The organism is Microbacterium sp. DT81.1 (genome assembly GCF_049844955.1).
Classification (GTDB): Bacteria; Actinomycetota; Actinomycetes; order Actinomycetales; family Microbacteriaceae; genus Microbacterium.
On the sequence record NZ_JBNCMA010000001.1, the window covers coordinates 595,379 to 651,601 of the forward strand.

General features: G+C 68.8%; 54 protein-coding genes, 1 tRNA gene and 1 pseudogene (1 of these 56 running past the window's edge). 38 read left to right on the top strand and 18 right to left on the bottom strand.

Going from position 1 to position 56,223, the window contains the following annotated elements; all coding sequences use genetic code 11:
- The first annotated feature begins 216 nt into the window (after positions 1 to 216).
- The 20 genes from ACLQ2Q_RS02705 to der all read left to right on the top strand — a co-directional run bounded on the left by ACLQ2Q_RS02705 (position 217) and on the right by der (position 20,855).
- The gene (locus tag ACLQ2Q_RS02705; protein ID WP_425817678.1) at positions 217 to 1,164 is read left to right on the top strand and encodes a hypothetical protein; all 948 of its coding nucleotides are present in this window, start codon (positions 217 to 219) and stop codon (positions 1,162 to 1,164) included.
- Entirely contained in the window at positions 1,164 to 2,201 is a 1,038-nt protein-coding gene (locus ACLQ2Q_RS02710) for an HAD-IIA family hydrolase (protein WP_425817680.1), read from the top strand. The genes ACLQ2Q_RS02705 and ACLQ2Q_RS02710 overlap by 1 nt, the downstream gene beginning before the upstream one ends.
- 17 nt (positions 2,202 to 2,218) lie before the next feature.
- On the top strand, positions 2,219 to 2,443 hold the full coding sequence (locus ACLQ2Q_RS02715; RefSeq protein WP_425817682.1) for a hypothetical protein: 225 nt from the start codon (positions 2,219 to 2,221) through the stop codon (positions 2,441 to 2,443).
- On the top strand, positions 2,443 to 3,255 hold the full coding sequence (locus tag ACLQ2Q_RS02720; protein WP_425817684.1) for a TlyA family RNA methyltransferase: 813 nt from the start codon (positions 2,443 to 2,445) through the stop codon (positions 3,253 to 3,255). Before ACLQ2Q_RS02715 ends, ACLQ2Q_RS02720 begins: the two co-directional genes overlap by 1 nt.
- A complete protein-coding gene (locus ACLQ2Q_RS02725) occupies positions 3,252 to 4,229 on the top strand; it encodes an NAD kinase (RefSeq protein ID WP_425817686.1) in 978 nt (325 codons plus the stop codon). The genes ACLQ2Q_RS02720 and ACLQ2Q_RS02725 overlap by 4 nt, the downstream gene beginning before the upstream one ends.
- Positions 4,226 to 5,917 carry a DNA repair protein RecN gene (recN, locus tag ACLQ2Q_RS02730; RefSeq protein WP_425817688.1) on the top strand — a complete coding sequence of 564 codons (1,692 nt, stop codon included), beginning with the start codon at positions 4,226 to 4,228 and terminating at the stop codon, positions 5,915 to 5,917. Before ACLQ2Q_RS02725 ends, recN begins: the two co-directional genes overlap by 4 nt.
- Before the next feature lie 14 nt (positions 5,918 to 5,931).
- A complete protein-coding gene (locus tag ACLQ2Q_RS02735) occupies positions 5,932 to 7,632 on the top strand; it encodes a CTP synthase (protein ID WP_425817690.1) in 1,701 nt (566 codons plus the stop codon).
- On the top strand, positions 7,625 to 8,275 hold the full coding sequence (locus ACLQ2Q_RS02740) for an NUDIX domain-containing protein (RefSeq protein WP_425817692.1): 651 nt from the start codon (positions 7,625 to 7,627) through the stop codon (positions 8,273 to 8,275). Before ACLQ2Q_RS02735 ends, ACLQ2Q_RS02740 begins: the two co-directional genes overlap by 8 nt.
- Before the next feature lie 97 nt (positions 8,276 to 8,372).
- Positions 8,373 to 9,272, top strand: coding sequence for a site-specific tyrosine recombinase XerD (gene xerD, locus ACLQ2Q_RS02745; protein WP_425817694.1), 900 nt, complete (start codon positions 8,373 to 8,375; stop codon positions 9,270 to 9,272).
- Positions 9,273 to 9,373: 101 nt separating this feature from the next.
- Positions 9,374 to 10,345 (top strand): hypothetical protein, encoded by a 972-nt coding sequence (locus ACLQ2Q_RS02750; RefSeq protein WP_425817696.1) that lies wholly within the window; start codon positions 9,374 to 9,376, stop codon positions 10,343 to 10,345.
- A complete protein-coding gene (locus ACLQ2Q_RS02755) occupies positions 10,342 to 12,039 on the top strand; it encodes a hypothetical protein (protein ID WP_425817698.1) in 1,698 nt (565 codons plus the stop codon). Before ACLQ2Q_RS02750 ends, ACLQ2Q_RS02755 begins: the two co-directional genes overlap by 4 nt.
- Positions 12,036 to 12,734 carry an ABC transporter ATP-binding protein gene (locus ACLQ2Q_RS02760; protein WP_425817700.1) on the top strand — a complete coding sequence of 233 codons (699 nt, stop codon included), beginning with the start codon at positions 12,036 to 12,038 and terminating at the stop codon, positions 12,732 to 12,734. The genes ACLQ2Q_RS02755 and ACLQ2Q_RS02760 overlap by 4 nt, the downstream gene beginning before the upstream one ends.
- Positions 12,731 to 14,050 carry an ABC transporter permease gene (locus ACLQ2Q_RS02765; RefSeq protein WP_425817702.1) on the top strand — a complete coding sequence of 440 codons (1,320 nt, stop codon included), beginning with the start codon at positions 12,731 to 12,733 and terminating at the stop codon, positions 14,048 to 14,050. The genes ACLQ2Q_RS02760 and ACLQ2Q_RS02765 overlap by 4 nt, the downstream gene beginning before the upstream one ends.
- A gap of 158 nt (positions 14,051 to 14,208) precedes the next feature.
- On the top strand, positions 14,209 to 15,042 hold the full coding sequence (locus ACLQ2Q_RS02770) for a ParA family protein (RefSeq protein ID WP_425818605.1): 834 nt from the start codon (positions 14,209 to 14,211) through the stop codon (positions 15,040 to 15,042).
- Positions 15,026 to 15,859: a segregation and condensation protein A gene (locus tag ACLQ2Q_RS02775; RefSeq protein ID WP_425817704.1), complete on the top strand. Its 834-nt coding sequence runs from the start codon at positions 15,026 to 15,028 to the stop codon at positions 15,857 to 15,859. Before ACLQ2Q_RS02770 ends, ACLQ2Q_RS02775 begins: the two co-directional genes overlap by 17 nt.
- Positions 15,849 to 16,538: an SMC-Scp complex subunit ScpB gene (scpB, locus tag ACLQ2Q_RS02780; RefSeq protein ID WP_425817706.1), complete on the top strand. Its 690-nt coding sequence runs from the start codon at positions 15,849 to 15,851 to the stop codon at positions 16,536 to 16,538. Before ACLQ2Q_RS02775 ends, scpB begins: the two co-directional genes overlap by 11 nt.
- Complete coding sequence (locus ACLQ2Q_RS02785) at positions 16,535 to 17,407, top strand: pseudouridine synthase (protein WP_425817708.1); 873 nt, start codon at positions 16,535 to 16,537, stop codon at positions 17,405 to 17,407. Before scpB ends, ACLQ2Q_RS02785 begins: the two co-directional genes overlap by 4 nt.
- Positions 17,404 to 18,525, top strand: a complete 1,122-nt coding sequence (locus ACLQ2Q_RS02790) for a prephenate dehydrogenase (protein WP_425817710.1) — start codon at positions 17,404 to 17,406, stop codon at positions 18,523 to 18,525. The genes ACLQ2Q_RS02785 and ACLQ2Q_RS02790 overlap by 4 nt, the downstream gene beginning before the upstream one ends.
- Positions 18,526 to 18,622: 97 nt before the next feature.
- Positions 18,623 to 19,342: a (d)CMP kinase gene (gene cmk / locus ACLQ2Q_RS02795; RefSeq protein ID WP_425817712.1), complete on the top strand. Its 720-nt coding sequence runs from the start codon at positions 18,623 to 18,625 to the stop codon at positions 19,340 to 19,342.
- Positions 19,332 to 20,855: a ribosome biogenesis GTPase Der gene (gene der / locus ACLQ2Q_RS02800; RefSeq protein ID WP_425817713.1), complete on the top strand. Its 1,524-nt coding sequence runs from the start codon at positions 19,332 to 19,334 to the stop codon at positions 20,853 to 20,855. The genes cmk and der overlap by 11 nt, the downstream gene beginning before the upstream one ends.
- Positions 20,856 to 20,880: 25 nt before the next feature.
- Here der and ACLQ2Q_RS02805 read toward each other — a convergent pair whose 3' ends face one another.
- Positions 20,881 to 21,270: a hypothetical protein gene (locus ACLQ2Q_RS02805; protein WP_425817715.1), complete on the bottom strand. Its 390-nt coding sequence runs from the start codon at positions 21,268 to 21,270 to the stop codon at positions 20,881 to 20,883.
- Between the two features lie 30 nt (positions 21,271 to 21,300).
- Complete coding sequence (locus tag ACLQ2Q_RS02810; protein ID WP_425817717.1) at positions 21,301 to 21,717, bottom strand: GNAT family N-acetyltransferase; 417 nt, start codon at positions 21,715 to 21,717, stop codon at positions 21,301 to 21,303.
- Positions 21,718 to 21,877: 160 nt separating this feature from the next.
- Between ACLQ2Q_RS02810 and ACLQ2Q_RS02815 the strand changes: the two genes are divergently transcribed.
- Entirely contained in the window at positions 21,878 to 22,780 is a 903-nt protein-coding gene (locus ACLQ2Q_RS02815) for an NUDIX domain-containing protein (RefSeq protein WP_425817719.1), read from the top strand.
- Here ACLQ2Q_RS02815 and ACLQ2Q_RS02820 read toward each other — a convergent pair.
- Positions 22,777 to 23,160 (bottom strand): RNA-binding S4 domain-containing protein, encoded by a 384-nt coding sequence (locus ACLQ2Q_RS02820; protein ID WP_425817721.1) that lies wholly within the window; start codon positions 23,158 to 23,160, stop codon positions 22,777 to 22,779. The genes ACLQ2Q_RS02815 and ACLQ2Q_RS02820 overlap by 4 nt on opposite strands.
- Complete coding sequence (locus ACLQ2Q_RS02825) at positions 23,157 to 23,852, bottom strand: lysoplasmalogenase family protein (RefSeq protein WP_425817723.1); 696 nt, start codon at positions 23,850 to 23,852, stop codon at positions 23,157 to 23,159. The genes ACLQ2Q_RS02820 and ACLQ2Q_RS02825 overlap by 4 nt, the downstream gene beginning before the upstream one ends.
- A gap of 57 nt (positions 23,853 to 23,909) precedes the next feature.
- Between ACLQ2Q_RS02825 and ACLQ2Q_RS02830 the strand changes: the two genes are divergently transcribed.
- Positions 23,910 to 25,088 (top strand): low temperature requirement protein A, encoded by a 1,179-nt coding sequence (locus tag ACLQ2Q_RS02830; protein ID WP_425817725.1) that lies wholly within the window; start codon positions 23,910 to 23,912, stop codon positions 25,086 to 25,088.
- Here ACLQ2Q_RS02830 and ACLQ2Q_RS02835 read toward each other — a convergent pair.
- Positions 25,085 to 25,666, bottom strand: coding sequence for a GNAT family N-acetyltransferase (locus ACLQ2Q_RS02835; RefSeq protein WP_425817727.1), 582 nt, complete (start codon positions 25,664 to 25,666; stop codon positions 25,085 to 25,087). The genes ACLQ2Q_RS02830 and ACLQ2Q_RS02835 overlap by 4 nt on opposite strands.
- Positions 25,667 to 25,793: 127 nt before the next feature.
- Here ACLQ2Q_RS02835 and ACLQ2Q_RS02840 point away from each other — a divergent pair.
- Positions 25,794 to 25,867, top strand: a tRNA-Pro gene (locus ACLQ2Q_RS02840).
- Between the two features lie 290 nt (positions 25,868 to 26,157).
- Here the strand turns inward: ACLQ2Q_RS02840 and ACLQ2Q_RS02845 are convergent.
- Genes ACLQ2Q_RS02845 through ACLQ2Q_RS02875 form a run of 7 tightly spaced genes read right to left on the bottom strand, consistent with a single transcriptional unit; the run spans position 26,158 to position 31,704 of the window.
- A complete protein-coding gene (locus ACLQ2Q_RS02845) occupies positions 26,158 to 27,165 on the bottom strand; it encodes a HoxN/HupN/NixA family nickel/cobalt transporter (protein ID WP_425817729.1) in 1,008 nt (335 codons plus the stop codon).
- Complete coding sequence (locus tag ACLQ2Q_RS02850; protein WP_425817731.1) at positions 27,162 to 27,884, bottom strand: urease accessory protein UreD; 723 nt, start codon at positions 27,882 to 27,884, stop codon at positions 27,162 to 27,164. The genes ACLQ2Q_RS02845 and ACLQ2Q_RS02850 overlap by 4 nt, the downstream gene beginning before the upstream one ends.
- The gene (gene ureG / locus ACLQ2Q_RS02855) at positions 27,881 to 28,681 is read right to left on the bottom strand and encodes an urease accessory protein UreG (protein ID WP_425817733.1); all 801 of its coding nucleotides are present in this window, start codon (positions 28,679 to 28,681) and stop codon (positions 27,881 to 27,883) included. Before ureG ends, ACLQ2Q_RS02850 begins: the two co-directional genes overlap by 4 nt.
- Positions 28,674 to 29,348, bottom strand: coding sequence for an urease accessory protein UreF (locus ACLQ2Q_RS02860; RefSeq protein ID WP_425817735.1), 675 nt, complete (start codon positions 29,346 to 29,348; stop codon positions 28,674 to 28,676). The genes ureG and ACLQ2Q_RS02860 overlap by 8 nt, the downstream gene beginning before the upstream one ends.
- Before the next feature lie 9 nt (positions 29,349 to 29,357).
- Positions 29,358 to 31,055 carry an urease subunit alpha gene (locus tag ACLQ2Q_RS02865; RefSeq protein ID WP_425817737.1) on the bottom strand — a complete coding sequence of 566 codons (1,698 nt, stop codon included), beginning with the start codon at positions 31,053 to 31,055 and terminating at the stop codon, positions 29,358 to 29,360.
- On the bottom strand, positions 31,042 to 31,392 hold the full coding sequence (ureB, locus tag ACLQ2Q_RS02870) for an urease subunit beta (RefSeq protein WP_425817739.1): 351 nt from the start codon (positions 31,390 to 31,392) through the stop codon (positions 31,042 to 31,044). The genes ACLQ2Q_RS02865 and ureB overlap by 14 nt, the downstream gene beginning before the upstream one ends.
- 9 nt (positions 31,393 to 31,401) lie before the next feature.
- A complete protein-coding gene (locus ACLQ2Q_RS02875) occupies positions 31,402 to 31,704 on the bottom strand; it encodes an urease subunit gamma (RefSeq protein ID WP_425817741.1) in 303 nt (100 codons plus the stop codon).
- Positions 31,705 to 32,153: 449 nt separating this feature from the next.
- Between ACLQ2Q_RS02875 and urtA the strand changes: the two genes are divergently transcribed.
- The 10 genes from urtA (at position 32,154) to ACLQ2Q_RS02925 (ending at position 42,545) form a co-directional block, all read left to right on the top strand.
- Entirely contained in the window at positions 32,154 to 33,464 is a 1,311-nt protein-coding gene (gene urtA, locus ACLQ2Q_RS02880) for an urea ABC transporter substrate-binding protein (RefSeq protein ID WP_425817743.1), read from the top strand.
- Between the two features lie 85 nt (positions 33,465 to 33,549).
- Positions 33,550 to 34,434, top strand: a complete 885-nt coding sequence (urtB, locus tag ACLQ2Q_RS02885) for an urea ABC transporter permease subunit UrtB (protein ID WP_425817745.1) — start codon at positions 33,550 to 33,552, stop codon at positions 34,432 to 34,434.
- Entirely contained in the window at positions 34,431 to 35,537 is a 1,107-nt protein-coding gene (gene urtC, locus ACLQ2Q_RS02890; protein WP_425817747.1) for an urea ABC transporter permease subunit UrtC, read from the top strand. Before urtB ends, urtC begins: the two co-directional genes overlap by 4 nt.
- Complete coding sequence (gene urtD / locus ACLQ2Q_RS02895; protein WP_425817749.1) at positions 35,534 to 36,367, top strand: urea ABC transporter ATP-binding protein UrtD; 834 nt, start codon at positions 35,534 to 35,536, stop codon at positions 36,365 to 36,367. Before urtC ends, urtD begins: the two co-directional genes overlap by 4 nt.
- Before the next feature lie 10 nt (positions 36,368 to 36,377).
- Positions 36,378 to 37,055 carry an ATP-binding cassette domain-containing protein gene (locus tag ACLQ2Q_RS02900; protein WP_425817751.1) on the top strand — a complete coding sequence of 226 codons (678 nt, stop codon included), beginning with the start codon at positions 36,378 to 36,380 and terminating at the stop codon, positions 37,053 to 37,055.
- A 42-nt stretch (positions 37,056 to 37,097) separates the two neighbouring features.
- Positions 37,098 to 38,855 carry a purine-cytosine permease family protein gene (locus ACLQ2Q_RS02905; RefSeq protein WP_425817753.1) on the top strand — a complete coding sequence of 586 codons (1,758 nt, stop codon included), beginning with the start codon at positions 37,098 to 37,100 and terminating at the stop codon, positions 38,853 to 38,855.
- Positions 38,831 to 39,448 (top strand): TetR/AcrR family transcriptional regulator, encoded by a 618-nt coding sequence (locus tag ACLQ2Q_RS02910; protein WP_425817755.1) that lies wholly within the window; start codon positions 38,831 to 38,833, stop codon positions 39,446 to 39,448. The genes ACLQ2Q_RS02905 and ACLQ2Q_RS02910 overlap by 25 nt, the downstream gene beginning before the upstream one ends.
- A complete protein-coding gene (locus tag ACLQ2Q_RS02915) occupies positions 39,445 to 40,038 on the top strand; it encodes a TetR/AcrR family transcriptional regulator (RefSeq protein WP_425817757.1) in 594 nt (197 codons plus the stop codon). Before ACLQ2Q_RS02910 ends, ACLQ2Q_RS02915 begins: the two co-directional genes overlap by 4 nt.
- A 470-nt stretch (positions 40,039 to 40,508) precedes the next feature.
- Positions 40,509 to 41,012, top strand: coding sequence for a hypothetical protein (locus ACLQ2Q_RS02920; protein WP_425817759.1), 504 nt, complete (start codon positions 40,509 to 40,511; stop codon positions 41,010 to 41,012).
- 327 nt (positions 41,013 to 41,339) lie between these two features.
- Positions 41,340 to 42,545, top strand: a complete 1,206-nt coding sequence (locus tag ACLQ2Q_RS02925; RefSeq protein WP_425817761.1) for an MFS transporter — start codon at positions 41,340 to 41,342, stop codon at positions 42,543 to 42,545.
- 178 nt (positions 42,546 to 42,723) lie between these two features.
- Here ACLQ2Q_RS02925 and ACLQ2Q_RS02930 read toward each other — a convergent pair whose 3' ends face one another.
- On the bottom strand, positions 42,724 to 44,730 hold the full coding sequence (locus ACLQ2Q_RS02930) for an ATP-dependent helicase (protein WP_425817763.1): 2,007 nt from the start codon (positions 44,728 to 44,730) through the stop codon (positions 42,724 to 42,726).
- Positions 44,731 to 44,856: 126 nt separating this feature from the next.
- Between ACLQ2Q_RS02930 and ACLQ2Q_RS02935 the strand changes: the two genes are divergently transcribed.
- The 3 genes and pseudogenes from ACLQ2Q_RS02935 to ACLQ2Q_RS02945 form a co-directional block, all read left to right on the top strand.
- A complete protein-coding gene (locus tag ACLQ2Q_RS02935; protein WP_425817765.1) occupies positions 44,857 to 45,726 on the top strand; it encodes a helix-turn-helix domain-containing protein in 870 nt (289 codons plus the stop codon).
- A gap of 63 nt (positions 45,727 to 45,789) precedes the next feature.
- Positions 45,790 to 46,371, top strand: a complete 582-nt coding sequence (locus tag ACLQ2Q_RS02940; protein ID WP_425817767.1) for a dihydrofolate reductase family protein — start codon at positions 45,790 to 45,792, stop codon at positions 46,369 to 46,371.
- A gap of 52 nt (positions 46,372 to 46,423) precedes the next feature.
- A pseudogene (locus tag ACLQ2Q_RS02945) lies at positions 46,424 to 46,623 on the top strand (recombinase family protein); the annotation flags it as partial.
- A 293-nt stretch (positions 46,624 to 46,916) separates the two neighbouring features.
- Here the strand turns inward: ACLQ2Q_RS02945 and ACLQ2Q_RS02950 are convergent.
- The 5 genes from ACLQ2Q_RS02950 to ACLQ2Q_RS02970 form a co-directional block, all read right to left on the bottom strand.
- Positions 46,917 to 47,630 (bottom strand): hypothetical protein, encoded by a 714-nt coding sequence (locus tag ACLQ2Q_RS02950; RefSeq protein WP_425817769.1) that lies wholly within the window; start codon positions 47,628 to 47,630, stop codon positions 46,917 to 46,919.
- A 336-nt stretch (positions 47,631 to 47,966) separates the two neighbouring features.
- Positions 47,967 to 49,133, bottom strand: coding sequence for a hypothetical protein (locus ACLQ2Q_RS02955; protein ID WP_425817771.1), 1,167 nt, complete (start codon positions 49,131 to 49,133; stop codon positions 47,967 to 47,969).
- Between the two features lie 234 nt (positions 49,134 to 49,367).
- Positions 49,368 to 50,783 carry a S8 family peptidase gene (locus tag ACLQ2Q_RS02960; protein WP_425818607.1) on the bottom strand — a complete coding sequence of 472 codons (1,416 nt, stop codon included), beginning with the start codon at positions 50,781 to 50,783 and terminating at the stop codon, positions 49,368 to 49,370.
- A 635-nt stretch (positions 50,784 to 51,418) separates the two neighbouring features.
- On the bottom strand, positions 51,419 to 52,615 hold the full coding sequence (locus tag ACLQ2Q_RS02965) for an Ig-like domain-containing protein (protein WP_425817773.1): 1,197 nt from the start codon (positions 52,613 to 52,615) through the stop codon (positions 51,419 to 51,421).
- 241 nt (positions 52,616 to 52,856) lie between these two features.
- Complete coding sequence (locus ACLQ2Q_RS02970; RefSeq protein WP_425817775.1) at positions 52,857 to 54,455, bottom strand: alpha/beta fold hydrolase; 1,599 nt, start codon at positions 54,453 to 54,455, stop codon at positions 52,857 to 52,859.
- Between the two features lie 344 nt (positions 54,456 to 54,799).
- Between ACLQ2Q_RS02970 and ACLQ2Q_RS02975 the strand changes: the two genes are divergently transcribed.
- Positions 54,800 to 55,273 carry a hypothetical protein gene (locus ACLQ2Q_RS02975; RefSeq protein ID WP_425817777.1) on the top strand — a complete coding sequence of 158 codons (474 nt, stop codon included), beginning with the start codon at positions 54,800 to 54,802 and terminating at the stop codon, positions 55,271 to 55,273.
- Positions 55,274 to 55,527: 254 nt separating this feature from the next.
- On the top strand, positions 55,528 to 56,223 hold the 5' portion of the coding sequence (locus tag ACLQ2Q_RS02980) for an Ig-like domain-containing protein (protein WP_425817779.1). The gene runs 393 nt beyond the window's last position; 696 of the gene's 1,089 nt are visible here — the first part of the coding sequence; it begins with the start codon at positions 55,528 to 55,530; the stop codon falls past the right edge of the window.

Here is a 56,223-nt window from a genome sequence, read left to right on the forward strand (position 1 = left end):
TATCCGCCGCGTGATGGTGAGCGGAAGTCGTATCCGCCGCGTGATGGTGAGCGGAAGTCGTATCCGCCGCGTGATGGTGAGCGGAAGTCGTATCCGCCGCGTGATGGGCAGCGGAAGAGCTATCCGCCGCGTGACGGTGGGGCGCGCACGCACTCGTCTCAGCGCGGAGGAAGCGATCGACCGGCGCGCGATCCTCGTGAGGACGAGATCCGCTCGGTGCGTCCCCGGCACGACGATCCATTCGTTCCGGACGACGTCACCCCGCAGGACCTGCACCCCAGCGCCCGCAACGAGTTGAAGACCCTCAGCAAGGAGAACGCCGAGATGGTCGCCCGGCATATGGCCATGGCGTCCACGCTGATCGAGGAGGACCCCGCGCTGGCTCACCAGCACGCCCTTTCGGCAGCGCGGCGTGCGGGTCGCATCGCGGTCGTGCGCGAGACGCTGGCAATCACCGCGTACGCCACGGGGGACTTTGCGCTAGCCCTTCGAGAGCTGCGCACGTATCGTCGGATCTCGGGCAAGGACGACCAGATCGCGCTCATGGTCGACAGCGAGCGAGGCGTCGGTCGTCCCGACCGTGCGCTCGAGGTCGGCCGTGCCGTGGACCGCTCGAAGCTCGACACCGCCGTGCGGGTTGAACTGGCGATCGCGATGTCGGGCGCACGCCTCGATCTCGGTCAGCCGGAGCGTTCGCTGCACGAGCTCGACATCCCCGAACTCAATCCGGACCGGGCGTTCGAGTGGAGTCCGGCTCTTTTCGCCGCTCGTGCGACGGTGCTCGAGGAGCTCGGCCGGAACGAGGAGGCCGCCGAGTGGCGTCGCCGCGCGGAGATCGCCGCCGAGGCGCTCGGTGCGACCGACGAGCTCCAGGGTGCCGACGAGTTCGTGCTCGTCGAGGAGATCCTCGAGGAGCCGATCGGCGACGAGGAGGCCGACCAGGAGTCACTCTCCGACGCACCGACCAGAGGAGCGGATGCCGCAGAGGGCGCTCCGGTCGCCGACGACCCGGAGTCATCTGACCAACTCGAGTCGTCGGACCAGCTCGAGTCGTCGGAGCAGCTCGAGTCGTCGGAGCAGCTCGAGTCGTCGGACCAGCTCGAGTCGTCGGACCAGCTCGAGTCGTCGACGCAGAACGAGGACGAGTCGGGGGACCGCGCCTGATGGCGCTGTTCGGGCGACGCGGCTCGGCCGCGACGCCGCTCGACGGCGTGGACGCTGTTCTGGCGGACCTCGACGGCGTGGTCTACGCCGGCCCGGGCCCGCTCCCCTACGCGATAGAGAGCCTGAACGCCGCAGGGGAGACGCGCCGCCTCGGCTACATCACGAACAACGCCTCGCGCACCGATGCGTCGGTTGCCGGACATCTCCGCGAGCTGGGGCTCGAGGCGCAGGCCGACGACGTGGTCACCAGCCCTCAGGCGGCCATGCGGCTGCTCGCGACGCGGATCGCGCCGGGCAGCACCGTGCTCGTCGTCGGTGGTGAGGGGTTGGTCGTCGAGGTCGAGAAGGCGGGCTTCGTCGTCACGAGGAGCGCCGAGGACGCTCCCGCCGCCGTGGTCCAGGGATTCGCACCAGAAGTGGGGTGGGCGCAGCTCGCCGAGGCCGCGTATGCGCTGAAGCTACCGGAGGAGGACGGCGGCATCCCGTGGATCGCCACCAACACGGACTGGACGATCCCGCAGGCGCGCGGCATCGCGCCGGGCAACGGCACGCTGGTGTCAGCGGTGCACACCGCCGTCGGACGCCTCGCCACGGTGGCCGGCAAGCCGGAGACACCGATCTTCGAGGAGGCCGTCGCGCGCTTCGGCGCGCAGCAGCCCCTCTTCCTCGGGGATCGCCTCGACACCGACATCCTCGGCGCCAACAGAGCAGGCATCCCGTCGGCCCTCGTCCTGACGGGAATCGACCGCCCCAAGCAGGTGCTCGCCGCGCCGGCCGGCTCCCAGCCGACGTTCATCCTCGGCGACCTGAGGGAACTCAGCGAGCCATACCCCGAGGCGGTCGTGCGCGGGAACGGCGTGACCGTCGGTAGGGCGACGGTGCGCATAGAAGGCGCCGACATCCACATCGTCTCGGAGGGCGACCGGCAGGTCGACCTGCTGCGCGCCGGCGCACACGCGATCTGGCATTCCGGCAGGGCGATCTACGGCTTCCGTGTGCCCGAACGTCTGTACGCCGACCCGTTCCACCGGCCGTAGGCGCGTATCCTGAGGGCGTGAGCGCCCCCGCAACGCCAGACGACTCCATCGAGCACGAGAACTCCGCCGCCATCACGGACCTTCGCGATGTCGACCTCGCTCGCGGCGGTGAGGCCGAGCTTGTCAGCCGGCTGCGCGTGATCGAGGCGCAGCCTCTGGGAGCGCGCGCGGCGGCCTATGCGAGCGTTCATGAAGAGCTGGCGAAGCGTCTCGAGTCCGCCCCCTCGGACGAACGAGCTTGATGGAGCGGCTCGACGCCGCGCTCGCTGCGCGAGGCCTGGCTCGCTCGCGCACCCACGCGGCGACCCTCATCGCGAACGGCCTCGTGACGGTCGACGGGCAGCCGGTGATCAAGGCCTCCGCGCGTGTGGCGGACGACGCCGCCCTTGCCGTGGCGGCATCCGATCACTACGTCAGCCGGGCGGCGCACAAGCTCATCGCCGCCCTCGACGCCTTCGAGATCGACGTCGCCGGGCGTGTCGCGCTCGACCTGGGCGCGTCGACCGGCGGGTTCACGCAGGTGCTGCGGGAGCGAGGCGCCCGTCCCGTGATCGCCGTCGATGTCGGGCACGGCCAGCTTGCGGCATCCGTCGCCGCCGACCCGGATGTGATCTCCGTCGAAGGCTTCAATGTGCGGCACATGACTGCGGCGTCGCTCGCCGAGGCGAGTGGCATCGACGCCGCCCCGATGATCGTCACCGGGGACCTGTCCTTCATCTCCCTCACCCACGTCCTTCCGGCCGTCCGCGCTGCGGCGGCGCCGGACGCCGACATCGCGCTGCTCATCAAGCCCCAGTTCGAGGTCGGGCGCACGGCGGTCAAGGGCGGTCTGGTCACTGACCCGGCCCTGCGCGCCGACGCGGTGGCCACGGTGCTGTGGGCGGCATGGGATGTCGGTTTCGGCGTCCTCGGCGTTGTCTCCTCCCCGCTGCCGGGAACGCACGGCAATCGGGAGTACCTCGTGCACATCGCGGCCGGGCGGGGGACCAATCCGACAGAATGGTTGAGCACGGTGGACCGACTGGCGGGCGAGGACGGGGGGCGGACGGCGTGACGACCGATGGCGAACGGAACATCCTCGTCGTGGCGCATGCGCGCCGGGACGACACCGTGGAGGCGGCCATACGGGTCATCGACGCGCTGACCACCGCCGGGGCACGGCCGGTGCTCGCGGCCGACGACCTCGCAGAGCTGGCGACCGCGACGGGCACCATTCCTCCGGTCGAAACCCTCGACCATGATGTGACGGTGTCCGACCTCGAGCTCGCGATCGTGCTCGGAGGCGATGGCACCATCCTTCGGGCGGCCGAGCTCGTGCGCGGTGGCCCGGCGCCGGTGCTCGGCATCAACATGGGTCACGTCGGGTTCCTCGCCGAGATCGAGCGCGACGACATGGATGACGCCGTCCGCCGGGTCATCTCGCGCGACTATCGGGTCGAGGAGCGCCTGGCGCTGTCGGTGCGGGTCAAGGATGCCGACGGCGAGGTGCTCTACGAGACGTGGGCGCTCAACGAGGCGACGGTCGAGAAGGCCAGCCGTGAGCGGATGCTCGAGGTGGTCATCGAGATCGATGGCCGCCCGCTCTCGACCTTCGGCTGCGACGGTGTCGTCGTCTCGACTCCCACGGGCTCGACCGCCTACAACTTCTCCGCCGGTGGCCCGGTGATCTGGCCCACCGTCGAGGCGATCGCGGTGGTGCCCCTCTCGGCGCACGCCCTCTTCGCGAAGCCGCTCGTCGTCGGGCCGGAGGCCTCCGTGGCCATCGAGGTGCTCGAGCGCACGAACGGCACGGGCATCCTGTGGTGCGATGGCCGCCGCTCGCACGATCTCCCACCGGGCGCTCGCGTCGTGGTGCGCCGCTCCACGCTGCCGGTGCGCTTGGCACGCCTGCACCCGGCCGCCTTCACCGACCGGTTGGTGCGCAAATTCCGGCTGCCCGTGGAGGGATGGCGGGGTCCGGCGACTGCCGCCGACACTCCGGCGACCGGCGGCAACGGCGGATCCCATGCTCCGGACGGGCCGGCGTGATCGAGGAGATGCGCCTCCGCGATCTCGGCGTGATCGCGGAGGCCGTCCTCCCGATCGGTCCCGGGTTCACGGCGATCACGGGCGAGACCGGCGCCGGCAAGACGATGGTGGTCACCGGCCTCGGTCTTCTGCTCGGCCAGCGAGCCGATTCCGGTGCGGTGCGCTCGGGCGCGGAACAGGCCGCGGTCGAGGGCGTCTGGATCGTGCGAGACGAAGGTCCTGTCGCGGATCGCGTGCGTGAAGCCGGGGGAGAGCTCGAGCCGATCGGGAACGGTCGGGGCGAGCTGTACGTCGCTCGCACTCTGACCAGCGAGGGACGCAGTCGCGCAAGCGTCGGGGGTCGAGCCGCACCGGCCGGCGTACTCGCCGAGCTGGCGACCGAGCTGGTCGTGGTGCACGGGCAATCCGACCAGCTGCGGCTGCGGTCCGCCGCCGCGCAGCGCGAAGCCCTCGATCGGTTCGGCGGCGTGGCGGTGCGCGAGGCCCTGCGCGAGTATCGGACGGCATACGAGACGTGGCGAGGGATCGACCACGAACTCAGGAGCCTCACGGAGGAGCGCGACACACGTGCGGCGGAGGCAGAGCGGCTGAGGGCGACGATCGCAGAGATCGAAGACGTCGCACCGGAGCCGGGCGAAGATGCGGCACTTCACGCAAGGGCGGAGCGCCTCGGGAACGCCGAGGAGCTCCGGGTGGCGGCGGCGGCGGCCAGGGAGGCGCTCTCCAGCGAAGAGGACTCGCCGGATGTCTCCGCGCTGCTCGGTGAGTCGCGTCGGCTGCTCGAGCGCGCGGGCGATCCCGCCCTGCAGACGCTCGCCGAGCAGCTGGCCGAGCTCGGCTACCGGGCCGCTGACATCGCCGTGGAGCTCAGCGGCTACCTTGCGGACCTCGACGAATCGGGCCCGCACGAGCTTGCGGCCGTCGAGGACCGGCGCGCCCAGCTCGGCGTGCTCGTGCGCACGCACGGATCGCTGGATGCGGCGATCGCGCTGCTCGAGACCGGCTCGGCGCGCCTGGCCGAACTCGACGACGACGACGACCGGATCGAGAGGCTGACCGGCGAGCGGGAGGCCGCGGCATCCGTCCTCGATGACCGCGCGGCCGCGCTCACCGGCGCCCGCACGGAGGCCGCCGCACGGCTGGCCTCGGCGGTCACGGACGAGCTGCACGCGCTCGCGATGCCGGATGCCCGGCTGGAGGTCGACGTGACCCCGGGTGGGGCGGGCCTGCACGGGCGAGACGACATCGCGGTGCTGCTCGCGCCGCACTCGGGAGCGGAGCCCCGCCCCGTCGCCCGCGGCGCCTCGGGCGGTGAGCTCAGCCGGGTGATGCTCGCGATCGAGGTCGTCATCGCCGCCACCGACCCGGTGCCGACGTTCGTCTTCGACGAGGTGGATGCCGGCATCGGCGGCGCCGCGGCGATCGAGGTCGGTCGCCGCCTCGCCCGCCTCGCCCAGGCGTCCCAGGTCATCGCCGTCACGCACCTCGCCCAGGTCGCCGCCTTCGCCACCAACCATCTCAGCGTGCAGAAGCAGAGCGACGGCAGCGTCACAGCCTCGAGCGTCCGCCGCCTGGAGGGCGCCGAGCGCGAGGCCGAGATGGCCCGGCTGCTCTCCGGGCTGAGCGACTCGGACGCCGCCCTCACGCACGCCCGCGAGTTGCTCAGCCTCGGCACAGCGGCCGGCTGATAGGATAAAAGCCCGTGACAGGTACTCCAGACGCGGACATTCAAAACGACACCTCCTCGACCACGAAGCACATCTTCGTAACCGGCGGTGTCGTTTCTTCATTGGGCAAGGGCCTCACCGCCGCAAGCCTCGGCAACCTGCTCACCGCGCGCGGTCTCCGCGTCGTCATGCAGAAGCTCGACCCCTACCTCAACGTGGACCCGGGAACGATGAACCCGTTCCAGCACGGCGAGGTCTTCGTGACCGACGACGGGGCGGAGACCGACCTCGACATCGGGCACTACGAGCGGTTCCTCGACATCGACCTCAGCCAGGCGGCCAACGTCACGACGGGACAGATCTACTCGCAGGTCATCGCGCGCGAGCGCCGCGGCGAGTACCTCGGAGACACGGTGCAGGTCATCCCGCACATCACCGACGAGATCAAGCGGCGCATGCGCCTGCAGTCCACCGAGGACCCGCAGCCCGACGTCATCATCACCGAGATCGGCGGCACGGTCGGCGACATCGAGTCGCAGCCGTTCATCGAGTCCGCACGGCAGATCCGTCACGAGCTCGGCCGCAACAACGTCTTCTTCGTGCACGTGTCGCTCGTGCCGTTCATGGGCGCCTCCGGCGAGCAGAAGACCAAGCCGACGCAGCACTCCGTCGCCACGCTGCGCTCCATCGGCATCCAGCCCGACGCGCTCGTGCTGCGAAGCGATCGCCCCGTCACCGAGTCGAACAAGCGCAAGATCGCGCTGATGTGCGACGTCGACGAAGAGGCCGTCGTCAACGCGGTCGATGTGCCGAGCATCTACGACATCCCGTCCATGCTCAACGAGCAGGGTCTGGATGCCTACATCGTCCGTGCGCTCGGGCTGTCGAAGGCGAACGAGGTCGACTGGTCGCGCTGGAGCAGGGTTCTGCAGGCGGTGCACAACCCCAAGCACGAGGTCACGATCGGGCTGGTCGGCAAGTACATCGACCTGCCGGATGCCTACCTGTCTGTCACCGAAGCGCTGAAGGCCGGCGGGTTCGCGCAGGAGACGCACGTGGCGATCCGCTGGATCCCCTCGGACCTCTGCCAGACGCCGGAGGGCGCGGAGAAGGCCCTCGCCGATGTCGACGGGATCTGCGTACCGGGTGGCTTCGGCATCCGGGGCATCGAGGGCAAGCTCGGCGCGCTGCGCTTCGCCCGCGAGCAGGGCATTCCTACGCTCGGCCTGTGCCTCGGCCTGCAGTGCATGGTGATCGAGTACGCACGACACGTCGCAGGACTCGACGGCGCGTCATCCAGCGAATTCGACCCCGACACCACCGCGCCGGTCATTGCGACGATGGCCGAGCAGGTCGAGATCATCGCGGGCGGGGACCTCGGCGGCACGATGCGTCTCGGTCTCTACCCTGCCGATCTGGCGGACGGCTCCCTCGCGGCGGAGGTGTACGGCTCCAACAACGTGTCGGAGCGGCACCGCCACCGGTATGAGGTGAACAACTCCTACCGCGACACGCTCTCGTCCTCCGGCCTCGTGTTCTCCGGCCTCTCGCCCGACCGCAACCTCGTGGAGTACGTCGAGCTGCCGCGCGACGTGCACCCGTATTACATCGCCACCCAGGCACACCCCGAGCTGCGCTCGCGGCCGACTGATCCGCATCCGCTCTTCCGCGGACTGGTGGCCGCCGCCGTGGAGCGTCACCGTTCGAGCGAGCTCTTCGACGTGCCCAATGGCTGACCCGCTCGGCGAGCCGGGCACGGAAGCGCTCCGCGACGAGTCGGGCACGGAAGCGCTCCGTGACGAGCCGCTCGCGGTCGACGTGCTCTCCAGCGATGTCGCGTTCGAGGGCCGGGTCTGGGACATCCGCTCGGATACCTTCCTCTACAACGGGAAGCGCGTCGTGCGTGATTACGTGGACCACACCGGCGCCGTGGCGATCGTCGCTCTCGACGAGGAGGGCCGGGTGCTGCTGATCCAGCAGTACCGGCACCCGATCGGGCACCGGGACTGGGAGATTCCGGCGGGATTGCTGGATGTGGACGAGGAGCCGCCGGCCGAGACGGCCAAGCGGGAGCTCGCCGAGGAGGTGGATCTCATCGCGTCGGACTGGGAGCCGCTGGTCAGCGTCTTCTCGACCCCGGGCGGCAGCAACGAGGTCATACACCTCTACCTCGCCAGGGGACTCTCCGCGGCGCCGCATGTGCACGTCCGCGAAGAGGAGGAGGTGGACATCCGGATCGAGTGGGTGCCGCTGGCGGATGCCGTGACGGCCGTGCTCGAGGGCCGGATGCGCAATGCGATTCTCATCATGGGCGTGCTGACGGCGGCCGAGCGCCTTCGCCGCGGCGCGGCACCTTCGGCCGAGACCGCCGCCCGCTGACATGCCGCGCGCCTGCGATGCGGCACCCCTGCGATGCGGCACCCCTGCGATTCGGCACGCCTGACGTGCGACCGACCTGACATGCGATTGACCTGACGTGCGATTGAACAAGGCGGTGGACGCCTACCTGCGCCACATCACGATCGAGCGCGGACTCTCGGCCCATACGGTCGCCGCGTACCGCCGCGATCTGGCCGGGTACACCGACTGGCTGACCGCGCAGGGCGTGGAGGACACCGGCGCCGTGACACCCGCCATGGTGGTCGCGTTCGCGGCGGAGCGGGCTTCGGCGGAACCGCCGGCCGCGGCATCCAGCCTCGCCCGCCTCCAGTCATCCGTGCGGGGGCTGCACCGCTTCCTCGTGCGGGAGGGCTTCGCGGACGAGGACCCGTCGGGCCGCCTGAGGCCTCCCAAGGCTGCGCAGCGTCTGCCCAAGGCGCTGACCGTCGATCAGGTCGAGGCGCTGCTGGGCGCTCCGAGCGACGATCTCGTCGGGCTGCGCGATCGTGCGCTGCTCGAGCTGCTGTACGCCACCGGCGCCCGAGTGTCGGAAGTGGTGCAGCTGGATGTCGACGACCTCGCCCAGGGTGAGGTCGTGCGGCTGCGCGGCAAGGGCTCGAAAGAGAGGATCGTGCCCGTCGGCTCCTACGCGCGGGCGGCGATCGAGGCGTACCTGACGCGGGCACGGCCGGAGTTCGCCGCGAGGGGAAGCGCGACCCCCCGGCTGTTCCTCGGCGCACGGGGAGCGCCACTGTCTCGACAGAGCGCGTGGCTCGTCATCCGGGCAGCAGCGAACGCAGCCGACCTGACGGCGCACGTCTCGCCGCACACCCTGCGGCACTCGTTCGCGACCCACCTGCTGCAGGGCGGCGCCGACGTGCGGGTGGTGCAGGAGCTGCTGGGCCACGCGTCCGTGGCGACGACGCAGATCTACACGCACGTGTCGGTGGACGCGCTGCGGGATGTCTACGCCAGCTCACATCCGAGGGCCCGCTGATCATTCTCAAGGATGATGTGTCGCGTTGGGGCGGACACTTAGGCTGAGGGCAGCCGGCATCGGAGCCGGCAATCAACTCGACGATTCGGAGTCCCCCCACCGTGTCACGTTCCTTCGCCGCGCTCGCGTGCGCACCTCTGCTGGCCCTCGCACTTGTCCTCGCCGGGTGCGGTGCGGATCCTGGCCCGGACAGCACCCCGGATCCCGCCGACTCGCCTCTTTCGAAGTACATGATGGCCGTCTACGGCCAGAGCGGCGACGAGGAGGACTGGCAGAAGCAGGCGATCGAGGACAACAAGAAGACGGAGGAGCTCGTCGCCCAGTGCATGAACGAGGAGGGCTTCGAGTACATCCCGCAGACCAACAACATGTCGTTCGACGCCGGCACCGAGTGGAAGCCGGAATCGGAGGAGTGGGTTGCCGAGTACGGCTATGGCGCCGTGAACTGGCCGGGTCGGGACGACGCGAATGAGCAGGAACAAGTGGAGGATCCGAATCAGGACTACCTGACGGGTCTTTCCGAGTCGGAGCAGATGGCGTACTCCGAGTCGCTGTGGGGCCCTCAGCCGGCCGAGGAGGATCTCGCCGAGGACGGCTCGTACAGCCCCACCTGGGAGGAGCAGGGGTGCTACGGCTGGGCATCGCACGAGATCCGCGGGGATGATCCGATGCAGCTCGAAGAGCACAAGCCGTTGATGGACGCCCTGCAGACCTTCTGGCAGAAGCAGTCGACCGCGCCGGAGCTGAGCGAAGTGGATGCCGAATGGGCGGAGTGCATGGCGGACGGCGGTCACGGAGGCTTCGCTCAGCAGGCCGACGCGCAGAACTCCATCCAGGACGAGATGAACCAGTACTACGAATCGCAGACGGAGTACGTCGAGAACGACCCTGAGCTCGAGGAGATCGGTGAGAGGGAGATCGCGCTGGCGCTCGTCGATCTCGAGTGCCGCGAGAAGACCGACTACCGCGCGAAGGCGGCGGAGATCCAGTTCGAACTCGAGGAGAAGTTCATCGCCGATCACAAGGCGGAACTCGACGCCCTCAAGGCGGACGCCGAACAGGGTCGGAAGTGACGCCGACGGCGCCAGGGCACGACACGCCGACGGGCCGGACCCCCGGGGACGATGCGCCGACGGGCCAGACCGATGCGAACGACGTGCCGACGGGTCGGGACGATCCGAGCGACGCCACGGAGTTCGATACCCTCCTCGCCGAGCCGCCGGCAGACACGGAAGAGGCCGGCTCGACGAGCCGCGTGTCGGGGTGGCGCCGCGTGTTCCGGGGGAATCGGACCCTGTGGATCGTGGCATCGGTCGCGGTCCTGAGCCTGGTCGCCGGGCTGCTGATCGGTCGCTTCGTCGTGTCGCCGGCCGATGCGGCCGCGAACGCCCAGGCGCCGGAGGCGGGGCTGATCACGGTGCCCGTCGAGCTGGGTGAGCTCAGCAACGACGTCACCATCCGCGGGGACGTGGGCTACGCGGATGCCGTGGAGGTGACGATCGACGCCGCGGACATCGGGGGTGCGGCCGTCGTGACGGGGCAGGTTCCGGCGGCCGGAGCGGTCTTCGGGCCGCTCGCGATCGCGCTCGAGGTGGTCGGCCGGCCGGTCATCGTGCTTCCGGGCGAGCTGCCCGCCTACCGTACGCTGCGCGTCGGGGTGTCGGGCCCCGACGTGCTGCAGTTCAAGCAGGCCATGGCGGCGGTCGGGATCAACGCCGGGGACGTCGACTCGAACGTCTTCGACGCCGCGGCGGCCGGCGCCGTGGGGGCGCTGTACGACGCCGTCGGATATCCGGCGCCGGCTCCGGCGGAGGGCTCGGCCGATGCCGTGCGCGCCGCCGAAGAGGGTGTCCGCTCCGCCGATCAGGCGGTCCAGGCCGCGCGAGCGGAACTGAACCGGGCGGGAGGCGGTGCCTCTCCGGTGGAGCTCCGCGAGGCCGACAACGCCATTTCCAGCGCCCAGCGCCAATTGGCGACCGCGCAGGCGCAGGTTCCGCCGGATCCCGACCAGATCGCGGATCTGCAGGACGCGCTCGGGCTGGCGATCCTCCGTCGGGAGCAGCTCTCGCTCCCTCCGGACACCAGCGGTCAGCAGGCGGCGCTGGATTCGGCTCGCGCCCAGCGGGACGCGGCGGTCGCCGGGCTGGAAAAGGCACGGGAGGAGGGGCTGTCGTACCTGCCCGCCAGTGAGGTGCTGTACCTGACCCAGCTTCCCCGCCGTGTGGACAACGTCACCGTGGCCCGTGGCGACGTGCTCTCCGGTGCCGCGATGACGGTGTCCGGCGCGGACGTGCAGGTGTCGGCCTCGGCGGCCGAAGCCGATGCGAGCCTCCTCGCCGTCGGGGCCGAAGCGTCGTTCGAGCTTCCCGACGGCACCCCGCACCGAGCGGTGGTGGCGAAGATCGAGCCGCCGGGCGCCTCCTCGGGCGAGGGGGGCGCGGCGCCGTCGTCCCGGTGGTCGCTCACGCTGCAGCCGGACCCGCTCACGCCAGAGCAGATCTCCGCACTGCAGGGGCAGAACGTCCGTGTCACGATCCCCGTGGGATCGACGCAGGGCGAGGTGCTGTCGGTGCCGCTTGCGGCGCTCACCGCAGGACCCGGCGGCGAGTCGCGGGTCGAGGTCGTCGTCGGCGATCCGAAGGACGGCGAGGGCGCCGAGACGCGCCTGGTGGTGGTGGAGACGGGCCTCGCCGCCGCCGGATACGTCGAGGTGGCCGCGCTGGATGACCAGCTCGCCCAGGGCGATCTCGTCGTGGTCGGTCAGTGACGATCGTCGCGGAGGGGGTGCTGACGCCGCTCGTGGAGCTGCGGGACGTCACCCGGTCCTTCGTCGGGCCGCCGGAGGTGCAGGCACTCAAGGGGGTCAACCTCTCGGTGCTGCCGGGAGACTACATCTCCATCGTGGGCCCCAGCGGATCGGGCAAGTCGACCATGCTCAACATCCTCGGGCTGCTCGACAGACCGAGCGTCGGGGAGTACCGGCTGGCGGGTGCTCTCACGGCGGAGCTCAGCGAGGATGACCGAGCCGCCGTGCGCGCCACCTCCATCGGCTTCGTCTTCCAGGCGTTCCACCTGATGCCGCAGCGCTCCGTGCTCGACAACGTGCTGATGCCCATGCTCTACAGCGGGGTGCCGCGCGGCGAGCGGGAGGCTCGGGCGCGCGGGGCACTCGATCGCGTCGGACTGAGTCACCGCGTCGATTTCATGCCCGGCACGCTGTCCGGAGGCGAGAAGCAGAGGGTCGCCGTGGCGCGGGCGGTGGTCAGCGGGCCGCGCATGCTGCTCGCCGACGAGCCCACCGGAAACCTCGACGGCACGACATCCGGCGAGGTGATGGGGCTCTTCGAGGAGCTGAATGCGGACGGCCTCACTCTCATCGTGATCACGCACGATGCAGCGGTCGCGGAGCGGGCGGCGCGAACGATGCGGATCGCCGACGGGCGATTGAGCGAGGCCGCATGACGGACCGGATGCGGCCGCTGCGGCCGCCCTCACGCTCCCGTGCGACCACGACGGCGTCCGATCGACCGGCGGCGGAGTTGCTGGGAAGGGATATCGCCCGGCGGGACCGCTTCACGTTCCAGGATCTCGTCGTCGAAGCCACCTCCGGCATCGGAGGGCGTCCGGCGCGCCTGGTCATGACCACGCTGGGAACTGTGCTGGGGATCGCGGCGCTGGTGATGACGATCGGCTTCGCTCAGACGGCGGCCCGTCAGATCGCCAGCCAGTTCGACGCCGTCGCCGCGACCCAGGTCGTGATCACCCCCGGCGACACCCGCACCGCCACGGGCGAGAGCGTCGCGACGGCCCGGCTGCCGTGGGACGCACCCGACCGGGTCGGCCGCCTCACCGGGGTCGAGGCAGCAGGACTGATCGGCGAGGTCCCGCTCGCTGACCTGACGATCACGGCCGTACCGGTGAACGATCCGTCCGCGGCGAGCACGGCACCGCCTCCGCTCCTCGCGGTGTCGGGCGGACTGCTCGACGCCGTGCGCGGAACGGTCGTGACGGGGCGCTCCTTCGACGAGGGGCACGATGCGCGCGGAGACCGGGTCGCCGTTCTCGGCGCCCGTGTTGCGGAACGTCTCGGCATCGCCCGCGTCGACCGTCAGCCCTCCATCTTCATCGGAGGCATCGCCTACGCGGTGATCGGCGTCGTGGATGACATGCAGCGCCGACCCGACCTGAAAGACGCGGTCATCGTGCCGATCGGAGCCGCCCGGAACGACTTCGACCTCGCGAGCGTCGAGGAACTGCAGGTGCGGATCGCGCCGGGCGCGGGAACGCAGATCGGCCGGCAGGCGCCGATCGCCCTGGATCCGAACGCTCCGGAGAACTTCGATGTCGTCGCTCCGGCGTCGGGTTCCGACCTCAGCGCCGACGTGCAGGCCGATGTCAACGTGGTCTTCCTCATCCTCGGAGGGATAGCGCTCTTGGCGGGCGGACTGGGAATCGCGAACGTCACATCGCTGTCGGTGATGGAACGGGTCGGAGAGATCGGGCTTCGCCGCGCACTCGGGGCCCGGAGGCGGCAGATCGCCGCGCAGTTCATGCTCGAATCGGTGATCATCGGCCTGCTCGGCGGGCTCATCGGCTCATCCCTCGGAGTGCTGGCGGTCGTGACGCTCTCGCTGAGCCAGCAGTGGACTCCGGTTCTCGATCCGCTGATGGCCATCGGGGCGGCGCTTCTGGGCGCCGTGGTCGGGCTCGCCGCGGGTGGGCTGCCCGCTCGTCGTGCGGCGCGCATCGAGCCCATCACCGCGCTCCGAGGATCATGACGGCCCACCGACATCGACGGCCCGGCCGCGAGGCTCCGCGAGTGATCTGCGCCGGTCGCTAGAATCGAACGAGCGGACTGAAAGTGGGAGTGCCGGTGGCTGGCAGCGCGACGAAGAGCAAGGCGAAAGCGTCGAATGCGGACGACGGCGCAGAGCTGATGGGCCCGACCGGTCGTCCGTATCACGGGTTCCCGACCCCGCCGCCGCTTGATGGCCACGGCCCTGCGCGCATCATCTCGCTGTGCAACCAGAAGGGTGGCGTCGGCAAGACGACGACGACCATCAACCTCGCCGCCGCGCTCGCCGAATACGGCCGCAAGGTGCTGGCGGTGGACTTCGACCCGCAGGGAGCCCTCTCCGCCGGGCTCGGCATCCAGACCCACGACGTGCCGACGATCTACGATCTGCTGCTCGACGGCAAGCGGGACCCCTACGAGGTCATCGTGCCGACCTCCGTCGAGGGGCTCGACATCCTGCCCGCCAACATCGACCTCTCGGCGGCCGAAGTGCACCTCGTGAACGAGGTCGCACGCGAGACCATCCTTTCGCGCGTGCTGCGCAAGGTGGCGCCCGACTACGACGTGATCCTCATCGACTGCCAGCCGTCGCTCGGCCTGCTCACCGTCAACGCCCTGACGGCTAGCCACGGAGTGGTGATTCCCCTCGAGTGCGAGTTCTTCGCGCTCCGAGGCGTCGCCCTGCTGATCGAGACGATCGACAAGGTTCGCGACCGGCTCAATCCGACGATCCAGCTCGACGGCGTGCTCGCGACCATGTACGACCCTCGCACTCTGCATTCGCGTGAGGTGCTCGAGCGGGTGGTGGATGCGTTCGGCGACGACGTGCTCGAGACGGTCATCGGACGCACCGTCAAGTTCCCCGACGCATCGGTCTCGGGGATGCCCATCACCGAATTCGCGCCCGAGCACCCGGCCGCCCAGGCCTACCTGCGGCTGGCGCGGGAGCTGGTCGCCCGTGGCGCCGTCGCCTGACGAAACGCGGTCCCTGAGCGAGCGCGACGCGCCGGACGAAGGATTCCGCGTCTCGCTGGGGAACTTCGACGGGCCGTTCGACCTCCTTCTCAACCTGATCTCCAAGCACGAGCTCGACATCACGGAGGTTTCACTCAGCAAGGTGACGGACGAATTCATCGCCTACCTGAGCGACCTCGGTCCGGACGAGGAGCTGGAACAGGCATCCGAATTCCTGGTCGTCGCCGTCACGCTGCTCGATATGAAGGTCGCGGGGCTGCTCCCCCAGGGCGAATTGGTGGATGCCGAATCCGTCGCGCTGCTGGAGGCCCGGGATCTGCTCTTCGCCCGCTTGCTGCAGTACCGCGCATTCAAGGACGTGTCGACGTGGTTCGCCCGCCGCCTCGGCGCCGAAGACACCCGGCACGCACGCACCGTGCCGCTCGAGGAGAAATTCCGCCGGCGCGTTCCGGAGCTGGTATGGACACTGACGGCCGACGACTTCGCCGCCCTCGCCCTGCTGGCGATGACGCCGCGCGAGATCCCGCACGTCGGCCTGGACCACCTGCATGCCCCGCTCATCAGCATCCGCGAACAGGCGGCCATCGTCGTGACCCTGCTGCGGGGCAGGGATTCCCTCTCGTTCCGAGAGCTGATCGCGGGCGTGGCGGAGGCGGGGGTCGTCGTCGCGCGCTTCCTTTCGGTGCTCGAGCTGTACCGCCATGCCGCCCTGTCCTTCGAGCAGCTCGAGCCGCTCGGGGAGCTCACGCTTCGCTGGACCGCAGAGCACTGGTCCGAAGACACACTCGCCACCTTGGGAGCCGACTATGACCGATGACGACGCTTCGACAGGCTCAGCGACCGGAGGGGACGGCACGGCGACCGGAGGGGACGGCACGGCGACCGGAGGGGACGGCACGGCGACCGGAGGGGACGGCACGGTGTCTGCGGCGAGGGCGACGACGGATGTTGCACGTCGACTGGAGGCGATTTTGCTGATCGTCGACGAACCACAGAGCCTCGTCAGCCTCGCCACCGCGGTCGCGGCGCCCGTCGCCGCGGTACGACAGGCCGTCGAGTCGCTCGTCGAGGACTATGACGGACTCGCAGGCGGACCACGTCGCGGCTTCGAACTCCGCGAGGTGGGCGGCGGCTGGCGGATGTACGTGCGCGCCGAGCACGATGACCTGGTCTCGGAGTTCGTGAACTCGCAGGCGCCGTCGCGTCTCTCTCAGGCGGCGCTGGAGACGCTCGCGGTCATCGCCTACAAGCAGCCCGTGACCCGTGGGCAGGTGGCGTCCATCCGCGCCGTCAACGTCGACTCCGTCGTTCGCACGCTTCTCGGACGCGGGCTGATCACGGAACTGTTCACCGACTCCGAGACCGGAGCGATCAACTACGGCACGACGGATGCCCTGCTGGTGAACCTCGGCATCAACTCGCTCGATGAGCTGCCGCCGATCGCTCCGCTCCTGGATGACGGCGCCGACGGCTTCGATGAGATGGTGGCGCGATGAGCGACGACGGCGCTTCGACAGGCTCAGCGACCGGGGGCGGCTCAGCCACCGGTGGTGGCTCAGCGACCGGGGGCGGGCCGGACGGCGTGCGCCTGCAGAAAGTGCTGGCCAATGCGGGCGTGGCTTCGCGCCGCGTATCGGAAGACCTGATCGTGCAGGGGCGCGTGCGCGTCAACGGCGTGGTCGTGACGGAGCTCGGCAACCGCATCGACCCCGAGACCGACACCGTCGACGTCGATGGCACGGCGATCCAGCTCGACACGTCGAAGCGCTACGTCATGCTGAACAAGCCGACGGGCGTGGTCAGTTCGATGAAGGACGACCGCGGCCGGCGCGACCTGAGGGACTTCACGCAGGACTGGGACGAGCGCCTCTACAACGTCGGCCGATTGGATGCCGATACCAGCGGGCTGCTGATCCTGACGAACGACGGCGAGCTCGCGCATGTGCTCGCCCACCCGTCGTTCGGGGTCACGAAGGTCTACATCGCGAAGGTCGAGGGGCGCGTCACCGCGCAGACCATCGCCAGACTGACCCGCGGCGTCGAGCTGGAGGACGGGCCGATCGCGGCGGACAAGGCACGGCTTCTCGACGCTTCGACGAGCTCAGCGACCGGAGGCGGGACGAGCCTCGTCGAGCTCACCCTCCACTCCGGGCGCAACCGGATCGTGCGCCGCATGATGGCCGAGGTCGGGCATCCGGTGATCGAGCTCGTGCGCCGGCAGTTCGGGCCCCTTCACCTGGGAACCCTCCCAGTGGGGAAGGCACGCGAGTTGACTAAGGTGGAACGCGGCGCGCTTCTGACTTTGTCGCGCCAAGAGCCCGCTGATGACGGGACTCAGGGGGATTCGCGGCAGGAGGCCGAGTGAGCGATCACGCACGATCACGCGAGGGTGTGGCACCTCGCGTTTCGGGGACCGTGCGCATCGTCGGCGCCGGCCTGCTCGGCGCCAGCATCGGGCACGCCCTGAGAGCTCGCGGCGTCGATGTCGTGCTCGATGACACCTCTCCGTCGCAGCTGCGCCTCGCGATCGACTACGGGGCGGGCCGGGCCGCTGCCGCCCACGACGCACCATCGCTGATCGTCGTGGCCGTTCCGCCGGATGTCACCGCAGACGTGATCGAGCGCGAGCTCGCTCGCTTTCCGGACGCGGTGGTGACGGATGTCGCCAGCGTCAAGCTCGAGCCGCTGCACGCGCTGCGCGCCCGCGGCGTGGACCTCACCCACTACATCGGCTCGCATCCCATGGCTGGCCGCGAACGCGGCGGCGCCATCTCGGCGCGCGCGGACATCTTCGTCGGGCGCCCCTGGGTGGTCTGCCGCGATGAGGAGACTCCGGCATCCGATCTCGCCCTCGTCGAGGCTCTGGCGCTGGAACTGGGCGCGACCCCGATCGAGATGACCCCGGAAGACCACGACAAGTCGGTCGCGTTGGTCTCGCATGTTCCGCAGCTCGTGGCGAGCCTGCTCGCCGCCCGGTTCGTAGAGGCACCGGATGACTCGCTGAGGCTCGCCGGTCAGGGCGTGCGCGACACGACCCGGATCGCGTCATCCGCGCCCGAGCTGTGGGTGCAGATCCTCGGCGCGAATGCCCAGCCCGTCGTCCACGTGCTCGATGATCTCGCCGCGGATCTCGCCGGAGTCGCCACCGCGCTGCGTGCCCCGGATGCTCCCGGCTCGCGCCGCGCGGTCGCCGACACGATCCGCCGCGGCAATGAAGGGGTCGAGAGGCTTCCGGGCAAGCACGGCCAGAACCGCCGCTTCGAGCAGCTCGTCGTGATGGTCGATGACACGCCCGGCCAGCTCGGACGCCTGTTCGGCGAGCTCGGCGAACTCGAGGTGAACGTCGAAGACCTGCGCCTCGAGCACTCGCCCGGCGCCCAGTTCGGCCTCGCCGAGATCAGTGTCGTCCCCTCGGCGGTCCGACGGGCGCAAGAAGGACTCTCAGAACGCGGATGGCGGATTGCGAGCACCACGAATGACTGACCCTTCGACAGGCTCAGGGACCGAGCCAGGCTCAGGGACCGAGCCAGGCTCAGGGACCGAGCCAGGCTCAGGGACCGAGCCAGGCTCAGGGACCGACGTGCCCGGCCTCACCCATCCGCCGTCGTCGCCGTACATCATCGCCATCGACGGCCCCGCGGGAAGCGGCAAGTCCAGCGTTTCGAAGGCCGTCGCGAGGCGACTGGGCCTCGGCTTCCTCGACACCGGCGCCGCATACCGCGCTCTTGCGTGGCATGTCCTCGCGCACGGCGCGGACACCTCCGATTCGTCCGCGGTCGTCGATGCGGCCGGCGACTTCGACGTGCAGCTCTCCCTCGATCCCGACGACTTCTGGGTGAGAGTCGGCAGCACCGACGTCACGGCGGCCATCCGTGAGCCGCGCGTCACCGAGGCCGTCAGCGGCGTCGCGCGCGTGCCCGCCATCCGACGCAGCATCAACACCTTCTTCCGCGCGCTCGTCGCGGCGGCCGATGCCCGGGGAGTCGTCGTCGAGGGTCGCGACATCACGACGGTCGTCGCTCCCGACGCGCCTGTGCGCGTGCTGCTGACCGCGGCGCCCGAGGTGCGCGCCGCCCGCCGGGCCAGAGAATTGACCACACAGGATGCCTCGGCCGTGGCCGATGCGCTGCACCGGCGCGACGCATCCGACTCGACGGTCGTCGACTTCCTCACCGCCGCCCCCGGCGTGCAGGTCGTGGACTCGACCGAACTGGACTTCGATCAGACCGTATCCGCGGTGATCGACGTCGTTGACCGCACGCTCGGCGTGCACGAAGCAGGAGGCCCGGATGGGCGCTGAAGAAGAGTACGAGGGTGGGCCGGACCAGCTCGCCGACAAGCTGGCCGACCTCGACGAGGAGCTCGCCGAGCAGCGGGCGTCCGCACTGCGGGCGGGCCTTGAGGACTACGAGCTGGATGAGGAGGATGCCGCGCTGCTGGCCGGCGTCGAACTCGGCGAAGACGGCATCCAGTTCCTTCCCGCGCTGCCCGTCGTGGCGATCGTCGGCCGCCCGAACGTCGGCAAGTCAGCGCTGGTGAACCGCATCCTCGGCCGCCGGGAGGCCGTCGTGGAGGACACCCCCGGTGTCACCCGCGACCGCGTCACCTACAAGGCCGAGTGGATGGCGCGCCGCTTCTCGCTCGTCGACACCGGCGGCTGGGAGCCCGACGCCCGGGGCATCGATGCGTCGGTCGCCGCGCAGGCCGAGGTCGCGATCGACCTCTGCGACGTCGTGCTGTTCGTCGTCGATGCGATGGTGGGCGCCACCTCGACCGACGAGCACGTCGTCAAGCTGCTCCGCAAGAGCGGCAAGCCGGTCTTCCTCGTCGCGAACAAGATCGACGACGCCCGTCACGAGCCCGAGGCCGCCGCCCTCTGGAACCTGGGGCTCGGGGAACCGTATCCCGTCTCGGCGATCCACGGGCGCGGCGTCGCCGACCTGCTCGACGAGGTCATGAAGGTGCTGCCGGAGGTGTCGGCGGTCGCGAAGCACGAGATCGGCGGACCCCGCCGAGTCGCCATCCTCGGCCGGCCGAACGTGGGCAAGTCGTCGCTGCTGAACAAGGCCGCGGGCGAGGAGCGCGTCGTCGTGAACGAGCTCGCCGGCACAACGCGCGACCCGGTGGATGAAATCGTCGAACTCGGCGGCAAGCTGTGGCGCTTCGTCGACACCGCCGGCATCCGTCGCCGCGTGCACCTGCAGCAGGGCGCCGACTTCTACGCGTCGCTGCGTACGTCGGCCGCGCTCGAGAAGGCCGAAGTGGCCGTCGTCGTGATCGACGTGTCCGAGTCGATCAGCGAGCAGGATGTGCGCATCATCGACCTCGTGCTCGAGTCGGGCCGCGCGCTCGTGCTGGCGTTCAACAAATGGGATCGCCTGGCCGACGATGACCTCGAGGGCGCCGATCGTCGCCGCTACCTCGAGCGCGAGATCGAACAGGACCTCGCGCACGTCGCGTGGGCGCCCCGCGTCAACATCTCCGCCCGCACCGGTCGTCACCTCGAACGGCTCGTGCCGGCGCTCGAGACGGCGCTCGAGTCGTGGGATCAGCGCATCCCGACCGGCAAGTTCAACGCCTTCCTCGCAGAGCTCGTGGCCGAGCATCCGCACCCGCTGCGTGGTGGCAAGCAGCCGCGCATCCTGTTCGGCACGCAGGCGGCCAGCCGCCCGCCGACATTCGTGCTGTTCACCACCGGATTCCTCGACCCCGGGTACCGCCGCTACGTGCAGCGTCGCCTGCGCGAGCTGTACGGCTTCGCTGGCACGCCGATCGTCATCAACATGCGGGTGCGCGAGAAGCGCACGCGCTGATCGGTCGCCGCGCTGGGCTGAGCATTCAGCTCAGCGCGATGAGGAGTGTGCAGGAGGCCAGCAACGCGCAGGTAGGCGTCATCGTGTAGCGCTCGGGCTTGCTGCGGGAGACGCCGTTGGCCAGAATGCCGAGCGTGAAGTAGCCGAAGATGAACCAGGTCGCGACCGCCTCGACCTGCTCGCCGGGGAAGATGTCGATCGCGCCGGCCCGGTCGAGCAGCACCAGCGCGATCGCGGCGTAGATCACGATCGAGAAGGCGCTCGCGATGCGGAGCGTCGGCGGCAGCACGCGGCTCTTGCCGCCCCACACGAAGTGCCCGAGCGGCGCGCCGAACGCGACGGCGAGCTGCAGTGCGGCCAGGGCGGCGAGGATCGCCACGGCGATGAGGGCGGCGGGGAGAACGAGCGGGGGCACGAGGTCAGTCAAGCAGAATCGGGCAGGCGGTCACCGCATGTGCGGGGCCGCACGGCGCACCATCGTCGTCGCATCCGGTTCTTCGAAGCCGAACTGCGTGTAGAGCGTGTGCGCGTCGCCCGTGAAGAGCACCCACCGGAAGTCGCGACCGGGGCCCTCGTCGATCATCCGCGTCATCAGCCGCTTGCCGAGGCCGTTGCCTCGGTGCGCGGGCAGCACGAAGACATCGGCGAGATACGCGAAGGCGACGCCGTCGGAAACGGCCCGGGCGAAGGCGACGAGCGCTCCCTGCTCGTCGTACGCGGCGACGAGCCGCCACGCGGAATCGAGTTGCGCCTCGAGGTCTGCGCGGGAACGCCAGCGACCCCAGTAGGCGTCGGTCGACAGCCAGTCCCACACGACATCGCGCTGGACCCGCTCGGGATCGTCGTCGAGTTCGTACGTCATCGGCCTATTCTGCCGAGAGGCGCCGACACATGCCGCGTGCCGATCAGAACCCCGTGGCCTGGGGGCCGGGATGGGGCCCGAAGTGCGGTCCGCGGGCGTGGTGCATCGGCGGATGACGCGCCACGGGTCCGACTCGGCTCGCATGTGACAGGCTGAAGCGGTGACCATCGAGCCCCCCGTTCCCGGCGAACCGCGTCGGCCCACCGGGCCGCGGGACCCGGGTGACGCGTGGGTGGTCGCCGAGTCGGGGGAGCGGTACTGGGGGCGTTTCGGCGCCGCGGGGCTGCTGGCCCTCGACCCGGATCGCGGGGTGCTGCTGCAGCATCGGGTGTCATGGAGCCACTTCGGCGGCACGTGGGCACTGCCTGGGGGCGCCCGTCACGAGAAGGAGTCGGCGATCGCCGCGGCGCTCCGCGAGGCCGAGGAAGAGGCCGGTGTGCCGCACGAGGCGGTGCGTCCGCGATTCTCGAGCGTGCTCGACCTTGGCGTGTGGTCGTATGCGACGGTCGTCGCCGACGTGATCGAGCCCTTCGAGCCGGTCATCAGCGATCCGGAGAGCTACGCACTGGAGTGGACGCCGGTTCCCGACGTCGACGCCCAGCCGCTGCATCCGGCATTCGAGGAGGCCTGGGCAGGACTTCGAGAGCTGCTCGGCGTGCGACCCGCGATCGTCGTCGACGGCGCCAACGTCGTCGGCTCGGTGCCCGACGGCTGGTGGCGCGACCGGGCCGGCGCCGCCGCCCGGCTCAAGGACCGGCTCACGGCACTGTCCGCCGCCGGTGTGGACGCCGCGGCTCTGGGTCTCGCAGCGACGCACTGGTATCCCGAATGGACGCTCGTCGTCGAAGGGAAGGCGCGCGCGCTCGAAGACGGGGAAACGGGCATCGCGGTGGTTCGCGCGGACGGCGAGGGGGACGACACCATCGCCGAGGTGGCGGCCGGTCTCGTGCGCGACGGCCGCGCAGTCACCGTCGTCACGAGCGACCGCGGACTGACGGCGCGGGCGACGGATGCCGGTGCCTCGGTGCGCGGCGCCGGCTGGCTGCTCGACCTGCTGCCCTAGGGCCCGGAGCGCCCGCGCAGCTTCTCCATGTCCCGACGCTCGCGCTTCGTCGGTCGTCCGGCGCCACGGTCGCGGATCGGCACCATCGCGCGCTCCGTCAGCGGGGGAGGCGGGGGAGTCCGGTCTTCTGCCGCTTCGGCCACCAGCGCCGCGCCCACCCGCTTCACGATCAGCTTGCGCACGACGAGGATCCGGTCGAATCCGGCGATGCGCACGCGCAGCTCGTCGCCGATCCTCACCGGTTGCGCGGCCTTCGCCCGTTCGCCGTTCACCCGTACATGCCCTGCGCGGCATGCGGTGGTCGCGGCCGATCGCGTCTTGTAGACGCGCACCGCCCAGAGCCAGCTGTCGACGCGTGCGGACGTCGGTCCCTCCGTCACACGACCACCGCCCGCCGCCGCAGTGTGACGATCGCACCGGCCGCGATGAGGCCCGGGCCGAGCGTGTACGTGAGCATCACGAGCGGGCTCGTCCACCCCGGCATGGCGTCGGGCGGGAAGATGCGGAACGCGAGGACAGTGTCGGAGGCCAGAAAGAAGGCGCCTCCCCAGACGACCAGCGTATGACACCGTGCCGCGAGCGCGGCCGTGCCGCCGAGCACCAGGCCGTAGACGGCCACGGCGATCGACAGTCCGCCGAGGCTCGGCCACAGCACGAGCAGCAGCGCCAGCCACCACACGGCGTACACCGCGGCCCACCCGGGAAGAGGGCGCACCGCCAGGTGCTTCCAGAACAGGCAGATGTAGCAGAGGTGCGCCAGCCCGAAGAAGAGCAGCATCAGCGGCAGCGGATCGCCGGCGAAGGGGAAGAACGCACCCGCGCCGTCGCCCAGCCAGGAGAACGCGATCGCGAGGAGCAGCAGGGTGTATGGGGCGCCCCACGCGCCGCCGCGCCCACCCCACAGCACCGCCAGCGCGAGCGCCGGCATCAGCGTCAGCTTCGTGGGCGCGGCGACATCGTCGGAGCCGACCGCGAGGGCGACGACGTGAACGAGGGACAGCACGGCGTAGGGCGCGAAACCCCACCACAGCGGGCGCGTGGCTACCGCGGATGGCGCACGCACTGCGGACACGGCACTCCTTCAGGACGCTGGTGAGTGCACCCATCTTCCCACCGCCAGAATGGAGGCATGACCGACGTCATCAGCCGCATGGGCCTTCGCCGGATGTCGCCCAGGGACCAGCACGATCCGCACCGCGTCGCGACGCCGCTGGAGCTGCTCTTCGACCTCGTGTTCGTCGTGGCCGTGTCGCAGGCATCCATCAATCTCCACCACATGATTGCGGACGACCATGTGGGCGAGGGCGTCATTGCGTACATCATGGTGTTCTTCGCGATCTGGTGGGCGTGGATGAACTTCTCTTGGTTCGCCTCGGCGTTCGACACGGACGACTGGCTCTATCGCGTGACCACCATCGTGCAGATGACCGGTGTGCTGGTGCTGGCGGCCGGAGTGCATGACGCGATGGTCGACCAGAACTTCGCCACCGCCACGTGGGGCTACGTCATCATGAGGCTGGCCATGGTCGCACAGTGGCTTCGGGCCGCGGCATCCGACCCGTCATCCCGCCCCGCAGCCCTGCGCATGGCCGTCGGCATCGCGGCGGTGCAGGTGCTGTGGGTGGCGCGCATCTACCTGCTCGACGAGCAGTGGCAGTTCTGGAGCTTCTTCGCGCTGATGATCGCTGAGCTGCTGGTGCCGCTCTGGGCCGAGGCGCACGGCCGCACATCGTGGCACGCCCACCACATCGCCGAGCGGTACGGATTGTTCACCCTCCTCTTGCTCGGTGAGAGCCTGCTCGCGTCGGCGAACGCGATCATCGACGCCGTGGCCGAGGGGGAGCACGTTCCCGAGCTGCTCTGGCTCGCCGGGAGCGGCGTCGTGATCGCCGCGGGCATGTGGTGGGTGTACTTCGCACGCGATCAGGCTGACGGGCTCACCTCTGTACGTGCGGGGTTCACATTCGGATACCTGCACTACGTGATCTTCGCCGCGGCCGGCGCCGTCTCGGCGGGCGTCGAAGTGCAGATCGACGTGATCACCGAGCACGCGGAGGTGTCCCAGACCGTCGCCGGGCTCTCCCTGGCGATACCCGTCGCGCTGTTCGTCTTCGGGGTGTGGCTGGTGGCGCTGCGGCCCCGGATCACCCATGGCGCCACGGCGGCGGTGCTCGGGGGCGCGGCGCTCATCGCGCTGGCCGGCCTCCTGCCCGCCGGGTCGGCAGGGGTCGTCGCTCTCGTCCTGGTCGCCGTCGTCGTGGTGCTGGAACGGGATGCCGCGGGCACTCGCACCCCCGTGAACTCCTAACGCAGCTCGAGCTGAACGATGGCGCGATCCGGTTTCGTGCGCGCCACTTCGGTGAAGCCAGCAGCCAGGAAAATCGAGAGCACCCCTCGGTACAGCTCGTTCGACGAGTGCTTCGCGGCCGTCGGGTCGATGGGGTACGCCTCGATCACCCGCGCCTTGCCCTTGCGGGCGTGCGCGATCGCCGCCTCGAGCAGCGCGGTCGTGAGACCGAGCCCCCGGTGCTCTTTGCGGACGACGAAGCACGATACCGACCACACCGACGGATCATCGAGGGCCTGGGCCGTCGCTCCCGCGATCTCGCGGGTTCGGGCGATGCGCACCTGCGGGACGCGCGGACCGACCCGAACCCACCCGGCAGCATCGCCGTCGGCATAGGCGATCAGGGCCGGCGGGGGACCGGCATCCAGCTCTCGCTGCAGCAGACGCTCGCGCTCATCCGTCGACAGCTTCTGGAACTCGGCGTTCGTGATCATCCACCACTGGCACTGGCAGCTGCGCCCGTCCCCGCCGCCGGTGAGGGCGTGCTCCGCGTCGTCGAACCGGTCGGCCGTCGCAGGTTCGATCGTGATCTTCGGCATGCACCGACGGTACTCGTATGCGGCGACATCCGACAGAAGGCGCCGCCCCGCGTTCGCGGCGGCTACGGCGAGCGGGTAAGATGGGGGAGTTGTCCGCGCTTCGGCACGGTCACGACAACTGAAGAATCGGGATGTGGCGCAGCTTGGTAGCGCACTTGACTGGGGGTCAAGGGGTCGCAGGTTCAAATCCTGTCATCCCGACCGAAAAGTCCCGGGAACCTCAGGGTTCCCGGGACTTCTTAGTTGGTGAAACGTGACCACCTCATCGCAATGCCATCGAATTGACCGCTCTCGCCTCGCGATCGGCACGCTCGGCGAGATCGGGTTCCTGCGGGCGGAGAACGGTCGCGTTGCGGCCAGAGCGCGCTTCAGAGACTTGAATTGTGCTCGGAACCGTTGGCGGGAAGGGCGGCACCGACTCCTCAGCTCCGGAAATGACGAATGCCGCGCAGCTGCGGGAGTTGAAGCGCTCGAATCCTGGACGATAACGGTCAGTCCGTCCTCGGGCGAGTCCATCCCATCGCTGCCAGCACAGCCGCCCATGTCACGAGAAGAAGCCCGGTCAGCACGAACCCGAGGCCATCGAGCCGGACCGACGCCACCCAGGGGAGCGGGCCACCGAGCCCGAGATTCGCGACGAGGACGTCAGAGAGCTGGACTATCGCGATGAGCACAGCGGCGACGACGGAGAGCCCGGTCATCGCCATGGCGTACACCTCTCCGAGGTGACGGCGCCCGGGTTGCCATGAGTAAGCGCGACGCATCACCGCGCCCTGGGTGGTGTCGAAGGCGCTCATTCCGGCGGCGAAGAGGATGGGCAGCGTGAGCGCGGCCCACCAGGGCACGGCCGCGAGCGACGCTGCGCCCGCGAGCGTGAGCAGTCCGATCTCGGTTGCGGTGTCGAAGCCGAGCCCGAAGAGCAGACCGACGATGTACATCCGCGAGGGGCGGTCGACCGCCTTCTCGAACGGGCCGAGCATCCGCAGCACTGGGCCGCCGGCGTGCCCGTGGCGCCGTCGCAGCGACGCGATGTTGATGGCGGCGATCAGGAGCAGGAAGAAGCCCGAGACGCTGGGGCCGATCACCCCCGTCCACGTGCGAAGGGCGGAGGACTCATCGGCGAGCGAGGCGCCGATCGCGGTGATGCCCAGGGTCAGCAGGATGCAGAGCACGACGACGATCGTGGAGTGACCGAGCGAGAACCAGAAGCCGACCGTGTTCGCGGGCCTGCCCCGCTCGGCGAGGCGGCGCGTCGTGTTGTCGATCCCGGCGATGTGGTCGGCGTCGAACGCGTGCCGCACTCCCAGGGCATAGGCGGTGAGGCCGACGCCGAGCGTGACGACCGCGCCGCCCGCGCCGCCGAGCGGGATGCCGGCCGGGATCACGAGCAGGAGGAGGACGCCCCACCCGACCACGTGCAGGAGCGCGATCAGCGAGATGACGCCGATCGTACTCGGCAGGATGCGCGCGGGGGCGCGGTCTTCGGTGAGCGATGTCATCGGGCGATCACCGCCTCTTCGGCGTGCGCCCGCTCCGCGGCCGCCCCGGCCCAGGCGTCCCACACGGGGTCCAGCGGCGAGCCGTGGGTGTGGTCCGAGAGATGGCGCGCCATCGAGCCGGGGCGGTCGAACTCGAGGTCGCCCGGGCGGGCGGGCGGGCGGAATCCGACCGCGATCACGGCATCGATCACCCGGTTCTGACCCAGCACCCCCGGCTGGGGCGCCGCCCCGTCGGCCTCCAGCCGCTCGATGAGCACCGGGCCGGTCTCGTCGACGACGGTGAGCTCCGAGGTGAGCCGACCGCCTCGCTCGCCGTGCCTGCCGAGCACGAGGGTCTCCCGGATGAGGGCGCGCGCTCCGTCGGCCAGGGTGAGGGAGCTGCGACGTTCGGCGTCGGCGCCGTCGGTGACCACGAACGGAAGCCCGTGCCACAGCAGCGTTCCACCGACTCCGATCCGCACATCCAGGACCCAGGACGAGGGCGCCCCGCGGTAGGCGACGGTGCCCCCGACATCCTCGATCTCGAGAGTGCACCCGGGACCGACGTCGATCGCGACGTGCACGTGGTCGCCCCCGAGCAGCACCATTCCGGCGGCCGTGACTGCGACGTGCGCACGCGTGGCATCGCGGGTTATCAGGCGCGGGGCGAGCGCGCCGACCGCGAGCTGCACGTGCGCGCGCGGCTCGCCCGCCGTGAGCGCGATGCGGGTGGGGGTCACTCGCTCGGGTTCGCCCCCGCAGCGGCGTGCGCGGGGAAGTGGTCGTGGTTCAGGTCGTGGTCGTGGGGCTCATCGCCGGCGTGGGAGTGGACGAATCCGCCCTCCGGGTGCTCCTCGTCGGCGTGGAAGTGCGGGGCCATGGGGCCGGGGTCCTGCGCGATGTGCGTGCCGGCGCGGTGGCCGGCGAGGATCGTGAGCACCCAGGCGCGCAGCGCCGCGACGGACGCGGCGTCGTGCCGCGACAGGGCGAGCACGGCACGACCGTCGCGCGCCGCCTCGGCATCCGCCACCATCTGCGCGACGTCGACGTCCACGTACGGGGCGAGGTCGGTCTTGTTGATGACGAGGAGGTCGGCGCGACCGATGCCGGGGCCGCCCTTGCGTGCGACGTCGCCCCCGCCCGCGACGTCGAGCACGAAGATCTGCGCGTCGACCAGGGCGGGTGAGAAGGTCGCGGTCAGGTTGTCTCCGCCCGACTCGATGAGCACGACGTCGAGCGGCGCGAAGTCGCGTTCGAGGTCTTCGGCCGCGAGCAGGTTGGTGGTGATGTCGTCGCGGATCGCGGTGTGCGGGCAGGCCCCGGTCTCGACGGCGCGGATGCGCTCGGGGTCGAGCACCCCGGCCGAGCGGAGGAACCGGGCGTCCTCGTCGGTGTAGATGTCGTTCGTGATGACGCCGAGGCGCAGTTCGGCGGCGAGGGCACGGCACACCGTCGCGATCAGCGACGACTTGCCGGTGCCGACGGGACCGGCGACGCCGAGTCGGAGCGCGCGGGAGGTGAGCGGGGAGTCAGGCACGGAAGAGTCTCCTGTTCGTTCGGGCGTGGGCCTCGGTCCACACCTCGGCTTGGGGGGCGCTCGCCGCGGGGATCGCCTCGGGTGAGGCGAGCGCGGCGAGCTGGGGGATGAGGGGATCGACCGAGGCGCACGCGTCCAGCACGAGCCGCACTCCGTCGACGGGGTCGCCGGGCTCCAGCTTGAGAAGGGCCGCGGCGCCGCCCGCCATGTCGTCGTAGACGGCGACGCGCACCAGGGTCTCGGCGTCGAGTCCCGCGTGGGCGGCGATCGCCCCGAGCACGATGGGGCGCGCGGGCGATGGGGTATCACCGGTCGTCAGGGCGGCGATCGCCGGAGCCTGCGGCCAGAGGCGCTGCGCGAGTCGGAGCAGTCCGCGGCCGAGGTCAGTCGACGCGGTGCGCGCTGCTCGGCTGGGGGTGCGGGCTGCCCAGGCCCGTTCGACGGGGGCGTACGGCGCGCCGGTCAGTGCGGCGCGCCGCGCCACGACCGCCGTCGCCGCGTCGACGAGCGTGGTCGTACGAGCACGGGCGCGGAGGAATGCGGCGACATCTCGTCGGGCGAGTCCTCCCTGGATGGCCGGCTCGAGACCCGCCGAGAACGCGTGCCCACCCGAGGGGAGGCGTGCGTCGCCGAGCAGCAGGGTGACGGTGTGTGCGGCGGAGTCCACGGGGCGGTCTCAGAACAGGTTGTACAGCTGGGCGAGGGGGAGGGAGGCCGCGGGCGCCGGCTGCACGTCTTCGCCGTCGATCGCGATCTCGAACGTGTCGGGCCGGATGCGGATGGAGGGCAGGACGTCGTTGTTCTTCATGTCGGCCTTGCCGATGTGACGCGTGGGCTGCACCGCGGCGAGCCGGCGACGCAGGTTGAGCGTCTCGGCCAGGCCGTCCTCCAGGGCCGCGGGAGAGACGTAGGTCACCGAGAGGTCGGCGCCGATCGTGTCGCCGAAGGAGGGGCGCATCATCACGGGCTGCGGCGTCGGGATCGAGGCGTTCGGGTCGCCGAGCGCCGCCCACGCGATCGCGCCGCCCTTGATGACGACGGCGGGCCGTACCCCGAAGAACTTCGGGTCCCACACGGCGAGATCGGCCAGTCTGCCGACCTCGACCGACCCCACGTCGTAGGCGATCCCGTGCGCGCTCGCCGGGTTGATCGTGTACTTCGCGATGTAGCGGCGCGCGCGCTCGTTGTCCGCCGGCATCCCGCCGCCGAGCGGTCCCCGGCGGTGCTTCATGACGTGGGCGACCTGCCACGTGCGCGTGATCACTTCGCCGATCCTGCCCATGGCCTGCGCGTCGGACGAGGTCACCGACAGGGCTCCGATGTCGTGCAGGATGTCTTCCGCGGCGATCGTGGTGGCACGGATGCGCGACTCCGCGAAGGCGAGGTCCTCGGGCACCGATGGGTTCAGGTGGTGGCAGACCATCAGCATGTCGAGGTGCTCCGCCACGGTGTTGACGGTGTGCGGCAGGGTCGGGTTGGTGGAACCCGGGATGACGTTGGGCAGCCCTGCGATCGAGAGGATGTCGGGGGCGTGGCCGCCGCCGGCGCCCTCGACGTGGAACGCATGGATCGATCGGCCGCCCATCGCCGCGATCGTGGACTCGACGAAGCCCGACTCGTTGAGGGAGTCCGAGTGCAGCGCGACCTGCAGGCCCCAGTCCTCGGCCGCGCGCAGCGACGCGTCGATCGCCGCGGGGGAGGAGCCCCAGTCCTCGTGCACCTTGTAGCCCGCGGCGCCGGCGAGCGCCTGCTCCTTCAGCGCCGCCATCGACACGGTGTTGCCCTTGCCGAGCAGCAGGACGTTCACCGGCAGGGGGTCCAGCGCGCGGTGCATGGCGGACAGATGCCACGCCCCGGGGGTGACGGTCGTCGCCTTGGACCCCTCGGAGGGGCCGGTGCCGCCGCCGACGATCGTCGTGATGCCGGTGGCCAGGGCCTCGTGGATCTGGGAGGGCGAGAGCAGGTGGACGTGCGAGTCGATGGCGCCCGCGGTCACGATGCGCCCCTCACCGGAGACGACGTCGGTGGACGGCCCGATGATCATGTCGATGCCGTCGCTGATGTCGGGGTTGCCCGCATGGCCGATCCCCACGATGCGTCCGTCCCGGATGCCGATGTCGGCGCGGACGATGCCCCACCAGTCCAGGATGATCGCGTTGGTGATGACGGTGTCGAGGGCGCCGTCAGCCCGCGTCGTGGTCGCCTGCGCCATCGACTCGCGGATGGACTTGCCGCCGCCGAAGACGGCCTCCTCGCCGCCGACGGTGAGGTCGCGCTCGATCTGGATCCAGAGGTCGGTGTCGCCCAGGCGCACCTCGTCTCCCACGGTCGGTCCGTAGATCGCCGCATATCGGGATCGGTCAAGCCAGACCATCGAGCAGCTCCTGTCCTTCGGTCTTGAGCTGTATGCCGGGGACCCGACGCGCTCCGCGCAGCGCCACAGCGTCGAGCTCACGTGAGGCGCCCGGCTCGAAGCGCTGCGACGTGCCGGAGGCGATGTCGAGGCGGAACCCGTGAGCGCGGGCCCGGTCGAATTCCAGCGCACTGTTCACGTCGGGCAGATGGATGTGAGAGCCGATCTGGATGGGGCGGTCGCCGGTGTTCACGAACACGAGCCGGATGCGCTCGGACTCGGTGCGGTCGGCGTTCAGCTCGATGCGCCCCGGTCGAATTCGGACGGCGCCTGGGCCTTCGGAGGAAGCGGATGCCACGGCGACTCCTCAGTCGATCGGGTGGTGGACGGTGACGAGTTTGCGGCCGTCGGGGAACGTGGCCTCGACCTGCACGTCGGCGAGCATCTCGGGAACGCCCGGCATCACCTGGTCGCGCGTGAGAACGGTGCGGCCCTCCTGCATCAGCTCTGCGACGCCACGTCCTTCTCTGGCACGTTCGATGACCCAGCACGAGAGCAGGGCGACCGTTTCGGGGTGGTTGAGGAGGATGCCGCGGTCGAGCCGGTCGCGCGCGACCATCGCTGCGACCGACAGCAGAAGCTTCTCGGTTTCGGCGGGAGTGAAGTGCATTCGGGCCTCCGGCGGGTGATGTCAGAAGTGTGCCATATCGGCCTGTTTCGGTGGACGTCACGGAAGGGGCATCGCACCGTGTCAGCGGCGCGGACCCCGGGAAATCAAGGTTTGCGGCGCTAAGCCCGGCTCACGGTTAACAGAATCGGAACAATCGAGAAATGTCAGAGCAATGACGCGGTCCCATGCTGGCACTACCGCAGCAGTCGGCGCCCACCTTCTTCGGCTGAACACCGGCACGCGGAGCACGGCACCTCGACGCATCACCGGCAGTCCCCCTGCACCACACCCTGATTCACCGATCAGTCCGTCCCGCCCGTCACCCGGCACATCCGCTCTTCGGCGTGCCCGGTCATCTCGCCGGCATCCCGGCGTCGATCGGCGTGCCTGCAGGATGCACCACCCATCCCGAGAACGCACCACCTGCACCACACAGAAACGGAGTTCCCATGACAACCACACGGAATCGAAGGGCGCGCGGCCTGCTGGCCGTTCCGGCCATGGCCGCCGCCGCGGCCCTCCTCCTCGCGGGATGCGGCGCCCGCGCCGGCGACACCGCAGCGCCCGCGGCATCGGGCAGCGCCGCCGCGTCCGAGAGCTGCATCGACTCGTCCGGCGACACGATCAAGCTCGGCTTCCTCAACTCGCTGACGGGTGGCATGGCCATCTCCGAGCAGACCGTCTCCAACGTCCTGCACATGGCCGCGGACGAGATCAACGCCGACGGCGGCATCCTGGGCAAGCAGATCGAGTACATCCAGGAGGACGGCGCCACCGACTGGCCCACCTTCGCGGAGAAGACCGAGAAGCTGCTCACCCAGGACTGCGTCGCCGCGATCTTCGGCGGCTGGACCTCGTCGTCCCGCAAGGCCGTCAAGCCGGTCGTCGAAGAGCACAACGGCCTGTTCTTCTACCCGGTGCAATACGAGGGCCTCGAGGCCTCGCCGAACATCTACTACACCGGTGCCACGACCAACCAGCAGATCATCCCGGCCATGGACTATCTCGCCGCCCAGGGCGTCGAGACGCTCTTCCTGGCCGGATCCGACTATGTGTTCCCGCGCACCGCGAACGCGATCATCAAGCTCTACGCCGCCGAGCTCGGCATCGAGATCGTCGGCGAGGAGTACGTTCCGCTCGACCGGGACGACTGGACCACGCAGGTCGCGAAGATCGTGGAGGCCGACCCCGACTTCATCTTCAACACCATCAACGGCTCGTCGAACGTCGGATTCGTGAAGGCCTACTACGACGCCGGTCTCACCCCGGAGACGACCCCCATCATCTCCGTGTCTATCGCCGAGGAGGAGGCGCCGGCGATGGGTCACGAGGTCACCGGCAATTACGCGTCGTGGAACTACTTCCAGTCACTGCAGACCCCGAACAACCCGGGTTTCATCGAGCGCTGGAAGGCCTACCCCGGCAGCAGCGGGGTGACCTCCGACCCGATGGAGGCCGCATACATCTCGCTGTACCTCTACAAGGCTCTTGCCGAGGCAGCCGGTACGTTCGACGTCGATGAGATCAACGCGGCCGCGGCCGCGGGCGGCATCACCGTCGACGCGCCGGAGGGCGTCGTCACGCTGGACGGCGAGAACCACCACATCTCCAAGCCCGGCAACATCGGCCGCATCAACGCCGACAACCAGTTCGACATCGTCTGGTCGTCCGAGGGCGTCATCGAGCCCGACCCGTACCTCGAGGGGTACGACTGGTTCCCCTCCGACGTCCGCGATGCGCTCGTAGCCGCGGCCGGCTGATCCGCCACGGCGCTCAGGGTCCCGTGGCCGACCACGGGACCCTGAGCACCCGCCCCACCATCCCCACGAGAGAAAGCGACAGCCCGTGGACGCACTCATACCGCCGCTCCTGAACGGCACCGCGCTGGGTGCTCTGCTGCTGCTCGCGGCGCTGGGGCTCACGCTCACCTTCGGCCAGATGGGGGTGATCAACATGGCGCACGGCGAATTCATCATGGCCGGCGCCTTCATCGCCTACGTGACGCAGCTGTTTGTGAGCTCCAGCAACATATCGATCCTGCTGGCCCTGCCCCTTGCCTTCGTCGGCGCGGGACTCCTGGGGCTGCTCCTGGAGATCGGAATCATCCAGTGGATGTACCGACGGCCCCTGGACACCCTCCTGGTCACCGTCGGGGTGGCGTTGATCCTTCAGCAGATCGCGCTGCAGATCTTTCCCGCACAGGGAGTCCCCGTGGAGGCTCCGGGCTGGCTCGACGGTCAGGTGGACGTGCTCGGGTACGCGTGGCCGCTGCGCCAGGTCTTCACGATCGTGCTCGCGGCCCTGTGCCTGGCGGCCCTCGCGGCGTGGCTCAAGTACTCGTCCTTCGGACGCCGAATCAGGGCGACGGTGCAGAACCGGGATCTCGCCGAGACCAGCGGCATCCGCACGCGCAATGTGGACCGCATCACCTTCTTCGTCGGATCCGGCCTGGCCGGCGTCGCAGGAGTCGCCGCCTCCCTGATCGGCGGCACGAACTCTCAGATGGGCACGCAGTACATCATCCCGGCCTTCCTGGTCGTCGTGGCCGGCGGTGTCGGCCAGATCAAGGGCACGGTCATCGCCGCGTGGGCCCTGGGGATCGCGCTGTCCTACTTCGCCGACTGGACCACGGGGAGCATGGCCCAGGTGCTCGCCTTCGTGCTCCTGGTCGTCTTCCTGCAATTCCGACCACAGGGCCTGTTCACGGTCCGCACCCGGGGGTTGACATGACGAAACTGAAGCCCTGGCTTCCACTGATCGGCATCGGGGTGTTCGCCGTGCTGCTGCTGATCGTCGCGCCGGCCGTGCTCTCGATGCACTGGATCAACAACCTCGGCAAGTACTGCTGCTGGGCGATCGCGGCGGTCGGCATCGGCCTGGCCTGGGGCCGTGGCGGAATGCTGGTGCTCGGCCAGGGGGTCTTCTTCGGGCTCGGCGCTTACGCCATGGCGATGCACTTGACGCTGGAGACCTCGGGGCCGGACAGTCTCCCCGTGTTCATGATCCTGTACGACCCGTCGGCGTCGCTCCCGGCGTTCTGGGAGCCGTTCCGCAGCGATCTGTTCACGCTGCTGGCCATCGTGCTGCTCCCGGTGATCGTCGCGTCGGTCCTCGGCTACGCGCTGTTCAAGCGCCGGATCAAGGGGGCGTACTTCGCCATCCTGTCCCAGGCGCTCGCCGTCGCCCTGGCCGTGCTGATCAGCTCGACGATCCGTGAGACCGGTGGTGATACGGGACTCAGCGACTTCAAGTACTTCTTCGGCTACGTCCTCGACGACGACGCGAACAAGCTCATGGTGTTCATGATCGCCGCCGCGCTGCTCATCCTCTGCCTGCTGGCGGTGTGGCAGCTCAACCGCAGCCGCTTCGGCGAACTCCTGATCGCGACGCGCGACGCCGAGGAGCGCGTGCGGTTCCTCGGCTACGACCCCGCGAACATCAAGCTCGTCGCGTACGTGGTCGCCGCCCTCATGGCCAGCATCGCGGGGGCGATGTTCGTACCCATCGTCGGGATCATCACGCCGGCCGAGATCGGCGCGTCCGCCTCCATTCTGATGATCGCCGGTGTCGCCCTCGGGGGCCGCGCCTCGCTGTTCGGCCCCGCGCTCGGCGCGATGGCGATCGGTTGGGGGCAGTCGAGCCTCGGTTCCAGCTGGCCGGATGGCTGGATCTACATCCTCGGGCTGGTCTTCATCCTGGTCACGCTGTTCCTCCCCATGGGGCTGTCGTCCCTGTTCGGCCGGGCGAAGGGCGTCTTGTGGCGTTCGCGCGCCACCCCGGAGCCACCGGTTGCCCCGGCCCCGGCGCGGGTGCTCGACGAGGTGAAGAAGTGACCGCCGCGGACGGCTCGCTCGTCGTCAGGGACCTGCGCGTCGAGTTCGACGGCTTCGTCGCTGTCGACGGTGTCTTCTTCGATGCCCACCCCGGTGAGGTCCGATTCCTCATCGGCCCGAACGGCGCGGGAAAGACGACCTGCATCGACGCCATCACCGGCCTGTCCAGGGGGAGCGGATCGGTGACGCTCGGCGACCACGAGCTGCTGGGCAGGTCGACGCAGAAGATCGTCCGGCTCGGGGTCGGTCGCACCTTCCAGACGGCGAGCGTGTTCGAGCAGCTCTCGGTGCTGCAGAACCTCGACATCGCGGCCGGGCTGCATCGCTCATCGCTCTCCCTGCTGCGCGCCCGGCGCGGCGTCGATCCGCGGATCGAGGTGGCGCTCGAGGAGACCGGACTCAGCGGCGAGCGTGAGACGCCCGCCGGCATCCTGTCCCACGGTCAGAAGCAGTGGCTGGAAATCGGGATGATGCTGGTCCAGGAGCCGAGGGCGCTGCTGCTCGACGAGCCCGTCGCGGGGATGAGCCAGGACGAGCGCACCGCCACGGGCGAGTTGCTGCAGCGCATCGCGCAGCGCCGCACCGTGCTCGTCGTCGAACACGACATGGACTTCATGCGCCGGTACGCCTCCCGGGTCACGGTGCTGCACCAGGGGAAGCTGCTCTCCGAGGGCACCGTGGCGCAGGTGCAGGCCGACCCCAAGGTGCAGGAGGTCTATCTCGGCACGGCGGGCGCCACAACCACGGCGGCGATGCTCGTCGTGGCCGACCCCACGATCGAGGCGGCGACCACCGCGACGAATGCCGCTGCACACGGCGAGGGAGCCTGAGATGCTCGAGATGAACGAAATCCAGGCCGGCTACGGGCGCACGCTCGTGCTGCACGGCGTGACGCTTCCCACCTCCGATGGAGTGGTCGCGGTGCTGGGTCACAACGGCGCGGGCAAGTCGACTCTGCTGCGGGTCGCCATCGGGCTCATCAAGCCGCGCAGCGGGCAGGTGATCTTCGACGGCGCCGACGTCACGACCCTGCCTCCCAACAAGCGGGTCGCGCGCGGGATGGCCTACGTGCCCCAGGGCCAGCAGTCGTTCCCGCAGCTGTCGACGATGGAGAACCTGCAGCTCGTGGCCGACGGCCGAAAGCGGGGGAAGGCGCTCATCGAGCAGCAGCTCGCCCGGTTCCCCGCGCTGGAGAAGTTCGCCGGCCGCAAAGCCGGCCTGCTCTCCGGCGGTCAGCGCCAGCAGCTCGCCATCGCCCGGGCGCTCATCACGGAACCGAAGCTGCTCATCCTCGATGAGCCGACGGAGGGCATCCAGCCGACGATCGTCGCCGAGATAGAGCACACCATCATGCAGCTCGCGCGCGACGGACTCTCCGTCCTGCTCGTCGAGCAGCACATCGGCTTCGCGCTGGAGGCCGCGGACAAGTACCTCGTGCTGGCGAGCGGATTCGCATCGCGCGCCGGCGAGGGAGGGGCATTCGCCGCGGAGGGCGTGCGGGCCGCCATGACGATCTAGCGCTGACGGCGCGCAATGCGGCTGTAACACGCGACGGGCACAATGAGCCCCACGTGCGAGGCGCAGGGAGTGCGACGCGATGTGCAGTTCAGGGTGAGCAGGGCAGACAACGCGCGGGCAGCCGCCGAGGACAGCCTCGAGGACTACGCCTTCCGCTATGTCCCGCGGTCCTTCCGACGGTGGAGCGCCGGCTCGATCGGGGTGACGGCGCTCGGCTCGATCGCCTTCCTCGCGGACTTCTCGATCGGGGCCAGCGTCGGGATCGAGCACGGCACGCACAACGCCGTCCTCGGCATCCTGTTCGCGTCGATCGTGATCTTCGTCGTCGGCCTGCCGATCGCCTACTACGCCGCCCGCTTCAACCTCGACCTCGATCTGATCGCCCGCGGGTCGGGCTTCGGCTACTACGGCTCATCGATCACGACCGTGGTCTTCGCGGTGTTCACGTGCATCTTCTTCGCCCTCGAGGGGGCGATCATGGCGCAGGGGCTGCACGTCGCGGTCGCCGTCCCGCTCCCGATCGGCTACTTCATCTCCACCGTGGTGGTGATCCCCATCGTGATCTACGGGATGCGCGCGCTCGAGCGCCTGCAGTTCTGGACCACGCCGCTGTGGCTCGCGCTCGCGCTGCTGCCGCTGCTGTGGGTGATCGTCTCCGACCCTGGCGCGGTGAGCGCGTTCGTCGCGTTCCCCGGCGAGTCCGATGGGATCGTCAGCTTCGGGGCGATCGTCGCGAGTGCCGCCGTCTGCTTCGCACTGACCCCGCAGCTGGCCGAGCAGATCGACGTGATCCGGGCGATGCCGCCCCGCACGCGGGCTAATCGGCTGTCGTGGTGGGCCTCGCTGCTCTTCGCGGGACCCGGCTGGGTGCTCTTCAGCGGCATCAAGCAGGTCATCGGGGTCTTCCTCGCGGTCTACCTCCTCACCCGGGTCGACCCCGAACTGGGCCAGCGGGCCGCGGAGCCGGTGCGCCAATTCATCGCCCTGTACGAGTCCCTGATGCCCGAGTGGCTGGCGGTGGGATTGGCGCTCGTCCTCGTCGTGGTCGCGCAGATCAAGATCAATGTGACGAACGCCTACTCGGGGTCGCTGGCGTGGTCGAACGTCTACACGCGTCTCACGAAGACCTACCCGGGCCGAACGGTCTTCATCCTCTTCAACCTCGCGATCGCGCTCGCCCTGATGTGGATGGATGTCTTCAGCCTCATCAGCTTCGTGCTCAGCCTGTACGCGAATGTGGTGATGGCCTGGCTGGTCACGATCGCCGCGGACATCGCGATCAACAAGCACGTGCTGGGCATCTCGCCGATCTTCCCGGAGTTCCGCCGGGGGATGCTGCGCGACTGGAACCCGGTCGGCCTCGTGTCGGTCGCCCTGGCGTCGCTCCTGTCACTCGCGGCGTTCGGGGGCCTCCTCGGCGAGGGGGTGCGCCCGTTCTCGGTGCTCATCGCGATCGGGGTGGCGGTGGTCACGACCCCGTTCATGGCGCTTGTCACGCGGGGGAGGTACTACCTGCGACGCCAGTCGGACGGCATCGCGTCGCCCATGTTCGATGCCGACGGCAACCCGTCGGGTGAGCGGCTGCGCTGCCATGTCACCGGCTACATCTTCGAGCGCCCGGATATGCTGGCATCCGCGGAGCGAGGGGCGCACGGGGAGACGCAGTTCGTGTCGTCGCTCGCACTGACGCTGGACGACTCGGATCGTTACGTGCTGCCGGCCGAGTCGTCGGCGCGACAGGCCCATTCGTCACCGCGGACGGCCGAAGAGAGCAGATGGCAGTGGGGAAGGGGCGGATGATGCCGGAGGCGGTGGACACTCCGACCGCGATCCTCGTGCACGCCGTCGCGGCCCTTCGCGAGAACCCGCTGGATGACATCTCCTATCGCACCCTCGGTGACGCGGTCGGCGTCTCGGAGAGGACGGTCTACCGTCACTTCCCGACGAGATCTCATCTTCTGGAGGGCGTCGCGGGCTGGATCGAGTCGACCGAGTTCCCGATGCCGCCGTTCGTCACTGTCCCGGAGTTCATGGAGGCGTCGCGCGCCCGGTTCCGGGCCTTCGACGCGGCGCCGGCATTCGCCTTCGTGTGTGCGCGCGCGGCATCCATCTCGCCGACCGGCGAGCCGGAGCCCACCTTCTTCACCCGCGCCCTGGTGGCCATGCTCGCCACCAATCATCCTTCTGTGAACGAGCGGGACCTGCGTCGCGTGGCGGCGAGCCTGCGCTACTTCGCCTCGGCGCAGTTCTGGGCTCGCATGCGGACGGGCTTCGAAATGAGCGCCCCGGCCATCGCGGACGCGTTCGACCGGGCGGCCGCAGAGGTCCTGAAAGACATCATCGTCTTCACCGGCACCGAGGTGGATGGCGCGCCGCGACGTACGCCCCGATGACGATGTCCCCGATCGCCGAACCCGGTGGGCGAACCTCGAGCGAGGTGAGTCGCACGCAGGAGGCGATCCTTGTCGCCTACGCCGCGCTCATCGAAGAGCTGGGCACCGACGACGTGTCGTTCCGGCTCATCGCGAGACGCGCCGGCGTCGGCGAGCGCACCGTCTTCCGCAACTATGCGACGAGGAACGACCTGCTGCTCGCGACGGCCGCATGGATCGACAGCACCGCCTTCGCTCGGCAGGACTGCTCGAGCATCTTCGACATGCCCCTCGCCATCAGAGCGGCGATGGAGTCCTACGACCAGCGCCCGGAACTGGCGCACGTCGTGGCCGAGACGACCATGCGGGGAATCAGCGGTGCGGCGCCCAGCCCGCGCCGGGCGATGCTCGAGCAGATGATCGACGCCGAGATTCCTTCACTGGGAGACGCCGAGCGCGCGGCGATCGTGGCAAGCTTGGCGCACCTCGACTCCGCTGCGACGTGGGTCACGTTCCGTCGCGAGTTCGGGATGAGCCGCAGCGACATCGCCGACGCCGCCGCATGGGCGGCGGAGGCTGTGCTGGACCCGATTCGCGCTCGCGCCGGCTGAAGCCTCAAAGCTCGTCCTTCGAGTCACTCGGCGATCCGGTGCTCGGGGCGGCGCGGGCCCGTCAGACCTCACTGCGGTTGGTCCCGCTCAGACGCGTTCGACGATCGAGAACGGGGTGCAGCCGCGTCAGGCTACGTAAGGCCGAGGTCATCACTTCCTGGAAAGTCCCGGGAACCTGCGGGTTCCCGGGACTTCTCAGTTGGTGAGATATGACCACCTCACCGAAACCTACCCGGCCCTCCGCGGAACTACTGAGGTCGTAACCGGTAGTTGCCGGCTTCCAACTCTGACGACACCGTTCTACCGCTTGTCAGACTCACCCGATCCCATTCTCCGTCTGCGCGACGTCGCTCGAGCGACCAGTCGGCGTCTGCCGGATCAGTCAGAAGGACGCGCCGAGAACTGGTCCCGCCGGGAACGCTGAACGACACCTTCTTCGCGATGTCCTGAGCTGTGGCACTGACGACACCGTGGCTCTGAGCCAGTGGGCTCTCTTCCGCGCCGACGCGGTGTTCGCAGGCATCTCGGGTTTCTCGACGCTTGACACCCAGAGCGTCATCACACCGGAGAGCATGGTCGAACAGATCCGCTCATACTCAGAACCCGCCGTCGAGGCCTATGAGTTGTTCGCAGCGATCGACTACGTCTTCCCCCCGGCGGCAGGTCTCTTGCTTTCCGCCACCACGCTCTGGCTGATCCGACGCTCCAATCGCGCGACATCCTGGAGTGTCCCGGAATGGATCGCGCTCCTTTGCCTGCTACCGGTGATGTTCGACTACGTCGAGAACATCTTCCTGGCCTTCGCCGTGATCACGGAGGGTGCGTCCGCCGCCGTCACCGGGGCGCTCGTCGGAAAGGCGCTGAAACTGGCTTCCCTCGCGGTGTCGAGCGCGCTACTTCCGCTCACCGCGATGTACGCCCTTGTCGTGATCGTGTCCCGACTGCTGCGCCGTAACGCGCGCGAGAAACGATGACTGCCCGTCCGGCAGGGTTGCTTCGGGGAGTGCCGCCCTTTTCGGCATGGACGTCGAATGCACCGCGGCAGGGAACCCTGGGGTTGGAGCCGCTCCCGGAGGTCAACGATCTGGCCGCGTAGCTCCGACGTGCGCGCGTGGATCGAGCAGCAACGCGACACGCTCCCGTCGCCGGCGGACCGGCGATAAGCCGATGAGCGCGCCTCGCCTGGCGATCGGCGGCTTCGCGGCGAGATGGTCGGCCTGTAGGCCCGACCGTGCGGCCCTGGGCGGCGGTGGCTACGCTTACGGCGTGCACCCCTTCGCCTGCGCTGCATCGAGCCGCCGATGGCTCGGCTGACGGTGGGCGGCGCGAGCCACGGCACGGGGTTCTGGATCGTCGCGGCGGTCTTCCTCACGGCGATGGCTTACTCGACCGTGCCGACGCCGCTCTATCCGCTGTACGAGCAGCGCGACGGCTTTCCGGTGAGCCTGGTCACCGTCATCTACTCGTCCTACGCGGTCGGCGTCATGCTCAGCCTGTACCTCGCCGGACACGTGAGTGACTGGCTGGGCCGCCGGCGGATGCTGATGGTCGCCGTGCTGATCTCCATCGCGTCCGCGGTGATGTTCCTGCTCTGGCCGGAATCGCTCGGACTGATCGGTGCACGGCTGGTGGACGGCGTGAGCATCGGCATCCTGTCGGCGACGGCGACCGCGCACCTCGGAGAACTGCGGGCCATCGCACGGCCCGCGGAGAACCCGGTCGTGGCCACATCGGTCGCCGGTGCGGCCAACCTCGGCGGCCTCGCGCTGGGTCCGCTCATCGGCGGACTCTGCGCCGAGTTCCTGCCCGATCCGCTCGTGCTGCCCCACGTGGTCTTCCTCGTGCTGCTCACGGCCGCCGGAATGGCGCTGCTCACGGTGCCCGAGACGGTCGCCGGCCGGAGTGCTTCGCACCGCTACCGGCCTCAGAGGCTCTCGGTTCCGCGTGCCCACCGCTCCATCTTCCTCGTCGCGGCGTTCGGGGCCTTCGCCGGATTCGCGGTGTTCGGCCTCTTCAGCTCGCTCATCCCGACGTTCCTGGCCGGCACGTTCGGGGATCGAGATCACCTGCTCGCGGGAGTGGCGGTCTTCGCGATCTTCGCCTCCGCGGCGGCCGGCCAACTCGCGCTCGCCGGCGCGCCGCTGCGCAGGCAGCTGACGATCGCGATCATCGCGTGCGCGGCAGGCCTGACGCTCGTGGCCGTAGGTGCCCTGCTGCCGCAGATCGTCCTGTTCCTGAGCGGCGGCGTCGTCGCGGGGCTGGGGGTTGGCGTGCTCTTCCGCGGTGCGATCGGCACCGCGGTCGCGATCGCCGAGCCGGGACACGCCGGCGAGACGCTGGCGCTGCTGTTCCTCATCGCCTACGCCGGGCCGGTCATCCCGGTCCTGGCGGTCGGGATCGCGCTCGCGTTCGCGCCTCCGGTGGCGGTGCTGCTCGTGTTCGCCGCCGCCGTGCTGGCGGCGACGGTCGCGGCGGGCTCGATCATGCGCCGCCGCGCCGTCGCGTGAAGAGCTTGGTCGCAGGCTCGTGCGCTTCGGCGCGCGTAGCAGCGATGTCGGTGCGATCTTCATCGCCGCCCGCGATGAGCAGAATCTGTTCAGAACGGAGAGGCATCGACGTGATCATAAAAAAAGCCCGTCACATCTGAGCGTGTAGCCGTGGTCTGAATCCGCAGCCGATGGCCGATCAGGCGAATAGTTCGTCGAACGCGTCCGTGCGCACGCGAGGCGCAGCGGCGGCCCGCTTGATCACAGCCCCGGGTGTGACGGCGGCGGTGCTGACCGGCTCCATGAGAGCGCGTGCGGACTCGGTCAGGAATCTGCTGGGCTTGGCCGCGACGTGCTTGGCCAGGAACGCGGTGGGATGCGTGGGCAGTTGCGAGGGCACGTAGACGTCGAGGGCGTCGCGTGCGCGGGTGAGCGCGACGTAGAAGAGGCGCTCCTCCTCGGCAAGGCCCGCGGGCGAGGTGAGCGCCATGTCGGAGGGCATCGCGCCGTCGTTCGTGCGCAGGAGGTGCACAGTGTCCCATTCCAGGCCCTTCGCGGAGTGGATCGTGGACAGGGTCAGCCAGTCCTCGTCGAGATGTGGCTGCTTCGCCCAGTCGCCGGCGACGTTCACCGGGTCGATCGCCTGCTCGCTCACGAATGTGCGGAGATCGCTGTGCTGAGCGGCGGCCTGGGCGATGCCGTCGACTTCGGTCACCCGCCGGTGCCAATCCGGGTAGTGCCCGCGAAGCAGAGGATCCACCGCCCCTCGGCACGCTTCGACCAGCTTCGGCACGGCGGTTGTGGAGTCGACGGCGCCGAGCAGCGACAGGGTTGACGCCAGCCCGGTGCGCGCCTTCGCCGGTGCCGCCGCGACAGCGTCGGCCGTGCGATCGACGCCCCCGTCCGCGAGTATGCCGGCGAGTCCGCGCGCGCTCGCTTTGCCGATCGCGCGGTGCCGGGTGAGCAGGCGGTACCAGGAGACCTCGTCCGCCGGATTGAGCACCACTCGGAAGCTCGCCAGCAGGTCGCGCACGTGCGAGGTCTCCAGGTAGCCGATCCCGCCGAACTTGTGGAACGGGATCGCCCGCACCTTGAGCTCGACCTCGAGTTGCGCGCTGTGGGATCCGGTGCGCATCAGCACGGCCTGCGAACGCAGTGGCGTGCCATCGACGTGCGCGGCGAGGATGCGGTCGGCGATCGTGCGGGCCTCGTCGTCGGCGTTGCGGCAGGTAACCAGCGTCGGCCGGGCGCCCGGCTGCGGACGGTCGGCGACGAGCCGCAACCTCAGTTCGCCCGGGCGCACCTGGTTCGCGAGGTCGAGGATCGGCTGTGTAGAACGGAAGTTGCGTTCGAGGCGCACGAGCGTGGCGTCGGGGTACGCCTCGATGAGCTCGAGCAGGTGCCCGGCGCTCGCCCCTCGGAACGCGTAGATCGCCTGTGCGTCGTCGCCGACGACCGTGAGCCCGCGGCCGTCGGGACTGAGCCCACGCACGATGTCGACCTGAAGCTGATTGACGTCCTGGTACTCGTCGACGAGCACCCAGTCCCAGCGCGCCCGCAGGCGCGCCCCGACGTCGGGATCACTGACCAGCGCCCGCCAGGCGATGAGCAGATCATCCAGGTCCAGCAGGCCGCGTTCGCGCTTGCGGTCGCGGTAATGCCGCAACAGGCCGGCGATCGCGTCGGCCTGCTCGAGCGCCCAGGGAAACTGCTCTTCGATGACGGCACGGGCCGGGGTTGCGGTGTTGATCGCGCGAGAGGCGATGTCGGCGATGGCGCGTGTCGTGGGCAGCCGTACCTCGGTGCCGTCGAGCCCGTGCTCCGCGCGCAGCAGGTCGATCAGGTCGATGACGTCGTCGGGATCGATGACCGTCACGTCCTCCAGCCCCAGATGCTGTGCGTGCTCGGCGACGATGCGGTGCGCGACCGCATGGAACGTGCCGCCGGCGATGCGCTGCGCAGCCTGCGCGTCGCCGCACATCACCGCAGCGCGAGAGAGCATCGCGGACGCTGCGCGCCGGGTGAATGTCAGCAGCAGGATCCGTTCCGGTACGACGCCCGCTTCCAACAGCCGCGCGACACGTGCGGTGAGTACGCGCGTCTTCCCGGTGCCGGCCCCTGCCGCGACCACAAGCGGCCCATCGCCGTGCTCAACGGCCTCAAGCTGTGCCGGATCCAGACCGGCGCGCGCATCGAATACTCCCACGGAAGTGACGCTAACGAGGCCCCCGGACATTCAGCCACCACGGCGAGTCTGCGGAGAGGCTGGAGCGGGTCCGTGCGATCGGGTTGGAGCGGTATGCTCCGAGCCGAGCCCGTGAGGCGGCGCGCGATGCAGATGGGCTTCCGGGATGATGTCAGCGTGGAGTATGTGTCCAGAGTGCCCGGTCCGCCGCTCGCCGGGCTGATCGACGACCTCTACTACCTGGAGGGCGCCCCGCCGTACTCCCGGTTCATTCTGCCGGCGGCGCCCGCGCCTTTGCTCATCGTCAACCTCGGGGCGCCGTTTCTGATCCGCGTCGGCACGGACGTAGGGGCCGCGGAATACACCGACGGCTGCGCGGTCACCACGCCCACCCGGGCGTGGGAGTTCGGCTACCCGACCCCGACGCGGTCCGTGGGCGTCCACCTCAGGCCGTGGGGGCTGGCACCGTTTCTTCCGATGCCCGCGGCGGAGTTGTGCGATCGGCCGGCGACGGTGGAGCAGGTCTGGGGCCAGCCCGCTACCGCTGAGTTGCGACACCGACTGGCCTCGGCGGACACGCCCCACGAAATGCTGGTGTTGCTGGAGGAGGAGCTGGTGCGACGGCTGCGTGCGGTCGACGGCCTGGACATCGTCCGCCACCTGAGCAGCGCCATCGCGGAGACCGGCGGAGCGGTGCCGATCAGCGACCTGGGCGTGGCAGCCCGCGCCAGCAGCACGTACGTGGCGAAGCGGTTCAAGGAGGTCATCGGCGTGACGCCGAAGCGGCTGGCGCGCAGCTACCGGTTCACCATGACCGTATTGGCGATCGACGTGGCCGCACCGATCGACTGGGGCGACGTTGCCGCGCGCGCAGGCTACTTCGACCAGGCCCACTTCGTCCACGAGTTCCGTGAGTTCACGGGGCTCACGCCGACCCGGTATATCGAAGTCCGGCAACGCTTCCTACGCGAGCATCCCGACCACGCGCTGGATGGGTGGCCGTTGCCCGCCGATTGATTCCTTACAAGGGCGCCAACTCACGACACACGAGACTGGGACTTCGAACAGAGGAGGAAACCCATGAAAAAAGTGGTCATGAATGCGTCGGTCTCGGTCGATGGCTTCATTGCGGCCGAGAACGACGATCCCGGTCCACTGTTCGAATGGTTGGTCAGCGGCGACGTGCCGTTGGACGACAGCGGCGTGCTGAACGTGTCGCAAGCGTCCTACGACCACGTCCGGCCGTACTGGGACGAGATCGCGGTGACAATCGCCGGCCGCCACAGCTTCGACATCACGGACGGCTGGGATGGGAAGCCTCCGAGCGGGATCGACCACGTGGTCGTCGTGACACACCGGCCGGCGCCCCAGGGCTGGGACCCCGACGCGCCGTTCTACTTCATCCACGGCATCGAGGCGGCCGTGGCCAAGGCGCACGAGCTCGCGGGTGACCGCACTGTCGAGGTCGCTGCCGGCGACGTCGGCGGCCAGGTGCTCGCCGCAGGTTTGGTCGACGAAGTGCGCATGGACCTCGCACCCGTCGTCCTCGGGTCCGGCAAGCGCTACTTCGGCTCCGTCGACTCGCAGCACCTTCTGGAAAACCCAGACGTTGTTGTTCAGGGCAACCGGGTGCTTCACCTGCGCTATCGAGTGCGCCGCTGAATCCTGTGCGGATGAATGAGACACAGGTGGGTTATGCGAGGGTGTGAACGGCGTCGCGCTGAGTGTCGGCGGAAGCCGGTACGACCCGACCGATCCGATCGGGCGGCTGCTGTCCAACGTTCTCGGCATGGTGGCTGAGTTTGAGCGTGATCTGATCAGCAGGCGCATCGGCGAAGGGATGGCGGTCGCCCGCCCGAAGGGAGACTCAAGGGGAAGCATCCGAAGCTCTCGAAGGCTCAGCGTGCCCTTCTTTCACGACAGGGTGAGTGCTGCCAGACCGAGCCACCGTCTACCGTGAGCTACAGCGTCGCCGGGCCTTGTTCCGCGCCTCATCTGAGGTTCACATTTTCTGATGCGTCCGTCGGCGTGCGCTCCCGGCCCGTGGACCTCTCGAGCCGCAACGATGGGGTTCCAGCGGACTCAGAATGTCGGCGGGCCCCCGCGGGGGCTCGGACGCCGGGGCGGGCGCGGGTGGTTCTCGCACTCCGGGCGCCAGTTCGCGCTTCAACGGGGCGAGGTCGCGGGCGAGTGCATCTGTGGGTTGTTCACCCCGTCGGCGGGAGTGAGGGCCACAACGTGGCGACGATGTCTTCCGTGTAACCCTCTGGTGCGAAGTTGGTCCAGTGCGTGGCGATCCAGCCGTTGTCCCGGAAGTAGTGCGTCTCTCCGACGGTGGCGTAGAGCTCCCCGGCGACGAAGAGGTCCTCCCGGGTGCGGCAGATCGTGCCCTCGTCGTGCGGCGTGCACGTCATCCCGGACTCGACGGCGGCCTGCTCGATGGATGCCGATTGACCGGGATCCACGATGGTGACGTTGGTCGAGAGTCCGTACTCGGAGGGCCCACCCCACGTGCACCGCAGGGTCGGGGCCGTATCGAGCACCTCCCGGCCGACCGCAAGCTCGGTGGACGGCGTGGTGTGCCCGGGATCGTTGAGTGGAGGCGCCGTGGCCGTCAGATGGGCGAACATCGCGTCGGAGTAGATGTCCTCGCACGCTTCCGGGAGCATCAGCGCGGTCCCCGCAGCTCCAGCAAGGGAGGCCGATGAGGAGAGGGCCGCGCTCGACGGGGGAGGGCTCGACGTCGTTGGCGAGGCGCTGACGGAAGCCTCGCGCGGCGTCGCGCACCCGGTGAGCGCCGCGACGACAAGCGCCACGCCTGCAAGGGCGGACGCGGTGCGAACCGCGTGCCGGTCGGTGATTGCCACGGCTGCGGACGGGATATCGATCGACCGTCCGATGATTTCGTTGTCTGCCCTCATGTTAAGTATTGCCGGATCGGGCCGATACGGTTCACGATGCATGCTCACCGCGTAGGGTGATATGTCCGGCGCGCGCTACCCCGGACGCAAGTGCAGAATCATCTCACCGCCGACGACAGCCTGCTGACATTCGTCTCGAGCGGCGCCGGCTACTTCGAACTTCCAGCGGAGTGCTTCGGGGACAGTCCGGCCGCGCTCTGGATCTACGACGACAACGTCGCTCAGACCACGCCCGAGTCACCGGGCGGGACGGATGGGTCAGCTGGGTCGGATGCTCGACATCGCCGATCAACGAGTGACCACGACGCTGACTCGTGTGTCACGGCGACCGCCTTGCTATGGACTCCAGAAGAATGCATGCGGGTTGGGCCAAGCCGTGGCGGAGAACTGCCCGGTGACCTGACCTCGTATGTTGATTGCAGATGCACCGCTGCTTCTGGTGAAGAGTGGGTCCAAGTCCCTCATCCCGCTGCTCGGCGCCCACCGAAACGCATGCCGCGATCCGCTCGAGGTCTGAGCTTGCCCGATCACTTGACCGAGGTCGTTGATTCCCGTCGCTGCGCTGTTCTCACCGCCGAGGGTGCCCAGGTCCTGCCAACCGCCAGACGCCGTCCACCGGAACGCGTGTTGTGCGCCGTTCGCAGCGATCGCTGTGCCCGCGATTTGGCCGAGAGCGTTGATAGCAGCGGGGACGAAGGGGCCGAGATCCCGCATACCACCTGACGGGGTCCACCGAAACGCATGATGTGAGCCGTCGGCCGTTTCTGAGGACCCCACTATCTGACCTAACTCGTTGATCCGTGGAGCGAAGCTGTTGGCCCCGCCCAGCGTGCCCAGGTCCTGCATGCCGCCCGACGCGGTCCACCGAAACGCATGAGTGCTTCCCTCTGCCGTACTCGAAACGCCGACGACCTGTCCGAGCAGGTTGATTCCGGTGGCAGCACTGATCGGCCCGCCGAGGGTACCGAGATCACGAATGCCGCCTGCAGGCGTCCACAGAAACGCGTGAATACCCACATCATTCGGCAGGTTCGAGTACCCTGTCACCTGCCCGCGCTCGCTGATCGCCACCGGGACGGAACAACAACCGCCGAGCGTGCCCAGGTCCTGCATACCTCCCGACGCCGTCCACACGAACCCATGTCTCTCGCCGTTCACGCCTGTACTGGATTCGCCGATGACCTGACCCAACTCGTTGATGGCGACACCACGGCTGTCGGCGCCTCCGAGGGTGCCCAGATCCTGCATATCCCCCGACGCTGTCCACATGAAGGCGTGGGGTGACCCGCCGGCGGTGTCCGCCACCCCGGTGACCTGACCCCGAGCGTTGATGTCCTCGCCCTGGCTATTCAGGCCACCGAGGGTGCCCAGATCCCGCAGGCCTGTTGCTTGTGTCCGGGCGGGAGACACGGACATCGCCGTGGCCGGGAGCGGCAACAACAGCATCCCAACCAGTGCCGTCAGAACCACCGTACTCAATCGCCAATTGCGTCGAACCGTCATTGTTCGCTCCCGGTAGGTGACCGTTCCTGGGTCAGCGTGGACTAAGTGTCTCGCTCGGCGGGATGCGCGACAAGGCGTCTCGCCGAACCACGGAATCAGCGCCGCACCGACGTTGTCCGCGCACGCCCCAACCCCGCCGCGCCGCGTAAGGCTGGAGGCACGTCCGATCGAGCAACGCGGCAAGCGGGACGGCGCCGGCCGCCGCTACTTCAGCGAGCACTCCATGAAACTCTGTCAGTTCAGGTATTGCAGACCCGTGTAGACATTGATTCTCGTCCTCGTGATGCCCTGCCCATCGGCGACCGCGACTCCCGACCGCTGTAGAGCGAGCAGGATCTGGTCCACGGTTGCCGTGGGCCTCTTCTGTCTCAGCACGGCGTAGGCGCCGGCTACGTGAGGAGCTGCCATCGATGTTCCGATCCACGCGCATTCGTACCGGTTGCCGGGGACCGCGGAACAGATGTCGGTACCGGGCGCGAGGAGGTCGATCTGCGGTCCCGAGTTCGATGACGTGAACACGGCGTCAGTCGCCGTGCCGACGAGGGTGGTGTTGCCGACAGTGACGGCGTTCGACAGGCAGGCCGGATGCGACACCCCTCCACGGAAACCGCTATTGCCGCTGGCGATCACCGACGCGATTCCCACGCTTTTGAGGAGGTTGATCCAGCCGGTCAGTTTGCCTATATCGGAGGTGGTCGAGTAGTAGTTGTCGCAGTAGCCGACGAACTTGAGGGAGTAGCCGAGGCTGAGATTGACCGCTGCGATCTTGTAATAGGAACGCACGTCGTACACATGCTTCATCGCCCAGATGAGGTCACTGTCCCAGTAGGTGATTCCCGTCGCTCCGGGGTGGAAGACCTGGATCGCCATGATCTTCGCGGCGGGGGCGACGCCATTGGTCCCGGCGGCGGTGTGTGCGACGTGGGTGCCATGCGCGCACCCGGCCTGCAAGCACGGCCGCGCGGCATTGAAGCCGAGTTGCTTCCATGCGCCGTTGGGGCAGTAGCCGGCGGAGGAGCCGACAGTGGCAGAGGCGAAGCAGGCCTCATTCACTACGTTGGTGATCCAGTTGTGCGTCCGGTCGACGCCGGAATCGATGATCGCCACCGTCTGGCCCGTGCCCCTATAGCCGGCAGCGGCGGCTTTGTCGACGCCGATCCGGTAGTAATCCCACCAGTTCGTGAGCTGCGTGTACTGGCCGCTGTTCGAGGTCGCCTGGGGTCCCGCGACACCCTCGATCGACTTCGATTCGGTCGCGGTGCGCTCGCTGACATCCAGCGCCCTCTCGAGATCCTCGGTGACATCGACGACAAGCGGAGAGCGCTGCAAGCGCGCCAGGTCCGCGGAAGTCGCGTGGAACGCCACCAACGGGAACTCCATCATCGTCTTGAGCGCGTTGACCGGCCCCAATAGCGCCAGCAGCCGGGCATTAGCGCGGGCAATCGCGGCTATCTGGGATTCGAGCCCCGGCTTGTCCAGGCGATCGGGCGCTTTGATCGTGGTGGAGGTGTTCAGCGTCACGATCACCGGCACCTCGCCCTGCTTCTTTGCAGTCGCCTCGAGCGACGCCCAGTCGCCTTGGGGCGGCGCGACAGCGGCGCTCGCGGGCGAGGCGTGAACCGGCGGCGAGGCGACCGCGAGCGGAAGCATCACGGCGACCGCTGCTACGAGTGTCACCAGCAGTCGCCGGCGACGCGGTGTGATGGACGCAGAAACAGTCATCGGATGCTCCTCAGGTCGATCGATCTCTCGCTGGCGGAGCGTCACAGGCACGACAAAAGCCTCTCTCAGCGCTTTCGGGTAGCGAGGAGGGACGCGAGTAGAGGCGCGTTGCATCCAGTTCGGGAGAACCATACAGCCGGTTGCTACAGCGCCGCAAGGACTTTGTGCATCGCGTCTCAAAAGTGCTCGGCCTGCCTGAATGTTCCTTTGTCCCGGCCGTGTTCAACCTCTTCGTGATCGCTTCGGCGGTCGCTGTCATCGTCATGAGGGAGCGCTGGCTGTGGGGCTTCGGTAGCCGGTGAAGCGCGGTGGTCCGACGCGCTAGAGCAAACAATCGCGGCGCCCACGCGTCCTTTCCTGCCGCCGTCGTCTTCCCGCCGCCCGTCGTCCTCAAACTGATCGTGGGGAAGATCACCGAGTGTGAAATCCACGTGCGAGGCAGACCGGCGGCCCAAGCGGGACAGACCATCAAACTTTCGATAGCACGCCGCGGGACGGACGGGCGGCGTTGGAGTGTCTTGACAACGCGGTCAAGCTGGCCCGCGTTGATCGGATGTGTCGGATCAGCCGAGGATGCGGAGCGTGACGGGAAGGCTCTCCGATCCGCCGACTGCTCCGGCACCTGAGTAGACCGCGCGCACGACGTGCGTACCGCGGGGGAGGCTGGGAAGCGTTGTCGTGACAGTGCCGTTCGTCGCCGTCGAGAACCTGACGGCCTTGACCGTCTTGTCGTCGACGGTGAAGGTGACCGTGCCACCGGTGGACGCGGTATCCACCACCGCCGTCGCCCGGATAGGCAGCCGCGGGAGGGTGACGGTTCGATTCATAGTCAACGTTGTGCTCACTCGTTGATCGGCGATGTCGAGGATCGCGTACCAGTCGACGCTTTCCGACCTGCCGGGTGACTCCGGGGTGTTCTGAACGAGATTCTCGAAGAAGATAGCGAGCCCGGCTGGGCTATCCCCGAAGTACTCCGCTGGAAGTTCGTTCGGAAGGGTGACCGAGACCGTCGCCCCGTCAGGAGAAACCTCGACCGGCATGTCGACGTCGTACTTATCCGGATGCCCGGAGAGCGCCAACTGCGCGCCATACCTCGCGTTGTCGGGGTCCATCGTCCCGGTCCCGGTCCATGTTCCGGGTGGACCGGTCACGAGGATTCGCTGCCCAGGGTAGGCGTTGGGCCGGGTGCGGTTCTCGTAGGCGGCGCTGCTCCAGGAGAAGTCCAACAGACTGACGTCGGCGGTGAGGATCACCGTGGGGCCGGCGGCCGCGACGCCGATGAGGTTCCAACGGTCAGTGTTCTCCACCGGGTGGACGCCCGTGGCGCAGGTCGCTTCTGGGAACTTGCCCGGGCCGGTCGAGCCGGCGGGGACGTCGAGCACGCGGTCCGCCGCCGCATCCCACTCCTCCGGCGACCAGGAACGCTGGGCGATTGTTCCCGCGCTGGAATAGACGGCGCAGTGTACAGGGCCGATAGCAACCAGATCCGTCGCGAAGACGAGCCGGGTCGTGTCTGCGCCGAACAGGATCCGGCGAGTCGACAGATCGCCGAAGGACCGTCGCTCTCCGCCCCCAAGCGGCGTGCCCAGTGAAAACTCGAGAGCCGTGTCCGGCTCCGCAGGGGAGGCCGCTGAAACCGTGTCCGGCTCTGCAGGCGAAGCCACTGCAGCCAGCGGCGACGCGACCGCCGCCGGCAGCGCGAGCGCGAGGAGGAGCGCGAATAACGACTTCCCGCGCCATGTTTGCCCGAGTGAGAACATGGAACCTCCGCCGCTCGATGTGTGTGCATCCTGACAGCACCTGCGTCCCAGAACAACGGCTCGACCCGATCCACTCGTCGCCGTCAAGGCCGGCGCGACCGCTGGCGTGGACCACCCCGAAACGAGGTGGCTCAAGATCGCCCGCGCCAGTATGACAACAAGCGATCACTCGGCAAGTGCGGACACATCCCCAGGGTAGGTGCGTCCACTTCGCGCACTCGTCAGGGTGATTCCCCACACATCACTCCGTTGTGAAGACCAGCTCGATCTCCGCCGCGCACGACCCGTCGACGGGAGCCGAGGGATCGTCGAGGAACGCGAACATGACGTCTTTCGCACATTGCGATTTGTCAAGCACATCGTGCCCGGTGAAGGGGAACTCCACGACCTGCGCATTCGACAGGTGCGGCGTCACCGCTTCGACCCACGCGGGTGCGGTTGCCGCGTCGAACTCGCCCTCCATGAGAAGCACATCGACATCGCTAACGGCGGGATCGCTGAGGTCTGGCCGGTCGGGCACGTCCCAGACAGGGCATTGCTGGAACAGGCGTCCTTGCTTGGGCTGTACGGCGAATACCTCTTCGGGGAACTCAGGGAGCACATCCCTCGACCGCGCAAGGTATGCCGATTCGGTCGTGATGTTCGCACTCTCGCCGCAGAAAATGGTCAATGCCAGACCCCAGCCACCCAGGCCGAGGAAGAAGTCGGGTGTCTGAAGCGCCAGCACCGCTTCGACCGTGGACGCCGTATCGCCATTCGCCATGTCATCGATCATCTTGGGCACCCCCGACGCATCGCCTCGCTCGCTTGCCATGATGATGGCGTACAGGAACGGAAAGGCGTCGATGTTGACGATGATCGGCCGCCCCGCGGAATCCGTCGTCTCCACCACCTCGGGCGTCGCGGCCAGCCGGTCCACCGTTGCGAAGAAGTCGGCCTCGAGGTTGGGATACGTCGTAGCGCACGACAGCTGGGCTGCGCATGCCTCGAATATCGCGCGGAACGAGCTCGCGGGGGCGGACCACCAGTCTTCGGCGATGTTCACGTTCGGGGGCGACACGGAATCGAGCACAACGCTGCGGATGCCTTCGGGGTGATCGCGCAAGTACGACAACGCGAGCCGCGATCCGTAGGAGACGCCGTAGACGTTCCATTCGTCGATGCCTAGCGCAACACGCAGGTCGGCGAAATCGGCTGCATTCTCGGCGGTGTTGTATGCCGCCGGGTCGAAGCCCTCGTCCCGTACGCGGCGTATGCACACCTCGTTAGCCGCGACCTGGGCCTGAGTCGCATCTGCCGAAAGGAATGGGATGCTGATCGCATCATTGTCGGCCTGTTCAGCTTCGGGGCACTTGAGTAGCGGATCGGCAAGGTGGGTTCCGCGCTGATCGACGAAGATCACCTCGCGGTCGGCGTTGAGTCCCGCGGCCATCTTGCCTGTGATCTCGAACGAACCCGCACCGCCCGGCCCTCCGGCGAGCATCACGAGCGGGTCGGGCTTGGGGTCGTCTGAGGTGGCGGACGCACGCGCCACGAAGATTCGGATCTGCTTTCCCTCGGGGTCGCCCCTGTTCTCGGGCACCGTGAGATAGCCGCACCGCACCTCGGGCGCAAAGTCGAGACCCTGGACACCCTCTATGTTGGGCGACGGACAGTCGACGTACTCGAAGCTCGACGCCGTTGTCGGCTGGGGGGTCGGCACGGTGTCGTCCGAATCGTCGTTGGGCGCCGTGCACGCGCCGAGCAGCAGAACAAGAAGTAGAACGGATGCCGCGAGCCCGCGGATGGGGCGGCGGATCGAGCGATCCGAGTCCGAATGCGTCGTGTGGACCGTGCTCATGGGTGCGTGCCGTCGCGCTATGGCGATGCCTGGATCAGCGCTCGAAACCCGACGCGCCGCCCGGGGCGCCGACTCACGCCTCACCCCCTTGGTGCGGACGATACTCCTCTACGGCACGCCCCGTCGATAGCGTCACATGCACGCCCATCCCATCCGCAGGACCTTCTCCATCGCCCTGATAAGCCACGCTCCATAAGCAGCCTTCCTCTGCCGCCCACACACGATCCCTCTGCAATTCGCCACCCGAGTCCATGAGTTCTTGACGCCTCGAGACAGGGCTCGGAGTACTATCCCGAACGGGAGCGTGCGCTCCCCATCAGCACTCGACCCTAAGTGGAGGCACCATGCGAAAAGTAATTGCCGTCACTCTGTCCGCCCTCGGAATCATCGTGTGGTCAGCGACGCCGGCCACAGCGGCGACCGAGGACTTTGTGGCGGGATCTGGCGCAGTGATCTTCGCCGGTGGCTCGCCGGGCCATGTCCGGGTGGTCGGCTACGGAACAACGACAGATGCCCACGGTCGATACAAGATCCACATCCCGGATCACCCCCTGTATCAGGATGTCGCTGGAACAATCGACTGCGTCAACGTGGTCGGCAATGAAGCGGTTGTATCGGGGCCTGTGACAAGCGCTGCATCAAGTGATGGTTACGATTACGTCATCATGGGCATTCGGGACAACGTGGTCGACGAAGGGAGCATGGATTTCGTGAATCCGCACTTGGTGCGGATGTCTGAACAGATCAACTGCGCAAACACGACTGCTTTCGCTTCCTCGCCGGTCGAACGAGGCTACTTCACTGTGCGGGATCGCTGAGAAAATCGCAGCGAAGGCCCGACCGCACTGACACAGCCGACCCCACCGAATACCGACTGTTGACACTCCCACCCGATACATCGATCCCCGAGCTCGTCCGGCCCGGGAGATCCGCTGGCGCAGCGAGCACGGCTACTGCGACCTGAGTTTCCACGAGGTGCTCCGGGAACTTGAGAGCGGGGGCGGTTGCGCCCGGTGCCGGTCGGCTGGGCGTGGGCCTTGACCAGCGCCTCACCCATCGATATGAACGAGCTATGACGCCGATGACGCACACCCGCCGCTTGTTCTCACGTGCGGTGATCGCGGTGGTGATGGTGGTCACCCTCGTCGGCTCTGCCTCGTCCGCGTATGCCGCCGAGCCACCCACGATCGTCATTCCGACGACGGGCGGCACGATCAGCGAGCAGTGGTCGCTGCCGTCCGCTGCCATATCCTCGGGCGCCACCTCGCTGACGATCTTCGGCCTCTCCGCTGCCGGAGCGACGGCCGAATGCGCGCTCATCAACAACACGGCCACGTTGGTCAGCGCTACCTTCACCGCCGAAGAGTGGGAGGCGCCCGCAGGGGCCCAGATGGTCATCCCGGCTGGCGCGCTCTCCCCCGGCGCGGAACAGCTGATCTGCACCTCAGCGGGCGCCGAAGGGGATTGGCGCATGCGATGGTTCCTCGGCACCAACCCGGGCTCCACGAATATCTTCGCCCGGGAGGATCCGTACCTCGTCGTGGAAGCCAGGACCTTCGATTCCGGCCCACCGCATGTGATCTCCCCCGGGGCGACGGTTCTGCTGGAAGGACCGTGGGAATACGCCGATCCGGAGTTCGACGGATACGCTTCGGCGACTCTCACCTCGAGCGACCGGCGGTTCGCTCCGATCAATCTCCCGGCGTCCACCAGTTCGGACGGGCTGGTGGTGCAGATCCCTTCTGATCTCCCCGCGGGCTTCACCGAC

What these genes read in the sequence shown, in the direction of transcription:
- urtC (WP_425817747.1), top strand. Translation starts at nt 34,431, where the DNA reads ATGACGAAACTGAAGCCCTGGCTTCCACTGATCGGCATCGGGGTGTTC.
- ACLQ2Q_RS02810 (WP_425817717.1), bottom strand. Translation starts at nt 21,717, where the DNA reads ATGACGTACGAACTCGACGACGATCCCGAGCGGGTCCAGCGCGATGTC.
- ACLQ2Q_RS02845 (WP_425817729.1), bottom strand. Translation starts at nt 27,165, where the DNA reads ATGACATCGCTCACCGAAGACCGCGCCCCCGCGCGCATCCTGCCGAGT.
- ACLQ2Q_RS02830 (WP_425817725.1), top strand. Translation starts at nt 23,910, where the DNA reads ATGACCGACGTCATCAGCCGCATGGGCCTTCGCCGGATGTCGCCCAGG.
- ACLQ2Q_RS02935 (WP_425817765.1), top strand. Translation starts at nt 44,857, where the DNA reads ATGCAGATGGGCTTCCGGGATGATGTCAGCGTGGAGTATGTGTCCAGA.
- ACLQ2Q_RS02900 (WP_425817751.1), top strand. Translation starts at nt 36,378, where the DNA reads ATGAACGAAATCCAGGCCGGCTACGGGCGCACGCTCGTGCTGCACGGC.
- ACLQ2Q_RS02915 (WP_425817757.1), top strand. Translation starts at nt 39,445, where the DNA reads ATGACGATGTCCCCGATCGCCGAACCCGGTGGGCGAACCTCGAGCGAG.
- ACLQ2Q_RS02960 (WP_425818607.1), bottom strand. Translation starts at nt 50,783, where the DNA reads ATGCTTCCGCTCGCGGTCGCCTCGCCGCCGGTTCACGCCTCGCCCGCG.
- ACLQ2Q_RS02765 (WP_425817702.1), top strand. Translation starts at nt 12,731, where the DNA reads ATGACGGACCGGATGCGGCCGCTGCGGCCGCCCTCACGCTCCCGTGCG.
- ACLQ2Q_RS02835 (WP_425817727.1), bottom strand. Translation starts at nt 25,666, where the DNA reads ATGCCGAAGATCACGATCGAACCTGCGACGGCCGACCGGTTCGACGAC.
- ACLQ2Q_RS02865 (WP_425817737.1), bottom strand. Translation starts at nt 31,055, where the DNA reads ATGGTCTGGCTTGACCGATCCCGATATGCGGCGATCTACGGACCGACC.
- ACLQ2Q_RS02905 (WP_425817753.1), top strand. Translation starts at nt 37,098, where the DNA reads ATGAGCCCCACGTGCGAGGCGCAGGGAGTGCGACGCGATGTGCAGTTC.
- ACLQ2Q_RS02955 (WP_425817771.1), bottom strand. Translation starts at nt 49,133, where the DNA reads ATGACGGTTCGACGCAATTGGCGATTGAGTACGGTGGTTCTGACGGCA.
- ACLQ2Q_RS02710 (WP_425817680.1), top strand. Translation starts at nt 1,164, where the DNA reads ATGGCGCTGTTCGGGCGACGCGGCTCGGCCGCGACGCCGCTCGACGGC.
- ACLQ2Q_RS02875 (WP_425817741.1), bottom strand. Translation starts at nt 31,704, where the DNA reads ATGCACTTCACTCCCGCCGAAACCGAGAAGCTTCTGCTGTCGGTCGCA.
- ACLQ2Q_RS02910 (WP_425817755.1), top strand. Translation starts at nt 38,831, where the DNA reads ATGGCAGTGGGGAAGGGGCGGATGATGCCGGAGGCGGTGGACACTCCG.
- ACLQ2Q_RS02975 (WP_425817777.1), top strand. Translation starts at nt 54,800, where the DNA reads ATGCGAAAAGTAATTGCCGTCACTCTGTCCGCCCTCGGAATCATCGTG.
- ACLQ2Q_RS02950 (WP_425817769.1), bottom strand. Translation starts at nt 47,630, where the DNA reads ATGAGGGCAGACAACGAAATCATCGGACGGTCGATCGATATCCCGTCC.
- ACLQ2Q_RS02785 (WP_425817708.1), top strand. Translation starts at nt 16,535, where the DNA reads ATGAGCGACGACGGCGCTTCGACAGGCTCAGCGACCGGGGGCGGCTCA.
- ACLQ2Q_RS02940 (WP_425817767.1), top strand. Translation starts at nt 45,790, where the DNA reads ATGAAAAAAGTGGTCATGAATGCGTCGGTCTCGGTCGATGGCTTCATT.
- der (WP_425817713.1), top strand. Translation starts at nt 19,332, where the DNA reads ATGGGCGCTGAAGAAGAGTACGAGGGTGGGCCGGACCAGCTCGCCGAC.
- ACLQ2Q_RS02720 (WP_425817684.1), top strand. Translation starts at nt 2,443, where the DNA reads ATGGAGCGGCTCGACGCCGCGCTCGCTGCGCGAGGCCTGGCTCGCTCG.
- ACLQ2Q_RS02770 (WP_425818605.1), top strand. Translation starts at nt 14,209, where the DNA reads ATGGGCCCGACCGGTCGTCCGTATCACGGGTTCCCGACCCCGCCGCCG.
- ACLQ2Q_RS02965 (WP_425817773.1), bottom strand. Translation starts at nt 52,615, where the DNA reads ATGTTCTCACTCGGGCAAACATGGCGCGGGAAGTCGTTATTCGCGCTC.
- ACLQ2Q_RS02925 (WP_425817761.1), top strand. Translation starts at nt 41,340, where the DNA reads ATGGCTCGGCTGACGGTGGGCGGCGCGAGCCACGGCACGGGGTTCTGG.
- ACLQ2Q_RS02970 (WP_425817775.1), bottom strand. Translation starts at nt 54,455, where the DNA reads ATGAGCACGGTCCACACGACGCATTCGGACTCGGATCGCTCGATCCGC.
- ACLQ2Q_RS02740 (WP_425817692.1), top strand. Translation starts at nt 7,625, where the DNA reads ATGGCTGACCCGCTCGGCGAGCCGGGCACGGAAGCGCTCCGCGACGAG.
- scpB (WP_425817706.1), top strand. Translation starts at nt 15,849, where the DNA reads ATGACCGATGACGACGCTTCGACAGGCTCAGCGACCGGAGGGGACGGC.
- urtA (WP_425817743.1), top strand. Translation starts at nt 32,154, where the DNA reads ATGACAACCACACGGAATCGAAGGGCGCGCGGCCTGCTGGCCGTTCCG.